This window comes from Methanocaldococcus lauensis, assembly GCF_902827225.1.
Taxonomy (GTDB): Archaea; AGJL01; Methanococci; order Methanococcales; family Methanocaldococcaceae; genus Methanocaldococcus; species Methanocaldococcus lauensis.
The window spans coordinates 114580-172250 of the sequence record NZ_LR792632.1 but is presented as its reverse complement, the minus strand read 5'-3'; the positions used below and the strand labels follow the sequence as shown (position 1 = coordinate 172250).

Below are 57671 nucleotides of genomic sequence, written 5' to 3'. Positions count from 1 at the left end.
TTTAATAGCATTTTTCAACTCTTTGATAATTTCTGAATTTTCGTCTGTGTAATTTGAATTTTCTAATTTTAATATTTCATAATTTATTTTTGGAGTTGTTAAGTTATCATAGTGTTTAATGTATTTTTTAAAGTCAAATTTTTCTATAAACTTATTTATAAAATTTAAAACATCCTCTATTTTGTAATTTGGTAAAATTCTACAATCAAATACAACCTCTACACTTCCAGGAATTGTGTTAGGATTAGTTACATTGTTTTTTAACATAGTTGGTTCAAATGTTGAATATTTTGGAAGAAATATTGGATTTTTTTCAGAAAAAGTTTCATATAGATTATTATACAATTCATTTGCAAAGTTAAATAAAATAATATTTGAGTTTAAACCACTTTCTGGTGTGCTTCCGTGACACTGTTTCCCTTTAATTGTGAATTTTATCCACAATATTCCTTTTTCTCCAATCTCAATAAATTCTCCCGTTGGAGTTCCAAAATCAGGGACAATTATTAAATCATCTTTTTTGAATATCTCATTTTCAAAGTTATTTAAGAGATATTTTAAGCCGTATTCACTACCATCTTCTTCATCAGAAACAAAGATTAAAGATAAGTTATATTTTGGAGTAATTTTATTCTCAAAAATCATTTTTAATAATAGTATAGAGGAAACTATCCCTTTATGGTTATCTTCTGCTCCTCTACCATAAATTTTTCCGTCTTTAATTACAGGTTCATAAGGATCTGTAGTCCATAAACTTATATCCCCTTCTGGGACAGTATCTAAGTGAGATATAATATGTAAAGTTTTTTCTTTTCCAAAATCTACTTTAAATACTATATTTGGCCTCTCAATGCCATATTTGTCAGTAGTATTATATTCTTTTAGAGTATAGTTTTTTATGTTATATTTTTTAACATATTCCATTAACTTTTTTTTAACATATTCTGCCTTTTCTTTCTCTCCTTTTCCACCAAATGATGGATTAACTGAGTTAATTTTTATTAAATCACTCTCCAACTTTATGGCTTCTTCTATTAACTTCATAATCATCATCCTACTATTAATCTGTTAAATTAATCTGTTAATCTGTATTACTTATATTATGTTTTAGATCTTTTTCTATTTAATGATATTTTTATATCCTAATAATCTCTTTATACATTAAATAACAAATCAAAATTCCAGAAATTATTGAAGAGCTTAAAATCATCCACATTATTACAATTTGGATTTCTGCGGCATACAAAGGATTAGCTCCACTTAATAACATACCAACCATTGCTCCCGGAATAAAGATAACTCCAACAGATTTCGTCCTATTCATTTGTGGAATTATTGCTGATTTTACTGCATTTTTTATAAAAGGCTTTAAAGCAGTTAATTCAGTAGCTCCTAATGCTAAATATCCCAATAAAATATCTCTTTCAGATTTTACTAAATCTATGATTTTATCTAATGTTAAATGGATTGTATTCATCGTATTACCAACAACCATTCCCATTAGTGGAATTACATAAATAGGCTCAAATTTAATAACATCAGAAAATACTAATATAATTAATGAAACTATAGTTGTTGCTAAAAATGTAACAAATAAACTAAGAAAAAGTTTTTTCTTATGCTTTAACTTTATTTCTCTCATTATTAAATATGATGCCACAGTAATCATTAATGAAATCATAAAAAATGCTCCTATTATTCCTAAAGAAAAAATATAAAGTAAGGCATATCCCAATATAAACAGTTGAATTAACGCCAATATTGAAACATAAAATATTTTTTTCTCAATGCCTAACTTTTCAATATATGCGATAACAATGGCTACTATAACAAAAGCGAATGCATAGAGTAGTTTTATAAATAACATCAAAATAATCACCCATCTCTATGGTTAATTATTATCTATTAACATTAAATTACATTAACATTAATTGTTAAGTAATACTCATAAGTAAATTTAAATAAACTCTTAATATAAAAAATCTTTTAAGTGACTTATATGAAGTGGGAAATAACTTTTAACGGAATTACCTATAGATGTATTAATTGTGCATACTGCTGTTCTTGTGAGGGATGGAGAATATATTTAAATTACTTCGATGTTTTAAAACTTAAAGATTACAAAGATTGTATAGAGAGATGCAAAGGAGAATTTAAATATAGACTAAAAATTAATGAAAGAGGATGTATTTTATTAAATAATAATTTATGTAGAGTTCATTTAGAAAAAGGTTATGAGTTTAAACCTTTAATGTGTAAAATTTTTCCATTCAGTAGTATGGTAAAGTGGGATGGAACTCCTTTGTTGATAATAAAACATTACTGCAAAGGAATTTGTAAGGGAGAAACTGATAAAAAAGTTATTAAAGAAGTAATTGAATATATAAAAGAACTTTATTTTGATAATTTTGAAGAGATTATTGAAAATGGTATGGAACATAGTAGTAAAACTTTACTATATAAAGATTTTAAAATTACTTGGGAAGAGAGAGAAGAGTTTGGAAGATATATTTTTAGTAGTAAAAATTTTGATGAAATGTTTGAAAGATGCAAAGAAATTTTTGGTAACAATATAAAGTTAATAGATATTGGTATCTTTAAATCTATAAAAAACAACATTGCAAAATACCATAATCAAGAAAATGAGGAAGAAATTATAAGATACCTATTAGAATTAAATAGGAGAGAGCATTTTAGAAAGATTCCATTTTATGAAGAAGTAGAAAAATTATTAAAAATATCTAAGTATCTCTCTAAATTTAAAAATGTATTAAGAGCTGAAGGTAATATTGATAAAAAATTATTTATAGATAAAAAGATTAACATACATTAACTAAAACTAATAATTAAATTTTAAAAATGTGGGGAATATTATGGATACACACACTAAAGAATTACCAAGAGTTAGAGCATTAGAAGCTACAACATACCTTTTAAAATGTTATAGAGAATTATTTGAAGGAGATTTACTAAAAGCATTATATTACATTGATAGAGCCTTAGAATTAGAGCCTGATTTTAGATTAGCTTTATTTTTGAAAGGATTGATACTAAACGCTATGGGTGAAATTAACAAAGCAATTGATACTTTTGAGAAATTAGTAAATTATGGTTCTAAGAACCCAATTGTTTGGGTATTTCTTGGACAATCTTATGGTTTGTTGGGAAGATGTGATAAAGCATTTTCTTGTTACAAAAACGCTTTAGGTACTGAAAATAAATTCCTTTCAGCATTTTTATTAAAACTTATTTGCACAGAATTCTTAGGAGAATATGAAGAAGCATTAAAATCTTGTGATGAGTTATTAACTTATGCGCCAAGATTTGTTCCAATATGGGTTAAAAAAGCAGATATTTTAAGAAAATTAGGAAAATATGATGATGCATTACTATGCTTGAAAAAAGCATTAGAGCTAAAACCAAATGATAAAAATGCTTTATATTTAATGGGTGTGTTATTAAAGAGAATGGGTAAATTTAAAGAATCTCTTGATTGTTTTAAAAAATTAATAGATGAATTAGGAGTTAGATGGTTGGACGCTATTAGGCACGCTGTATCTGTAGCATTGATTGTTGGTGACTTAGAAACTGCTGAAAGATACATAAAAATGGGATTAGATATTAGAGAGGATGATGTATATTTATGGTATTACAAAGGAGAATTGTATGAAAGATTAGGAAAGTCAGATGAAGCATTAAAATACTATAAAAAAGCTCTTAGCCTTTATCCATATCGTGTAGATATATTATTAAGCATTGCAAGGATATATGAAAGATTAGGAGATGTAAAAAAAGCTGTAGAATATTACAACAAAGCAATTGAGTGTAGAGATAGAAGTATTGAAAAATAACACACTATTAAAATATGAAAATAATAAAATTTTACTATCTATTCTTTTGTTATTTCTATCTCTAAACAGATAATTTAATCTTTCTAAGTTTCAAACTTAATTTGTTGAACTATAGGTGAAAATAATGAAATTTTATAATCGAGAGGAAGAAGTAAATTTTTTAAAAAATTATTGTTTATTAGAGCCGAATTCAATATTGTTTGTTTATGGGCCAAAATCTTCTGGCAAAACGACAGTAATGCTTAGGGTTATAGAGGAACTATCTAAAAGGGAGGATATAGTATTTTTCTATTATGATTTAAGGAGATATGCCACTCCTACAAAGGAAGAATTTTTAAAAATATTTTTTGAAAAAGGAGATAAGAAATATCTTTTAAATAAATTTGACTTTAATAATTTATCTTTAAATGATGTTTTTGATAAAATCTATGAAAGTATTGAAACTGTTATAAAAGATGGTAAAAAACCAATTTTAATAATAGATGAATTGCAGAAATTAAAAAACATCTATTTCAATGGAAATGATAATGGAAAATCATTATTAAATGAGTTATTTAATCTATTTGTCCATTTAACAAAGGTTAGACATCTCTGCCACGTTATATGCTTAACCTCTGACACTCTATTCATTGAAGAGATTTATCAAAATTCTACATTTTACCTTATGAAATTGCACAGTTAATAAACAATAAAAAATTAGGTTTATCTGTTAAAGAAATCATAAACCAATGGATTAATATTGAGAGAGATAAAATAAGATACACAATAAGAGAAAATTTAAATAAAAAAGATGAAATCCTAAAAATCTTATTAAAATTCAAAGATAATATTATAATAGAAAATGAGGAAATTGAAGATGAGTTATATGCTACTTTGAAAATATTTATTTTATGATGTTATTAATGATATTATTAAACCAACATCTTTAATTGAATGGCATGCTATAAAAGAGCTATTGGATATAAGTTTTAAAAAATAAATTTATAGAATATCCATTAACTGGAATTTACGCAGTTATAGATAATATTTTAAAAAATTTACAGAATTGGGATTTTTATGGATTTTGAAAAATATATTATGGAGAAATTTCCTTATCCTAAGATTAGAGAGCCACAAAAAAGAATGATGCTAAAAATTTATGAAAGTATTTTAAATAAAAAAAATTTGATAATTGAGGCTCCAACTGGTGTAGGTAAAACTTTGGGTTATTTAATTCCTGCCATTTATTTTGCTGAAAAGGGAAAAAAAGTTGTTATTTTAACTGAAACTATTGACCAACAGGTTAGAATTTACGAGGATTTAAGTTCTATAAAGCATAATTTAAAGGTTGCCTATCTGATGGGAAAAGGTAACTATATATGTAAATCAAAGGGTGGGAAAGCAAATAGGTTATATTGCCAACTAAATAAAAAATGTCCTTATAGACCAAATAAAAGACCTATCTGTTACTGTGGGACTAAAAAAGAAGCAATAAAATTTGAAGATAAAACTATTTATTACTGTCCTTATTGTGTTTGTGAGTATCAAAAGGCAAAAATTGATAGTATTTTGGCTGATATTGTTGTAGTAAATAATAGTATGTTTTACTATGCAAAGGAAGACATTGAGAGTAAGAGAGATATAGATATAATTATCTGTGATGAGGCACACAAATTAGAGAACAGTGTAAGAAATGCTTCCACAATAGTTATTAATCCAGATATGGCTATTAATAGATTAAAATATATGGCTATTTATTACGCTCCAAATATTTTAAAAAAGAGGTTGGATGTTGAGGATGAAAACTTCTGGGAAATTATTGAGAATTATTTAGTTAATAAAAATGTAGATTTAGATATCTGCAAAGAAACGATTATTTTTGATGGAGAGATACACTCTTGGAGATATAAGACAGAATTAGCTATATTGGGATCTATATTAGATGGATACTATCAAATAAACAATATAAAAAATAAAATTTTAAAATTTAATGAAAATGAAGAGATTGATAAAAATGAACTTAAATTTGATATTGATAATAGAGCTTTAATTTCTATAGAACTCGATTTTATTCATAAAAAGAAACTGTCTGATATGCACATTCTTGAATTTATTGAAAATATCAAAAATTTAAAATATATTAATGATAATTATGTAATCTATAGAAGTGGAAATTCCTTACTATGTGAGCCTGTTTTTGTTAGTACTCATTTAAAAGAACTTTACGGTAATGCAGTAGTTATTCATTGTTCTGCCACAATAGGAAACTTAGAAATGCACGCTATAAAAACAGGAGTAGATAATCCAGATTTTTTAGTTTTAGAGAGCCCATTTCCAAAAGATAGAAAGATAATTATAGGCTTAAAAGATGGAGTAGATATGAAGTATGAAAAAAGAGATAGAGAAAAGGCTAATAAAAACTTATTAAAAATATTGGAGGCAATAAATGGAAACTCCTTAGTTTTATTTAAAAGCTATGAAGATTTAGATAACTTCTATAAATATCTAAAAAGAGAAATTGACAAAACTAATATTAAAAATAAAAACATTCATGTATATGAGCAAGGAATGGATGGAAAAGAGGCTAAGGAATTAAAAGAAAGATTTGAGAGAGTTGGAGGGATTTTATTGGCAACTGGTAGATTTGCTGAGGGTGTGGATATTCCCGGCGAGGCGTTAGTTGGAGTTGTTATTGACACACTACCTTTTCCAGTCCCTACTCCTTTAATATTAAGAGAACAAAAAATATTAGAAGAAAAATTCAAAAAGAGAAATATTAAAAATGCTCATTGGAGAGCTTTTTTAATGACATCATTTGATAGAATGGCAAGGACTTTAGTGCAAATGATTGGAAGGTTAATAAGAACAGAGAATGATTATGGAGTTGTAGTTATACAAGATAAGAGATTTTCAGATTGGGTTGGGAGAGTTTTGAAGGAAAAAGGGTATTTAAAAGATGACTATGAAATTATGAGTTTAAATATGGCTATAAAATACATTCCTAAATTTATGAGTCAGTTTAGAAGATAATTTTTTATAACAAAATTAATTTATATATTTAAATTAATAAATATATTATTCAAAAATAAAAAATGGTAGGGCGGCGGGGATTTGAACCCCGGACCACTCGGTTATCAGCCGAGCACTCTAACCAGGCTGAGCCACCGCCCTACAAGAGCAAAAATTAGATAATAATAACCCATATATATAGTTTTCGTTAATTAATTAATTTAAATCTTAATATTGATTTATTGGCACAACTCTGACATTGTCATAATAAGCTTCTCCTCCACCAATACCTATTCCTCCTTTGAGTATTGGTGAATCATTATCAACATACTCTATATATTTCTGTCCCCCTGCAAGAAAGATTATCTTGTTCCCTATTGCTATAACTTCATACCTATAAAAATCAGTTCCTGCCGGAGCTGCATAATAAGATTCATCTAATAATTCAACTTTAGTTCCATTAAACTTGTAAAGTTTATATCCAATATCATAGCCCTCTATTTCTATGTAATATCCAGTGTTTGCATTGTTCATTAATCTAAAGTATATTTTTGGAGTGTCGCTATCTTTAAGTCTTTTTATATCAACATAAAATTTAAAGTCAGTATAATTTTTATCAATATATATTATTCCATTGTCTATTGGAACTGCAACATTATTTATTGTTTTTTTATCTTCGCTTAAAATACTAACAATTTTAAATCCCCCTTCCTTAACTTTCCATTCACCAAATGGAGCTTTTTCTCCATCGTAGTATGAAGAAAAATCATCATAAAATTCTTTAGGGACAATTTCAAAGCATCCACACAATCCTATCAATATTATAGGAATTAAAAAAATAAAAATTATAAATTTATTAATAAATTTATTAAAATGCATAATATCACCTTACTTTACTACATCTATACATTACATCAATAACATCTTTTAATGTAGCATTAGTTTTTATTCCTTTTGGATTGTAGTGAGTTACTGTGGCTTTAAAACCAAGCTCTTTTAATTTATTTATAATATTTTTTATTGGTGGGACTGATATTTTTAAAATCTTCCCTAATTGGTGAGTGTCAAAGCAACCAACTTGATTTATTTCCGCTTCCTCACTAATTGCATTTAATATTTTTAAAATTCTCTCATTTAATTTTCTTTCCTCAGCTATTTTTAAAGCTTCATCAACGAGAGTTTTATCGTATAAATTACCTATATATAAAGGCCCTGAGAATCCTTTTTCATAACCTTCTTCAAATTTTTTAATTATCTTAATTCCATTAACATCTTTAACATATCCTAACATTTCAAAGGTTTTATCAGATCTCTTAGCTCCTCTATCAGTAACTAAATAAACTCTAACATAATGGTCGGTTGCGTGGCAAAATACTGGTTTTAGAGAAATTTCATATTTTGTAGCCATTCTCATAACATAACCTACCAAAACTCTCAAAGCAAACTCATGACAGTCTCTACCAAATAACGGATATGCTAAATATTTCCTTAGGCAAGATTTCTTAGCTCTTCCACATAAAGCGGCTGTATCTGTTGCAGTTATACATAACAAACCATTTTTTGTTACTAATGCCCTAATAGCTTGGTCAATATAAGGAGATGGAGAGCCAAACGGATCTAAATCTATAATATTGAAAAATCTAAAATGTTTTGATAAAAATGTATTTGCATCTTCATTAAAAACTTTTATATTCTCAATTTTATTCATTTTAGCATTATTTATTATTTTTTCATATGCCTTTGGATTTATATCATTTAGGAAAACTTGTAAATCCCCACTAAATTCAATCTCTTTTGCATATCTAAGCCCTCTAATCCCACTACCTGCCAAAGCATCACATATATAGCATTTATCAACTTTATGATATAAATTTAAAAATGCTTGGACTATAACTATACTTAAATCTCTACAAGTTTTCATTCTTGGGTTGTAAAAAACTTCATCTTTTTTTGTAATTGTTAATTTATCTGGAACTTCAAAAATAACCTCTCCCTCTTTTAAAATCATAATCTCACTCAATTTTAATTATTATTAATCCACTTTATTAATCCATTCTCTTTTTGCCTTTCAATTTCTTCTAATCTCTTTTTTGCAAATTCATAATACTCCTTAACTATTTCAAAACCTAAATAATGTCTATTTAGCATTTTTGCAACAACACAAACCTGTCCAGAACCGAGGAAAGGATCAAAAACTATATCTCCTTCATCACTTCCATATAGAATAATTTTTTTAACTAATTCAGTAGGCAATTTTGTTGGAGTTTTAACTTTACCTCTCCAATACTCCCTATTTATTATCCAAACATCTTCTGGATAATGTTCTATTTTATTAAATTTGTATCTTTTTTCATCTTTAACAACAAATAAAATGTGGTAATGAGAGGTAACAAATTTCCTTTTTGTAAAAACTCCAAATTGATATTTCCAAATAATGTGGTTTATTGTTATAAATCCTACATCATCCAATGCATTGAGAACATCCTTTAAATTAGTCCAACCAGAAAATACATACATACTCCCAGTTGGTTTTAATATTCTATATGCCTCTTTCATCCAATTATAAGAAAATTCGTAATATTTTTCTTTGGGAATCTCATTGTAACCTTCTAAAACATTCTCATATTTTCTATTGTAGTTATTCTTTTTACCTTTAAAGTTAATTCCATAAGGAGGATCTGTAACAATTAGATCAATACTATCATCTGGAATGTCTTTCATTAAAACTAAACTATCTCCTAAATAAATATTGTCTATCTCAAATTTACCCAATTTCATAAATTAAGTCACCTAAATTATTAAATTTAATTATAAAAGCGTTCTAAACAAAAATAAATAAAGCAAAAATAAAATAGAAATTAAATAAAAAACTAATAAAAAATTAAATTTATTTCTTATTTATTCTTTCGATAGTTATTTTAACTCTATATATTTCCCCATTTGGAGTTTTTATTTCCCAAGCTTTTGTATAGTCCTCTTTTATATCATCTACAAATATTCCCCTTACTTCTCTTTCTATAATTTCCTTAAACTCATCTATATCTACTCCTTCAACTTTAACCTTAATTTTTTCTTCTATATCTAAGTCTAAATCTTTTCTCATTGCTTGAATTCTTCTTATAACTTCTCTCATTAACCCTTCTCTTATTAAATCATCAGTAATTTCAGTATTTATAAAGACAGTTCCCTTTGAAAATTCAACTCCTGCAATGTGCTCAGGAATCTCTAACCTAATTTCAACATACTCTGGCTTAATCTCATATCCATCCAATATTACAGCTCCTTCTTTCAATTTTTCCATTAACTCCTTAGCATCTGCTTTATTCAATGCTTCAACAACCTTTGGAACTTCACTTCTATATCTTTTACCTAACTCTCTGTAGTTTGGTTTTATTATGTATTTGCTACCTTCAACTTCTCCAAATTTGATATTTTTGACATTACCCTGCTCTTTTATTATGTATTCAAATCTCTCTACTGCTTTTTTAACCTCTTCCCCACCAGCAATAGTTATTTCTTTTAATGGATATCTTAAAGTGTATTTTATTTTATCTCTTCCTCTGTAGATTGCATCAACTATATCTCTAACTATTGCCATATCTCTCTCTAACTCTTCATCAATAAACTCTTCATCAACTTCTATTTTATTCATAAATATACTTTCTTCCATATCTTCTGTTTTTAAGTTTTGATATATTGCCTCAGCTACATGAGGAGATACAGGAGCCATTATTATAGATAACTTTAATAGGACATAGTAGAGTGTTTGATATGCCGCTAATTTGTCAGTATCATCTTTTTCTTTCCATGTTCTTTCCCTAATTAGCCTTATGTACCATCTACTTAAGTCATTTAATATGAAATCTTTTAATGTCCATGTGTATGTGTGGAAATATGGAATATCAAGGTTTTCAATTGCTATTTTGGCAACAGTATTTACCCTACTTAAAATCCATCTATCTTCATCTTTTAAATATTCAAAGTATTTTTCATCTGGTTTAAAGTTATCTAACACCATGTAATTTACAGCAAACATGTAAGCATTCCATAGAGTGTTGAATAAGCTTAAAACATCATCCATTTCACTCCATACAAACCTTAAATCCTCCCAAACCTTGTTTGCACTTAAAAGATAAAATCTCAACAAATCAGCCCCATATTTTTCAACGACATCATCTGGATTAACTATATTTCCTAAACTCTTACTCATCTTGTCTCCATGCTCATCCAACGTAAAGCCGTGCATTAAACATTTTTTGTATGGAATGTCATTGAATACAATAGCTGAAAGTGCATGTTGTGAATAAAACCACTTAGTAACTTGGTCATGTCCTTCTGTTATAAAGTCAGCTTTTTTTAATGTTTTTGAACCAATTGAAGCATAAGGTGCTAAACCAGAGTCAAACCAAACATCTAAGACATCTGGAACCCTCTCCATTACTCCTCCACATTCACATCTCAACTTTATTTTATCAACTGTTGGTTTATGCAAATCTTTAATCTCTCCAACTTCATCTTTATTTATCATTCTCTCCTTTAGTTCTTCAACACTTCCCACAACTATATATTTTCCACATTTCTCACAAATCCATACTGGTAATGGAATTCCCCAATACCTCTGCCTACTTATATTCCAGTCTCCAACAAACTTAACTCCATTTATATATCTTGTCTCAACCCAGTGAGGTATCCAACTAACTGTTTTTGCATGTTCTATAATATTATCTTTAATTTTTGATATTTCTAAGAACCACTGCTCAGTAGCTCTAAACAAGAGAGGTGTTTTACATCTCCAACAGTGTGGATAACTATGTTTTATTTTTCCAGCATAAACTAACAATCCTTTATCTTTTAGAGTCTCTATTATGCTATTATCTGCATCTTTAACAAAAATGCCTTTCCATTTTCCTTCTATGTATTTGCCTTCATCATCTATTGGTGAATATATTGGCAGATTGTATTTTTTACCAACTTCAAAGTCCTCCTCCCCATGTCCAGGGGCAGTATGAACTAAACCAGTTCCTCCCTCTAAGGTTACATGTTCCCCTAATACTATAGTATGAGCATTTTCTAATTTTGCAAATTCTTTTTGCTTCTCATTCTCATCTAATAATGGATGAATATATTTTATTCCTTCTAACTCTTTTCCTTTAACTTTTTTGATTATTTTGTAGTTTTTGATATTGTATAATTTTTTAGCTTTGTTTATAACATCCTCAACTAACTTTTCAGCAATAATCCAAACTTCTTTTTTGTCATCAAATTCAACTTCTACATAAGCGTAATCATAGTTTGGATGTACTGCAACAGCTAAGTTAGCTATTAAAGTCCATGGTGTTGTTGTCCAAATTACAACATAGGTGTTTTCTTCATTTGCTAATTTAAATTTTACATAAACTGAGGGGTCGTAAACTTCTTTATACTCTCCTCTAACTTCATGTTCAGCTAAAGCTGTTTCACATCTTGGACACCAATAAACAACCCTCAAATCTCTTGTTAATAATCCTTTCTCATGAGCAACTTTTAATGTCCACCAACCTATTTCCATATACTCCTTAGTTATTGGCATGTATGCATTTTCCCAATCTAACCAAACTCCTAAGTTTTTAAACTGATTTTCCATAATTTCTTTGTGTTTTAAAGCAAATTCTTTACATTTTTCAATAAATTGTTCTATACCAATTTTTGTTTCTATCTCTTTCTTGTTTTTTATTCCAAACTCATTTTCAACTTTAACCTCTATTGGCAAACCGTGCATATCCCATCCAGCTTTATCTAAAACATTATATCCTTGCATTCTCTTAAATCTTAAATAAGTATCTTTAATTATCTTATTCCAAGCTGTCCCAAGATGTATTGCCCCAGAACAGTAAGGAGGTCCATCAACAAAATAAAATTCTTTATTTTCTTCATTCTTTTTCTTTACTTTTTGATATATATCATTCTCTTCCCAGAACTTTTTTATCTTCTTATCCAACTCTCTAAAATTAACTGGCTCTACACTTTTCATTTACTCACCTCAAATTTCATAATTATTTATTATTTATTCATTAAAGATAACACACTAAATAAAAATTCTTCAAAAAATAAAAATAACTATAATTAATTATAAGCATAAGCAATTATTAAATTAAAAGAATTATTATTAAAAATTATGTGCTATTGTTTGTAAGTTCTTTTAATTTAATAATTCTTGAGATTATTTTATCCAAATATTTGTTAATCTGCATACATGTATTTTCAGAAACTTTTTGGCACTCATCATCTGGTAAATTTTGAATTTTATTTAAAATATCTTTGTCATCTATGTTTGCAATTTTATACAACTCCATACAAACCTTTTTTACATTTAATCCATTTTCTGCAACAATCTCTAATAACTCATCATATGGTATTTTTTCTTCTATTATTTTCCAATAATCTCTAAATATATTGTTCTCTATAATAAATTCTATTACTTCTAATATTTTTATACCCAAGTCCAATTTTAAAATTTCAGTAGCTAAATAATTTTCTTTTTCTTCAAGTTCAGTAATTTTGTCTAAATTCTCTTCTTCATCTTTCCTCAATTTTTCTAACAGTATTCTAATATTAGTTAATTCTTTAAGCATTTCTTCTCCTTTTTCTATCATCTTTTCTTTATTATTTTTTAGCTCAACTAATGTTGGATACCCATTTTGATTCATAAAATCACCTTATTAGATGCAAAAATATATATTATTATATTTATTTATATTTATTTTTTCTTTTTTTTGATTTGTAATAACCTTTTAATATTGGTAATTTGGGAAAGTCATCCAACAACTTATAATAAATATCACCATATCTTTCGCTAATAACTACTATATGAGCAGGAGGATGAATTTTTCTAATTCTATCTATTGCTTTTGGAGCCTTTTCAGCAATCTTTGCAACGCATGCTGTTTTACATGGTTTTTTTACTTCTCCAAGTATATGCCCTAATATTTCATCTGCCGCCTCTGGAACTATAATTTTAGGTTTTCCTATAATTGTTAATTCTGCATGCCTATCTACATCTGCTAAGGCATTCTTTAATTTTTCATAACTATCTCCTCTAATTAATAGTAATGTCATAACTATCCCTAATTATTCGTGTTTTTTATTATTTTTAAATAATAAATATAAATTAATATTAATTAAATTAATTTCCGACTTATTAAAATTTTCTATGTCTATCAGCGTGTCTTAAGTATTCCTCAAGCATAAACGGAAAATTAACTGCATTTACAAATCTTAATCCCAATCTTTGAGCCCATTTTTCAATTCCCCCATCAGTAGCCACAACTGCGGCATCTAACTCTTTAGCCAATAATAAGACATCCAAATCTGGAGCACTGTCTAAGGTCCCAACTCTTAAAGCACTTCGATATTTATTTCTAAATGTATTTATTGTTTTTGATAGAACTTTATTTATAATTTCATCTTTTCTCATTTCTGGATGTCCTTTTGATAGTTCATAAACCATATCAGAAGATTTTATTATATGCTCTTCTCCAATTCTCATTCCTTTATTAATCCTCTCTCTCAAATCCTTAACATATTCATAAAATATCTCTGAAGGTATTTTTATTTCATATCTGTTTGGAGTTTTCTTAACGAGCCAAGTATCTACCTTTATTATAACATCTTTTGGGCAATTTTCACTCTGCAGGAATCCAATTAACTCCTTATATACACTTGGATATGGTATATGACAAGAGATATTTAACTTTATCCTTGCCTCTGCTATCAAATCCATCAATTTATCTGTTAATTCTGTAATTGTCTTAACATTCATTGCTTTTCTAACCGAGGGTTCAGTAAATGCACTTGTATCTAAGCAAAATCTCTGTTTCTGCATGATTCCACATTTTATCTTTATATTAAATATTTATTCTTTTATTTCATCATTATCTTTAATTGCTAATATTCTTATCTTAGAAGGATAATTATTTATATATTTTGAAATAGTTTCATTTGGAATTCTCGCCTCTAACTTGGATAAAATTCTTTCTTTAAAATGTTTTGAAAATCCATTGGGTAAAGTATTTTTTATCTTATCTATATTATTGTATGGTTTATTTTTTTCTAATATTTCAGCAACATTGTTAGGAACATACTTATAAATATCATATTCATTTACAGTTTTTAGTATTCTATCTTCAAATCTTTTTAATATTAAGCTATTTAGTTTTCCACTATTTGATAGTTCTTTTAATATCTCAAGGGTTGTAGAAGGTAGCATATCCTTAACATCATCAAATTTATTTTTAAATATAGCCTCCCTTATCTTAGTTCCACTTATTCCTTCCAATCTTTTAATAAACACAAATTTTGGATGAAAATTTAAATCTTCCTCCTTATTTAATTTATAAATCATCTGCGACATTGAAGCAATTACATAGTTGTCTATATTCAATTTTTCTCCTAAAACTTCTCCAGTCTCCACACAGATAATTTTATAGGGCTTAACTTTTATATGATACCCTTTATTTATGCAACTAATAACTCTCTTTATGGTTTCCTCTGGAATGTAACCTCTTGGTATAATTTCAGCCCCCAAGTGGTAGAACATTTTTATTAAGCATCTCATATACTGCCCTGAACCCATAATTCCCATTGGTGGTCCTTCAACAACAATATCAGCCCCTGCCTTTGTAGCCATCTCTGCCCTTATATATCTGTTTAATAAATATGGAACTCCCCTACCACTCCTTTCTAATGGTCCAGGCAAAACACTAATAAAAATCCCATACTTTTTTCCCACACTTAGTGCATATTTATGCCCCCTATGTAATGGATTGTATTCTGTAAAATCACATACAATTTTATCTTTATTTTCTTTTTCTTTGATTTTTTCTACAATTTTTTTAAATTTTTTAAAAGATAGTTCATCCTTTCTCTTAGAGTCTTTAATTATCTCTTCTCTATCCTCCAAAAAATTTTTTAAATTCAAATCCATAATTTCACCAATAACCATAAAGTTTATATATGAGTAATTAGATTTTTATAGATGCTGAGGGCCCATGGTCTAGCTGGCTATGACGTCGCCCTTACAAGGCGAAGGTCGCCGGTTCGAATCCGGCTGGGCCCACTATTTCTATTTTTATTTTAGAAAGATAAATTTGTTAATATGAATATATAAATAAATAGTTAGACTATTAATTTAATTCAATCAAAATAAAAAATTAAATTAAAAAGAGTATTCTTAAGTTTTATTGTTTTCTGTACTCTTTTCCTGAGATTTTTGAATAGATTCTTGTAATTCTTTTCTTAGTTCTGAAATTACTTTAGCCAATTCCTCAACTTTTTTCATACCCTCTTTTTCAGCTTTATTTAAGTCTTCAATAGACTTTTTTAAATCTTCAACAACTTCATTAAATGATTTCTCCATATAAATATCGGACTTTACTCCAACCAACGCTTTATCATCAACGATTTTTGCTTTTAAAAAAACACCTGGGCCTACAGGAATTAATGTTTCAGAATCAACATTTATATTTTCAAGAGTTTTGATAGACTTTTCTATTTCTAATTTTAAAGTTCTTATTGATGCCAATTCACTCTGAATCATTTGCAACTGCTGATTGTACATTTCTAAAGCTATAGCTTTTTGTCTTAAATCTTCGTTCATATTACTCATAATCTTCACCTCTGTAATCATCAATAAACAATAATGAACATAAAGAAATATATAATTATTCCTAATAAATTTTATGTATGTTTATTAAATTTGTTTATTAAATTAAAAATTTTAGGGGTTTATTATGAGAGTGTTTGGAGTTATTGGATACGTGGCTGTTTTAATTAAGGCAATTACTGAATCTTGGATTGATGTAGTTAAAAGAAGCATAACAGGAGATATAAAACCCGAAGTTGTGGAAATAGAGTCTATTATAAACAATCCAACTGGTTTAATTTTGTTATCATGGTCTATAACAGCCACTCCGGGAACATTAGTTATTGATTTAATTCCAGAAGAGAGAAGGTTAAAAGTAGCTACAATAAGTCCAAGGAGTAGAGAAGATATTGTTCCATTTGAACCATACATTAAAAAAATTTTTGATTAAATTAAACTATATGTAAATAATGAATTAAAATATATAAATCAAAGGTAGTTGCTAACACAAATATCCAATACTGGTCTGAATTTAAGATAACCGTCTCAGATATTTTCTTATATTTTTTAATAAGTATAAATTCCCAATATAGGAATGTTAGAATCATAATAACTAAAAATGAGATAATAAAGGAAGTATAAAATAAATTCTTACCAACAAAAATGGATAATAATAAACTAATTAATAAACTTAAAATAACTGATAAAGAAAATACAACAACTTTTTTCTTAAACTGAACTCTCAGTGTCCATTTACTCCACCAACTGAGATTTTTTATCTATAATATGTTTTTTGAGTATATAATCAGATATAAATATAACAATACCACCAACAATCAAAATAACTATAAATTTATTTAAAATATATTCATAAATAATGATTCCCACTAAAATTCCTTCAACAATTATTAGTATCAATTTTTCTTTATTACATAAAATATTATCCAAGTATGTAAGTGATTGGATAAAATTTATTTTTCTATTTTTTAATATAATGTAATTAACTATCCAAGGAAGTAATAGAGCATATATCAATATAAGAATAATCATCTGTAAGGTGTTCATTTTATCACCAAATAAATAAAAGAAACTAAAATTCCTCCAAACAATCCAGCGAAAAATGATTGAGGTAGATAGTTAGTAATGTTAAAATAATTCATTATTAGTCGGATTATCCAATCAAAGATATTTGCAGTAACAATTATAAATACTAAATATATTATCAATAAATTTTTGTCATTTAACACTCTTTCTTTTAACCTAAATAATCTCATAATTAAAGTATTAAAAATTATTCCAAAGATTATTAAAAATGTATTAAAAATTAAACTCAATGTGTTTGTTAATCCGTAGTATATTTGCAAAATTATTACAAAGTATGATAATAAAATAAATAAAATACCAAAAATTAAAAAATAAGATATATTTTTGTTACTTGTATGCATAAATATCACAACAATACTAAACTTAAATTTAATTATTATACATTAGATTTTCTAATCTCCAAAAAAATAATATTATCTAATAACCTCTATATGTCCATTATTCCATTTAACTTTCATTATACTTTTATCATTATATTTTGTTAAAAATGCTAATATTGCCGCTTTTGTACCGTATCTATTTGAACCTGCTAAAATATAGATATTATAATTTTTGTTATAAGGATTTTTTATTTTTTGAATTATTCCAATATTATTTTCAGGATAATTATTAGTTATATTTACTAATAACAAAGATTTACTTTCAAGATATTTAACAAATTTATTTACCTTTGGACCTCCAACAAGTATTATATCTTTGTTTATATTCAAAATATTATTTGTATCAAGCATACTTAATGTATTAATATAAACTTTTTCATTATTTTTAATTTTATGCCCTTTATAGTATAATTGAGTAGAACCATTTACTTTAATTGTATAAAATCCTTCTCCAATATATACTATATCTTTATCTTTAATATTTAGAGTTTTGCAGTATCTTTTAATTACTTTAAATAGAACATAATTTTTATAAATCTTTCCTGGAATTATTCTATAATCAAATATACATATATTTTTAGATAAATTATTTGGATATTTATATTTAAGAACTAATTTGTTAGAATCTATATCTTCTACGACAAAACTATTATTTAAAGGAAAATCCTTATCTTTTTCAATTTTTATTATATCCACTACATCAAACACATATTTTTTATTTGAATAGTTCTTATATAAGATTTCTAAATTTCCATTTTTTAAGTAATACCATTCTCCTTTAACTAACTTAGGAGATTCTAATAAAGTTCCATTTTTATATATATTGATGTATAATGTATTGTAGTTAAGAGATACCATTTTTAAAATGATTTTATATCCATTATACTCAAAACTTCCATTTGTAGTTATTTCTTTTTCACTATTTTTTTCTTTTAGTATTATATATTTTGATGAAACATCCTCAACTTCGTAAGTTCTATTAAAGAAATTTATTTCCTCATCTCTTTCAAAATTTGTGTAGTATTTATATAATATATCCTCATACTCAATTTCATCATTATTTTTTGTAAATTTTATAATAAGCTCTCTATCGTTCTCTTTAATTATAAGAGTGTTCTCTGCTGGAATATACACTATATCTTTAATATTAAGTGTTATGTTATTATCATTAACATTTATAGTTCTTGAAGAGTAAAAATTATCTAACAATACTTTAGCATTTTGATAATCTACTGTACTTTTATTTACAAATATTAAAGGCTCCGTTGGTAGGGAATAGTTTAAACTTAAAATCAAAAAAATTAGCAAAGTATTTATAAATATATTTAAAGACCTCAATATATTCACCTCTTTAACTTTTATAAAATAAATTAATAAATGGATATTCCATATCTAATTAAAAATATTTTTGGTTATAAATTTTAGGTGATATATTATGATAGAAAACAAAGTAAGAGAGGTTGTTAAAAACTTAAAACCCTATGTTCCTGGGAAATCTAAGGAGGAAATAGCAAGAGATTATGGAATAAAACCAGAAGATATTATAAAACTTGGCTCTAATGAAAATCCTTGGGGAGCATCACCAAAAATAAAAGAAGAAATATTAAAAGAGATTCCTAAGATTCATCAATATCCAGAGCCAGTTAATCCTATTTTAATGGAAGAGTTAAGCAAATTTTTGAATGTTGGTAAAGATAATATTATTGTTGGTGGTGATGGAGCTGATGAGATTATTGACACAATATTTAGAACTTTTGTTGATGATGGAGATGAAGTAATAATTCCAATTCCAACATTTACCCAATATAGAGTTTCAGCAACAATTCACAACGCTAAAATAAAATATGCAAAGTATGATAAAGAGAAGGACTTTAAATTGGATGTAGATAGCGTTCTCAATAATATAACAGATAAAACAAAAGTTATTTTTTTATGCACTCCAAACAATCCAACAGGAAATATAATAGACAACAAAGATATAGAGAAGATTATTAATGAAACTGATTCTTTAGTTGTTATAGACCACGCATATATTGAGTATGCCAAAAAAGAATATGACTGGACTCAAAAAGCCCCTGAATATGATAATGTTATTGTTTTAAGAACATTTTCAAAGGTTTTTGGTTTAGCCGGGATGAGAATTGGTTATGGTGTAGCAAATAAAAAAATTATTGATTACATGATGAGAGTTAAGCCAATATTCAGCTTAACAAGATTAAGCCAAGTTTGTGCTATAACCGCCTTAAGAGATAGAGAATTCTTTGAAAGATGTGTAAAAGATGGAATTAAAAGTAGGGAAATGTTATACAATGGTTTAAAGAAATTTAAAGACATTAAAGTTTATCCTTCAGAAGCTAATTATGTATTAGTTGAATTAAAAACAATGAAAGCTAAGGAGTTTTGTGAAGAGCTATTAAAAAGAGGAGTTATTGTTAGAGATTGTTCCTCATTTGATGGATTGGGAGATAATTATGTTAGAGTATCAATAGGAACATTTGAAGAAATTGAAAAATTTTTAAAAATTTTAGAGGAAATTATTGAATAAATAAAAATTAAAAGATAAAAAATAAATTTTTTAGTTTTCTTTTATTAAATTAAATTATAATTTTTTGTTATAATTCATTGTTTTTTTAATTGTTATAGATTGTAGTTTATTCTAATAATATATCTTTTGCTACTTCTACACCACTATCTTTAATCTCATATCCTAACTCTTTTAAAGCCAATTCAACACATGCTAAAGTTCCTAAAATTTCTTTCTCACCACAGATTCCCATGTGTCCTATTCTAAATATCTTTCCAGCCAAGTGTTTCTGTCCTCCTGCAACAACTATATTGTACTTATTGCTTAATATTTCTCTAAATTTCTTATCATCAATACCTTCTGGATATTTTGCCGCTGTAACTGTTACTGACCTTGCTCTTTCTTTAGCAAACAATTCTATTCCCATAGCCTCTAAACCAGCTCTTGTTGCCTTAGCCAATCTTTCATGCCTTTTAACTCTATTCTCAATCCCTTCCTCTAAAACTAAATCTAAGGCAACATTCATTGCATAGGTTAAATTAACTGATGGTGTATATGGAGTTTGTTTTTTTTCTTCATAGTATTTTTTATAAGCCAATAAATCTAAGTAAAAGCCAACTTTATCCTCATTCTTTTTGATAACTTCCCATGCTTTTTCGCTGACTGTTATAGCCGCCAATCCAGGAGGAGCTGCTAAACATTTTTGTGAGCCAGTGACACAAATATCTATGTGGAATTTATCAACATTTACATAATCTCCTCCTAATGATGAGACAGTATCAACGATGTATAAAGCATCATGGTCCTTAACAACATCTCCAATCTCTTTTATTGGGTTTTTCGCTCCAGTAGATGTTTCATTATGCACAACTGTAACTGCTTTAATATCATCGTATTTATCTAAAATCTCTTTAACTGCTTCTGGCTCAGCCATATCTCCCCATTCTACATCTAACCTAATTGCCTCTCCTTTGTATGCTTTAACTATATTTGCAAATCTCTCTCCAAAGTTTCCAGTAACAATATTTAGAATTTTATCTCCTTTTTTAATTATATTTGATATAGCCATATCCATTGCCGCAGTTCCTGAACCTGTTATTAAAAATGTGTCATTTTCAGTAATAAACACTTTTTTTAATTTTTCTATAGTGTCTTCTAATAACATACCATAATCTTTTGTTCTATGTCCAATTACGGGCATTGCCATTGCATTTAAAACCTCTGGAGGTACCATTGTAGGTCCAGGAATCATTAACAATCTTTTAGTTGCTTCCAATTTCATAATTTCCCACCTATAATTTATTATTTTAATACAATATACAATCAATAAATAAAGGAAAATTAAATAAGATATGTTGTTATTTTTTGTGATTATTTAATTTTTTATTCTTTTCTAGTTTTTAAATAATTATCCCAGTCTTTTAAGAATCTTTCTAATCCTATATCAGTTAATGGGTGGTTAAATAGTTTATCCATAACTGATGGAGGAATTGTTGCTATATCAGCCCCTATTTTTGCCGCCTCTAATACATGCCATGGATGTCTAACTGATGCTACTATAACTTCTGTTTTAATATCATAGTTTTTGTATATCTTTACAACATCTTCAACTAATTTCATCCCTACATGTCCTATATCATCTAATCTTCCAACAAATGGGGAAACATAAGTAGCTCCTGCCTTAGCAGCTAATAAAGCTTGCAATGGTGAGAAAACTAAGGTTACATTTGTTTTTATTCCTTCAGCTGATAATATTTTTACTGCTTTCATTCCATCTTTTGTCATTGGGATTTTTATAACTATATTATCAGATATTTTTGCTAATTCTCTTGCTTCTTTAACCATTCCCTCAGCATCTGTTGAGATAACCTCAGCACTTACAGGGCCATCAACAATTTCACAGATTTCTTTAACAACTTCGTAAAAATCTCTTCTCTCCTTAGCTACTAACGTTGGGTTTGTTGTAACTCCATCAACTAAGCCAAGCTCAGCATACTTTTTAATTTCATCAACATTTGCAGTGTCTAAGAAGAATTTCATTTTTATCCCTCTTACTTTTGTAATTAATCCTAAAATTTTACTCAAATCATATAATAGTGTTAGTTATTAAAAAGTTATCTATTAGACAAATTTAAATATTTATATTTACATAAATTAAAATTTATATATGGAAATTAGAAAATCTTTAAAAAATTAAAATTTTATTGAGGAGAAATTATGTTTGTTGAAGGTTTAAAGTTTCCTATGAAGGATGAAAAATGGGTAATAAAAATTATAATTGGAAGTGTTTTAATATATATTCCAATTGTTGATTTTATAGTACTTGGTTATATTGTAGAAACTTTTGAAAATGTTATAAATGGAGAGGAAAAACTCCCTGAGTGGGATAATCTAAAAGATAAATTTATTAAAGGCTTTGCCTATTCATTTTATTGGATTATATTACTAATTGTCCTTTTTGTAATTGCTTTATTATCCCGCTATTTCAATTTTAGTAAAAATCTTATAGACACTCTTTTATTATTATGGATTTGTATATATCTTGTGCTTTTGTTTATCTATCCAATGGCTATTGCCAATTATGCTATAAAGAAAAGATTTTCTGCATTATTTAAATTTAAGGAAATACTAATGAGAATAAAGTCAGTGTTTGGAAGATATGTATTAGCATATATTATACTAATTCTTGTTGGTGTTATATTTGGTATAATATTGGCAATAATATCAATGATTCCTATAATTGGATATATTTTATATATATTTGGAGTAATTTTTGGGACTTTTTATTTATCTTTGGTATCTGCATATTACTTTGGGGTTTTGTATAGAGAAAGTTCTAATGGATAATATATATTTAAATATTCAAAGATTTTATTTTAATTTTAAATAATACAATATCCAATACTAACATATATCCAAACACCACTAAAATTTAAAGAATGCTATGTTTAAATATTTAAATAACGATTTAAAGAAAAAATAATTTACGTGATACTATGACAACTTTTGATGAAGAAGTTTTTAGATCATATTATGAATACAAAATAAAGAGTTTTATTAAGGAAGAGTTAGCAAATAATTTAATTAAAAATAATATTTTTGAATTTGACATAGAAAAGTTTTTAATGCACTTTCCTGATGCCTGTGAAGTTAATGATTTAATTATAGAAAGACCTAAGGAGATTGAAGAAATAATTTTGGATATATTTAAAGAAGCTTATGTTGAGTTATTTGGAGAAGATAAAGAATTGGAAAAAATACAGATTGCATTCAAAAACCCAAAAGGTTGTGAAAAATTAATTGAAGATATATCATCATCTGATATAAATAAGTTAGTCAAATTTGAGGGTGTAATAGTTAAGGCAGGAAAAGTTTGTGCTTTATTAAAAAGAGCCTGTTATGTCTGTCCAAGATGTGGAAATATAAAATATAAGACAATACATAACTACTTTGAACTTCCTAAGGTTATTTGTAACAATGGAGATTGCAAAGAAGAAATGGTTATTGATTACGAAGAATCTACATATATAAATATACAGGAGTTAGAGATTCAGCAACCAATTGACTTAATGAAAAACCCTGACGACCCTCCAAGAAGTATAAAAGTATTCTTAGAAAACAGCTCAGGAATCTATTCTGGAAGAGTGGATGTTGTAGGAACAGTTTTAAAGAAGAAAACAAAGCCAAAAATACCAGTATTTGAAATTTTCGTTAAAAGTAACTATGTTAAAATTGCAGAGAGCTATCAAAAAATTGAAGTTAGAGATATTTTAGGAAATGAGGAATTGATAGAAACTTTAAATGAATTAGGAAAAAAGAAAAATATTATAGACATTTTATCAAACTTTATGATTTCACAGATAAAAGGTTATGACTTGGTTAAAAAAGCAATATTTTTACAACAGATAAAGGGAGCATTTAAATTTTTGCCTGACGGATCTCCTTTAAGAAGAGATAGTCATATTTTATTAATAACTGATCCAGGTATTGGAAAAACTACTATGCTTAGAAGAATTGCAAGGCTGTTTCCTCAAAATGCTTATGCCTCTGTAACAACAGCCACTGGTGGAGGTTTAACTGCTAACGTTATTAGGGAGGCTACAGAAATTGGAGATGGTTGGGTTGTTAAACCAGGAGTGTTTGTTAGGGCTAATGAAGGAACTGCTTGTATAGATGAATTAACAGTAGATAAGAATGTAATGAAATACATCTTAGAGGCTATGGAAAGCCAAACAATACACGTAAATAAGGGAGGAATTAATGTTAAACTTCCTGCAAGGTGTGCAGTTTTAGCTGCGTGCAATCCAAAGAGGGGAAGATTTGATAGAAATTTAACTGTAATAGAGCAGATCGATATTCCCGCTCCATTATTAAGTAGATTCGACTTAATATTTCCACTGATGGATATTCCTAACAGGAAAGAAGATGAGGAGATAGCAGAGCATATATTAAACACTCATATAGAGACTGCAACAAAAGATTACAAAATCTTGGGATCAATTGACATTGATGGAATTGTTGTAGATGAGAAACTACTAAAATATTATATTATATATGCAAGAAGTTGCGCATACATAGAAGAGAATCAAGATTTATACTTGGGAGAGTTTGACGAAACTAAATTAATTATGCCATATTTAACTGAAAAGGCAAAGAAAATGATTAAAAAGTATTACTTAGAGATGAGAAAGTTGGGAGAGGGAGATAACCCAATACCAATAACTGCAAGACAGTTAGAAGCTATTATAAGAATTGCTGAGATGCACGCAAAGGCAAGATTATCAGATAAAGTTGAAGATGTTGATGCTGAAGTTGCTATAAATATTATTGATGATTGCTTAAAGCAAGTAGCCTATGACCCAGAAACAGGAACTTTAGATTTAGATAAAATAGCAGGAACTCCAAAATCAAGAAGAGATAAGATGGATGCTGTCCTAAATATTATTAGAGAGATTGTTAGCTTAAGGGATGATGGCTTAGCCCCTGAGGAAGATATTTATGAGAAAGCTGAAAGTATTGGTTTATCTGAAAAAGATGTCGAAAGTGCTTTAGAATATCTAAAAAAAGCAGGGGATATATACAACCCAAGAATTGGATTATGGGGGTTGTTATAATGAGCATAAAGCTAACGCTTTATTACTATGAACCTTTACCTAAGCATAGAGGGATATCCTCTATTGCTATACTCCTCGTCCATTAAGTTGCCCCTAAAAGGGGCAATTAATGTCCATTATGAGGCATTGCCTCGCTAACGCTCGGCAATGCATCTTGGGTATACCAATAGGGCGAAGCCCTATGGTTCTAAAAGTTTCAAGGTGAAAATAATGAAATTTTTTAATAGAGAGAAAGAAATCTATAAGATTTTGTCAATTATAGAAGGAGAGCCAAATTTAATATACTTTATTTTTGGACCAATAAATTCTGGAAAAACTGCCTTAATTAATGAAATAATTAACAATAGGTTGGATAAAAATAAGTATTTAGTTTTTTATATAAATCTTAGAGGAATTTTTATCTCCAAATATGAGGATTTCATTGAAGTGTTGTTTGAAGAGTATGAAGAGCCATTTATTGATAAGATAAAGAGGTTATTTTTATCTTTAATTAGAGATTCCCCAGATGTCATCAAAAGTTATGCATTGTTAAACATTACTGGCGTTGTAGATAGCATTCCAATCCCAAAAAATACTTTAAATGAATTTTTAAAAAATAAAAATGCTAAAAATGTCTTTAGATATATAACCAATATTTTAATAAAGATTAAAAAAGAAGGAAAGCAACCTATTTTAATTATTGATGAACTTCAAAAAATTGGAGATATGAAAATTAACGGCTTCTTAATTTATGAGTTGTTTAATTATTTTGTCGATTTAACTAAAGAATTACACTTATGTCATGTTTTTTGTTTAAGTTCAGATAGTTTATTTATTGAGAAGATTTATAATGAAGCAATGCTTAATAATAGAGCTAATTATATTTTAGTAGATGATTTTGAGAAAGATAAAGCTTTAAAGTTTATGGACTTTTTAGCTCAGGAGATTTTAAATAAAAAACTATCTAATGATGAAAAAGAGTTAATATATAGCCATGTTGGAGGAAAACCAATACTAATAAAAACAGTTATTAACAGCCTAAGATATGAAAATTTAGAGGATATCTTAGAGTCAATGCTAAATGATGAAATAGCAAAATTGGATATGTTTTTAGAGGTTTTAGATTATTCTAAGCCAAAGGTAGAGATTGGAGATGAAACTATAGAAATTAAAAAAGAAGAAATAATAAATGCTTTAAAATTGTTTAAAGATAAGTATGTAATTCCTAAAAAAGAGATTGCTACACCAGTTTATGTTTATTTAGTTAAGAAGAATATCTTATTTTTAAATCCACAGAGAGGAATTTTAAAACCTCAATCCTTTTTAGTTTGGAATGCTATAAAGAGATTATTTTAATGTGAAATCATGAAAAAATTCTTAGAAAAAAAACTAAAGAAGATTGCTTATGAAAGAATTGACATATTAATGAGTTTAGCTGAAGAAGAGGCAAAAAAAGGAAATTGGGATAGGGTTAAGAGATATGTTTATTTAGCAAGAAGAATAGCTATGAAGATGAGAATAAGATTTCCTAAAAAATGGAAAAGAAGGATATGTAAAAAATGTGGAACTTTTTTATTGTATGGAAAAAATGCAAGAGTTAGAGTTAAAAGTAAAAGGTATCCTCATGTTGTTATAACATGCTTAGATTGTGGGGCAATATATAGAATTCCAATGATTAGAGAAAAGAAAGAGAGAAGAAGAAAGAAATTGGAAGAAAAATTGAAGGAAAAAAATAGTATGGTGGAAGAATGACAGGCAAAGTTATCTTAGTAGGAGCTGGACCAGGAGACCCAGAGCTGATAACAATAAAAGGTTTAAAAGCAATAAAAGAGGCGGATGTTATTGTTTATGATGATTTAATATCAAAAGATTTATTAAATTATGCTAAAAAAGATGCTGAATTGATTTATGTTGGTAAAAGGAAGGGGAAACATTCATTTAAGCAGGAGGAAATTAATAAAATATTAGTTGAAAAAGCTAAAGAAGGGAAATTGGTTGTTAGATTAAAAGGAGGAGACCCATTTGTTTTTGGTAGAGGAGGAGAAGAGATTTTGGAATTAAAGAAGCACAATATACCTTATGATATCATCCCAGGAATTACATCAGCTATAGCAGTTCCAGAAGTTGCTGAAATTCCAGTTACTCATAGAAAGGTCGCTACTTCATTTACAGTGGTTACTGGGCATGAGGCAGAGGATAAAAAAGAGAAACAGGTTGATTTAAGCAAGTTGAATGCAGATACTATAGTTATTTTAATGGGTATAACTAATTTAGAAAATTTAGTTAAAGAGTTGTTGCAAAATCCTAAAAGAAGCAAAGATACTCCTGTAGCAATTATAATGGAAGGAACTACTAAAAATCAAAAAGTTATTAAAGGGACTTTGGGAGATATTGTTGAAAAAGCAAAAAAAGAAAATGCAAGACCTCCAGGAGTTATAGTTGTTGGTGAGGTTGTTAATGTCTTAGATAAATAAAAAATATTCAATTTTTGTGATATAAATGATAAAGAATGTTGCTATAATCTATCCAAACAAATTTAAAGCTGGAATTTCTTGCTTAGCTGTTCATATTTTAGCCAAGCACTTATCTAAATTTAAAGATATAAATGTAAGTGTGTATTTCTTAGAAAACTATCACAAAATAAAAAATTTTGATGCAATTTTTATAACTTTGCAGTATGAAAATGATTACTTTAATGCAATAAAAATAGTTAAAGATTTAAGAAAAACTAATTCTAATGCAGTTTTTGTTGCTGGAGGGCCTTGTATAATGGAAAACTTTTATCCTATAGCTGAGTTTTTTGATGCTGTTATAGTTGGAGAGATTGAAGATAGCGATGTTATGCTAAAAGTGATAAATAGAGAGTTTGATACAGAGGGAGTTTATTCAAAACATATAGATAAAGATGTTGTTAAGAGGATATATCCAAAAAAATTAACCATAGATGATTATCCAATATATCAACCAACTTCTGAAGAAGGATCTTATGGAAAATCATTTTTGTTAGAGCTTGGAAGAGGCTGCCCAAGAAGATGTAGATTTTGCTTAGCAAGAGCTATATATTATCCACCAAGGTTTAGAAAACTTAATGATTTAATGTATTTGGCAGAAGAAGGAGTTAAAGTTAATAAAGTTAATAAGGTGGCATTAATAGCTCCATCAGTTGGAGATTATAAGTATATAGTTGAACTCTGTAACTTTTTGGACGATTTAGGAGTTCAAATATCTCCATCTTCTTTAAGGGCAGATACTTTAAATGAAGAACTAATGAAAATTTTAAGGCAAAAAACTTTAACTATAGCTCCAGAAGCTGGAAGTGAGAGACTGAGAGAATTTATAAAAAAAGATATTAAAGAGGGAGATATATTTAACGCGGTTGATTTAGCTAAGAAATTTGAAGTTAATAAGATAAAACTCTATTTTATGGTTGGTATTCCAACAGAAACAGAGGAAGATATTGAAAAGCTTATAAATTTAACAAAGAAGATAAAAAAAGAGATTAAAAAAGTTGAAGTATCAATTAATCCAATGATTCCAAAGCCACATACAGATTTTGAGATAGAGGAGTTTGATTTAACATCAAAGAAAAAAATTAAGTATATTGAAAAAAATCTAAGAAAAGAAGGAGTTAAAGTGGAGTATGAGAACTTTAATTCTATGATTTGTCAGTGTGTTTTAGCCAGAGGAGATGAAAATCTTAGTAATTATTTGGATGTTTCAAAAAATCCAACAAACTTAATTAGTGCATTAAAAAAAGATAAGTTATTGGATAAATACTTAGGGAAGATAGATAAAATGCCTTGGAAAAATATAGTTATCTAAAGTTTTTTGTTATATTTATTGTATTATAGTATTAGTGTATTATCTTCAACAATCTTAAACCCCGTTTCTCTATCATAATATTTTTCATCAATTTTATCCAAATGGTTAAATAAAATATTCTTTCCTTTTATACTATACTCTGGAACACTTATAACATACTCATAAAACTTCTTTTTTATTTCTAAAAATTTTTTTCTTCTTTCATAAATATTTTTTATTTCCATTATTGTCTTATATTCCCCCCAAACCTTTTCTGCTTCATCTTCAACACAAACAAACAAGTCAATAGATGGAGGATTTTCAATTAGCTTAAATTTATTATTAATTTCATCATATTTAAAGTTCTCAATTATTTTTAAGATTTCTTTTGATTTGTCCTTATAATTCCTCAATTTTTGGAAATATTTGATGTTTAATTTTAAAAATTCTCTTTCATCAATAACATCATACTTATTTAACAATTCCTCTGTCTTAGTTATAAGATGCTTTTCATAAATGTAAGAGGCATATTTCCTTCCTTTATCATCCACTAACTTAACAATATTTACTATTCCCCTTCTACCTTCATTATGTCTCCTTCCAGCAGTTTGATTTATAGCATCAAAAGGAGCAATATCTCTATAAATCACATCAACGCTTATATCAACTCCAGCCTCAATTAATTGAGTTGAAACAATAATCTTCCTATTCTTATTTCTGTTTATTTCTTTAATCCTATTTAATCTCTCTTTTGGATAGATGTTTGTTGATAAATAGTAAAAATCTCCCTCTAAATCCATTTCTTTTAATGCATTATAAATCTCTTTTTTGTTCTATTCATTTTGTTGAAGTATTCTTCTTTATTATCTAAGAGCTCTATATTATCTTCAAAAATCATTGGAAGTGTTGCTGTGCATAATATAAAGTAAATATTATATTCCTCTGCCAAAAATTTGAAGATTTTATTTATCGCATGCCAATATTTATAAGGAATTGCCTGTATCTCATCTAAGATAATTATTGAATTACTTAATGCATAAAATTTTTTTAAATTTTTGTTTTTGTTAGAAAATATACTATAAAAAAGTTGCATAAAAGTTGTAGTTATTATTTTTGAGTTCCATGTTTCTATTAAATGGAGAGATTCATCAACATCTACTTCTTCCTCCTCTATTTTATAAGAAATATCTGATAAGTGGTGATGTTTTAAAAGAATATCAGATGTTATTTGATTTTTTAAAGTTTTTTCTAATACTTTTTCTAAAACAGCATAATTTTGGTCTATGATACTTAAAAATGGTAGGCAATAAATTATTCTCATGTTAATGCCTTTTTCTCTTTTGATTCTATTAGCCAATTTTAATGCAAAATTGAAGATAGTTAAAGTTTTTCCCATTCCAGTTGGAGCATTCAAAGAGTAAATTCTATGATTCAAATCAATTTCATCAACCTTTTTATCTATTTCAAAAAACATTTTTGTTCTTAGATAGTCAATGTCATTTTTCTTTGGGAGATTTTTGATATAATTTTCAATGCTATATGGTAGTGTTGGATAGCTTTTTACAATTCTACCTTTAAATATTGCATCTTCTTTGTCAGAACATATTAACAACGAAAATAAATATAGGTAGAGTAAATAGAACTCATATTTTAGCTCATTATTTTCATCATACAAATCTTCATAAATATCCTCTAAATTATAAAATTTTTCTAAGATATTAGAAAAGTCATCTTCAATTACTGGTAAATTATTTTCTTTCAAAATATTGTTTATAAAATCAATGTCCAATGAGTTAAACTGCTCTTTTAGTAAGTCTTTATTTTCCTCTACACTACCTAAGTCGTGTATTGGATTGCTTATAAAGGAGTGGTGATTTTTAACACACAAAGAAAATAGTTGATAATAGTTATTTTTTATGTTGTAATTCTTTAGAAACTCTTCAATTACATAGTTTGTTAATAAAAATGAAATTGTAGAATATTTTTTTAAAGAATTTTTGACTTTTTCTCCTCTAATGTATTTTTGAAAGTAAATTGTTGCTTTTCCAAAATCGTGTGATAATGTTATGATTTTTAAAATTTCTCTTATTATTTCTCCTTCAAAATATTTTAATTTTGGAGGTTTGTATTTTTCCAATGCTCTATTTTTTGTATTAATCAGATGACTTTTTAAAGGATAATTTGGATGAGATAGTAGCATAATATCACCTTTAGCATAAGTTTTTATGTATTATTGTATTTAGTTTTTGTTATTGGATTTTTTAATATATATATTAGATTTTTTAATTTTACTTTCTTGCTTTTATAAAGGGGTTGTTTGGATTTGGTACTAGAAAAATGGTAAAAAGTAATACTAATTTTTTCCTATTAAAATTTAGATTTTTTATAGATTTTAGTTATTTGTTTTTATTTTATGTGTTTTAAGTTTGATTTTATTTTTAAAGATATAAAGATATAAAATAACTTTTAATTATTGAGATTTTTGTTCGTGGTTGTGCATTTTATTTATAAATAGTTAGCACAAACTTTCTTACTCTTATAAATACTTTGATAATCAGGCAGTCAGAAAAATCGAGTGTTAAAAGAAAGATTTATATAGGAGTTTGAATATAGAATAAGCAATAGTTGGTAGTGTTTAAATCGGTAGTCCATTAAAACAAGGATGGAAACTTGTTGGGATCAGGATGCATTTGTACTGCTCTCATTGGATGTTTGAATCGATAGTCTATTAAAATAAGGATAATAACTAAAATTAAATGGGGTATACCAATAGGGGCGAAGCCCCTATGGGTTTATTAAAACAAGGAATAACAAATAAAAAATAGAATACTCTGGGGGTATACCAATAGGGGGCTCCGCCCTATACCCTAAATTAAAAAAAGCAAGCTTAATATGGGAGGTATACCAATAGGAGGGTGAAACCCTCCTATGGGTTTATTAAAACAAGGATAAAAAATAGTTTTTCTAAAAAGGGGGAATTTCCAATAGAGGAGGTTTTGCCTTTCTATGGATTAATAAAAAACTTTTTTTGTTTTTAAAAACACTCTACCAATATTTTTAAATATTTTTAAAACCTATATTATAATTTTGGTGATACTGTGAAATCTAAAGTTAAGGTAACTTTAGAACTTCCTGCTTTAATATCAAAAAAAGAGGCAATAGAGATTTTAAAAAAAGAAGCATTAAAAAAGAAATTTAAAAAAACCAAATTATTTGAAAAATATTCAAAAAATAAAAATATTGCCTTTGAAATTGCTGAGTATGTTGAAAAGTATTTAAAGAAATATCATAAAAATTTAAATTTTAGTATATTATTAGATTACGATTTAGATGATGAAATGAACATAATTTGTGTTTTGGTTAAAGATATTGATTCAAATGAAAAAATTATAATTGAAAATAAGTTGTATTCTCTCATAGATTCTAAATTTGAGGATGCCCCTCTTTATAATGCAGTAATTATTATGAGGGAATACAATGAATAAAAAATTTAATGTAGATGAATTTAAAGAAATTGCTGAAAAACTTCCTAACTTTGAAACACTTCCAAAAGAAGGAAAATATAGAACTGCAATTGGAAGATACTATTATTCAATCTTTTTAACTCTTAGAGAGATTATATGGGATATAGATAAAAGAGAAGAACTTGAAAAATATTACACATCTGGATTAGTTCATAAAATAATTAGAATTTACTTATACAAGCTCTCAAAGATAATAAAAAGTCAAGAATTAATGGAAATATCCAATATGTTATACAATCTCCACAATTTAAGAAAACTTTCAGATTATAACATTATTCATAAAATAACAATAAAAGAAGTAAATGATGCTAAAGAATACGCTAATAAAATTCAATATTTATTAAATATTGTTGAATTTCAAAATGTTAAAGGCTTTGAAAATATTTTAAGGCATTTAAAAAAGATTGGGGAACGAGAGGGGGATAAATATAAGTATTTCCCAAAGATTTAGAAAAGAGGTTTTTAAGTTTGAATCCTTAGTCCAAAGATTCACTCCATAAAATAAGGAATAAAACAGATTCTCTACTAAATTATATAAAAACAATATTTTCATTTTATTGAAATTTTTTTCTTTACAATTTGTGCATTTTATTTATAAAATTATTGCATAATCTTTCTTACTTCTTATGAGCGTAGCGAATAAGTTTTAAAATTCCGTAAGGAATTTTAAGATTATAAATGGTTTGATAAATAGGCAGTCAGAAAATTCACCTAAAAAAAGAAAATTATATATAGGAGTTTGAGTATAAAATAAGCAATAGTTGTAAGGGTTTGAATAGGTAGTCCATTAAAACAAGGATACAAATTAAAAAAATAGAAATATATGCCAATAAAGGAAGCAAAGTCCTATCTATGGTATTCTAACAACACTTCCAAAGCCCTTAGAAACTTTTCTACCAATTCCTAAATAATTTGGAATATTAAAGTTAATTAAAAATTCTCCAAAAAAGCCAATAAACTTATTGCCTTTGTATTTAACAACTAAATCATTAAATTTTAAAAACTCTGCTTTTAGTTTTTCTTCAACAGTGTAATTTAAATACTTACTCATTGACAAAACATTTCCAACTAAAATCCTTTCTAACAGTTCTTTTTTTCCTTCATCATCCAACTCTTTATATTTTAAATAATTTTTCTCATTCAAAGCAATCCATGGAGAGATAAACTTATATTTTATCATCTCATCAGCAACTCCAAATTCTTCAAATTTAACCTTTGCATAACCATTTACAACCTTATAAACTTCCCCTTTCAAATTCAACTCTCTAATGTCTAAAATAATCTCTCCCAAAATGTTTATTCCTTCTTTTATACCAATTAAAACAGCATCTCCACTAATGATTTTATACTGTATTTTTGGATAGGTATAGACAAAACCATTCCCGCTATGATTATGCAACTCCACATAATTTTCTTTACCAAATATATTTAAAATATAACCTCTCAAAAATGGTGTTTGTGATTTTTTAAGTGGTTTATCTGTTTTTAAACGAACTATTAAAAGTGGAATTTGCACAATATCACCATAAAATAATTTAAGATATTTTATAAACTCCCTTTTATTATTTGGTATATATGCTCCACAAGCAAATTTATGCCTTCCCCCACTTCCATTTACTTTTTCAGAAGCGTATTTTATTGCTTTAGCTAAATTTACATTATCTGCAAAACATAAAAGTCTTGGACATATTGGTTTCATCCAATCTACTTCTTCAATAATCCTTCGATTGAGAATACTTCCTCATTTTTCTATCTTATTACACTGTTTTCATCCTTATTTTAATAAACCCATAGGAGGGTTCCACCCTCCTATTGGTATACCTCCCATATTAAGCTTGCTTTTTTTAATTATTTTTATTTTTATACAGGTTTCCATCCTTATTTTAATAAACCATAATCATTCAAGTAATAAAATATTCTCCCTTGGGTCTGCTTCAAAAACAATTTTGCCATCTTTAAATATTCTAACTATTCCACCACTTTGAGATACTGTAACGGCAATGGCATTTGTATTTTTTGTTATACTTGCTGCAGCTACGTGTCTCGCTCCTAATCCTTTTTTAATGTTAATATCTCCTTTACATTCTATAAGTCTTCCAGCAGAAACTACTTTTCCTTCGTCAGTAATTATAAATGCTCCATCTATTGATGAGAGTTCTTTTATAGTCCCTTTTACATTTTCATCAAAGATACTTGCATCGTGTCCTGCAAATGGATTTAATATTAAAGGTTTTGACATACTCATAACATTTAAAGTATCTCCAATAACAAATATTGTTCCTACATATTTTCCTTCTCTTCCCTCTCTCCCAATCTCCATAGCTAATTTTAAAATTTCTTTTAATGTTTTTTTCTGTTTTTCATCTAACTCTTCAAAGAGTTTATATAATTCTAACTCTTTTACGTGATCTTTCACATTAACAACCATTATAGTATCTAACTTACCAGGAACTTTTGGCTCTCCAACTACAGCTACAATTCTATAATTATCTTTTAAAATATTTAATTGAAGGGCATGAACTATCCCGCTACTTATTATCATGCATCTGTTGTCTTCTCTATGCTTAATATATAAAGGATAAACACTGTCAATATTTTCTTTGGTAATTTTTTTGTAAGTTGCTTTATTTGGAGTAGCTACAATTATTTTTAATTTTTTGTGTATATTCAAAATATCAAATATTTTTGTGTTATTGCTTTTTTTTAGTAGTTTTTTTAGTATTTCATAAGAGTTCCCAGTTTCTGTAAATATCATAAATGCATCTGCTTTAATGTCATGTGCTAACTCTAATCCATGCTTTATTATATACTTAGCAATCATAACTCCACCTTATTGTTTAGCATATCTCACTAATGCCTCAGCTATTTTTTTATCTGCATTTATTCCTAAATATTTAAAACCTTTAGTTCCAGGAGCAGAGTTTAATTCAATAACATAATAATCTTCTTTAGTTGGTAGAATATCTACTCCTAATATTATAGCCCCTGACAATTCAGCACATTTCAATGCTAATTCTTCGAGTTCTTCATCTATTTTTAATTCTTCAACATAGTTTCCTAAGTAAATATTAGTTCTAAAATCTCTGCTAACCCTCCTATATCCCCCTACAACTTCTCCATCAACAACTAATATTCTCATGTCTTTATATAAATCTCCTTCTTTAAAGTTAATAAATTCTTGTATTAATTTACCTTCCCATATAGCATTTTTTGTAAGATTTTTTAACTCATCAAAATTTCTTGCTATAAATACTCTTAAACCGCACTTTGAAAATGAATCTTTTATAACTACTGGAAAACTTAAATTGTATTTTTTTATAAATCTTACAGCATCTTCGTAATCTCTAATTAATGCTGTTTTTGGAGTAGGTATTTTATTTTTTGCAAGTAATTTAATACTTTTAAATTTATCTGAAGTTAAATAAATAGTTTTGAGAGAATTAACAAATTTATAACCTTCAATTTCTAAGGCATTTATAAATTGCCATGAGTAAAGAGTTAATCTGTCAAAATAACATCCAATTCCACATCTTGAATGAATTAAATCACAATCCAATTTAAAATCATAACTCATTAATGCTTCAGGATGAGAAAGTAAAAATATTTCCGCCTTATAACCCAATTTTTCAATTTCATTTTTTAAGTTCCAAACGCTACAACTCTTTCCTTCTGGAGATATGATTGTTATCTTTACCATAAACATCTCCTTAAAAATAAAATAGGCTTAATAAAGAATGTAGATTGTAGTATAATAATATCTATAAAAATTTTATGGTTGTTTATACTTTATGTGACGTCCAAATATAAGGAATAATAAGATAATTTTAGATAATTTTTTAACAATAACCTCATTTATGGTTCATTGCATTGTTTTGATTATTTAATTTTTACTTTAGAAAAATTAATAACATAGTGAGATAATGAAATCGTTAATTATTGACTGTTTAGCCTCTACAGACGGAAAAAGAGTTTTAGCGAGAGATGTCATAGGGGCGGGACCAAGAACTGTTAAAGGAATTTTACAAAATGAAGGTATTAACGCCAAAATTATACCAATAGAAGATTTAAACATTAATGAAACTAAAAAATACGATGTAATTTTTATCAGTGCAATGACATCAGATTTTAAATGTGTTAAAAGGTTAGTTGAAAAACTTAAGTTAAAAACTGACAGTAAAATAATTATTGGAGGTCCAATAGCTAATGATTTATATCTTTTAGAAAAAATAGAGGGAGATATTAGCATAGTAGGAGAGGGAGAGATTACTATAAGAGAACTGATAAAAAAAGATTTCAATGCTGAAGGAGTTAAAGGAACTACATACTGGGATTATGATAGTGATGAACTAAAAATAAATCCACTAAGAGAAATTTTAACTGATTTAAAGCTAATAACGCCATCAACTGAGATTAAAGATTACAAAAACTATTTTTCTGCAAGAGTATATGTGGAAGTTGTTAGAGGTTGTAGTAATTTTAAAAGACCTCTATTACTATGCACCAATAAAAAGTGTAATTTATGTAAAAATGGAACATTAAAATGTCCTTTAAATATAAATCCAGGTTGTGGCTTCTGCTCTGTCCCATCAGTTTTTGGTTATGCAAGGAGTAGAGATGAAGATGCTATCTTAATAGAGATAGAAGAGTTATTAAAAGAAGGTGTAAAAAAGATAGTTTTATCTGCTCCAGATTTTTTAGATTATCAGAGAGAAGAAAAGTTAATAAATCCATACTATCCAGAACCAAATTATGAGGCAATTGAGTCATTGTTATCTAAATGCAAAGAATTGGCTAATAAGTATAAGGCAAATATATTAGTTGAGAATGTAAAGGCAAATTTGTTTAATGAAAGAGTGGCAAAAATATTCAGTAAGTATCTAAAAACTTCAATATATATTGGCTGTGAGAGTGGAGATGAAGAACATTGTAAATTATTAGGAAGGCCATCTACTCCAAACGATGTTTTAAAAGCTGTAAAATTGGCAAAAAAATATAATTTAAAGGCACAAGTTTATTTTATTTACGGACTACCGGGAGAGAATGAAAGAACTGTAAAGAATACAATTAATTTTATGCACAAAATTAAAAATTACATTGATAAAATAACTGTCTATAAGTTTAGACCACTCCCAATGTCTGCATTTCAGAATTTTAAGCCGAACATTTCAAAGTATTCATTATTAATTAAAGAAACTGCCAACAAAATAAACTTAGAGATAAAGAAAAAATATATTGGAAAAATTTTGGAGGTTATAATATCAGAAAGGCACTTTAAAAACAAAAATGACGCTATTGGCTATCTCCCAGATAGTGGATTAATGGTTGTTGTTAAAAATGGATCTCAATATATTGGAAAAATAAAAAAAGTTAAAATAATTAAAGCTTATAAAAAATATTTAGAAGGGATATTGTGGGGGGATTAAGTTGCTTCCTGTTTTGTTATCTTTCGAAGGTAAAAAAATTGCTATATTTGGTTGTGGAGAAGTTGGAAAACGGAGAGCAAAAAAAATATTAAAAAATGGGGGCATTGTTGATATTTATTCTAAGGAATTTGATGAAGAAATTTTAAAGTTAAAAGAAAATAATAAAAACTTGAAGTTAATTAAAATAGATATTAATAAATTAAGTGATGATGATCTAAAAAACATTATAAGTAATTATGACTTTATTGTCTCTGCTATAAACGATGAAATTAATAAAAGAATAGTTAAAATTTCTAAGGAGTTAAATAAGTTCGTAAATTCTTCAACAAATGTTGAAGGAGTTAATTTTATAATTCCTGCATACACAGAAGTGGATGAAGTAATATTTAGCATATACACAAAAGGAAAAAGCCCTCTAATTGCAAAAAATATAAGAATTTTCGTTGAAAATTATTTAAAATCAAAAGATATTGATTTAATAGCAAATATTAGAGAATTTTTAAAAGAAAATTATCCAAATCAAAAGGATAGAAAAAAAATATTAAAAATGATTTTTGAAGATGAAAGATTTAGAGAAGAACTAAAAAATTTAATAAAAAAGTGGGAACGGGAGAAAAATGATAATATTAAAGGCAGATTATAAAAAATACAATGTCTCTGAGTTAGAAAAACTTAGATTTGATGAAGAGGAATTTTATAAGATGTTTGACAACGCTATACTTTTACAAACCTGTAATAGGGTAGAATTAATTTTTGACGCTGACAGTTTAGATGAAATTAAAGGAATTGAAAATATTGATTTAAAAAAATTTGACATTCTATATGGAGATGAAGCAATAGAGCATATTTTTAGAGTAGCCTGTGGCTTAGAGTCAATGATTGTGGGAGAAGACCAAATATTAGGACAGTTGAAAAATGCATATTTAAAGGCAAAAGAGAAAGGAAAAATATCAAAAAAATTAGAGAAGATAATTTTAAAGGCGATTCATACTGGGCAAAGGGCAAGAGTAGAAACAAACATAAATAAGGGAGGAGTTTCAATAGGTTCTGCGGCTGTTGAGTTGGCTGAAAAAATCTTTGGTTTAGAGGGAAAAAATGTTCTATTAATAGGAGCTGGAGAAATGGCTACTTTAGTTATTAAGGCGTTAAAAGAGAAAAATATTAAAGCTATAATTGTAGCAAATAGAACTTATGAAAAGGCTGAAAAATTAGCTAAAGAACTTGGAGGAATTGCCATAAATTTTGATAAATTGGAGGAGGCTTTGAGATATGCTGATATTGTCATCTCTGCCACTGGGGCTCCTCATCCAATTTTGAATAAAGAAAGATTAAAAAACGCTGGAAAGACAGTTATTATTGATATAGCGAATCCAAGAGATACAACAGATGACATCAGAGAACTACCAGATATATTTTTATTTACAATAGATGATTTAAGATTGGTGGCAGAGGAAAATCTAAAAAAGAGAAAGGATGAGATTCCAAAGGTAGAGTTAATTATTGAGGAAGAACTAAGAAATTTAAAGGAAATTCTCGACAAAATGAAATTTGAAAAAGTAATACAAGAATTTGGGCAGTATATTGAAAATATGAGAAAAAGAGAGGTAGAGAAGGCTTTAAAAATACTAAAAAATAAAAATAAGCCTGTTGAGGAAGTCTTAGATAACTTTTCAAAGGCTATGTGCAAAAAGATAATTTACGACGTAATAAAAATATTTGAAAACATTGAAGATGAAGAAATTTTTGAAAAGTTAGCAAAGCATTTAAAAAATGTTAATAACTGAAATTAATTTTATTTAACTCTTTTATCCATTCAATATTTCCCTTTAATACACATCTTGCAACAGATACAAAGTCAGAATATTTTAGCATCTCCAAGGCTTTATTTAGTGAATCAACAGAATTGTTTCCAATAATTATTTTATCTTTAAAATTCTCTGATAAGATTTTTAATGAGTTTAAATCTGCATAAGGATTTCCTGGATAAAAACAGTCAATGTGTAATCCATCAAAATAGTCTCTAACATAGTCTAAATTTTCTATTAATTTGCTTAAAGAAATATAATTTAATCTGATTTTTAAAAATATTGGTTTATTTAAATTATTCATTCTATATAAAAATTCTTTTAAAAGAGATTTGTTTTTCATTAACTCCTGCCCAATTCCTAATGAAGTTATCTCCTTCTGCCTACAATGGCAATTTAATTCTATAATATCAGCATATTTTGAGATAGTTAATAATCTATCATATGCTTCGTCTATATTGACAAATCTAACATTAACTGACACTAATGAATTACTATTTCTTGCCTTTTTTATTTCATTTATAATATAATCATTAAATTCATCCAAATCTATTACAAATTCTTTTCTTCCTCTTTTTTCCATTTTTATACTTGCCTCATAAGTTAAGGAATCTAAATTATATCCTCCAATTGTCACAATACCAAACAAACCCTTAAATTGCATACAAAAATCTCCATCAGTAATTCCAGCCATTGGAGCTAAAACAACTTTTTTATTTAATTTAAGTAGTTTATCAATTTTTTTCATTGTAATATTCACCTTTGTAATTCGCATAACTTTTTAGTTGATAAATTTTGTTCTATAATATCTTCTTGTCTTAAAACGCATATATTTTTATTTACTAACTTCATTCTTATCTTTTCTAATCCAATATCAGCCAAGTTTGAAGCATCCTCAGCAGTTTTTCCAATTCCAATTCCTGCCTTTAATTCAATATTGTATTTATTTTTAATTTTATCAAAAATTTTTAGGAAATCCTCTTCATCCATACCATTTGATGGAGCCATAAAGTTGTCTCCACCTATAAAAAACAGTAAAGCCTTATGTTTTAATAGTTCCTCCATAAGATATAATTTAACCTTATTTACATTTATATAAGTGTCATAAGCACTAACGATGTCTGTAAAGGTCCCAGTAATGTTGTTTATGTCAATATGGGCTATTTGAACGTATCCATCAACAACTAACTCATTGGCTACATCTAAAACCTCTTTTCTATTCTCGTCCTGAGCACTTCCATACTCTTGTAATGTTTCTGTTGCCAATTTTTGTGCCTCATAGGGTGTTTCTGCCGAAGCTATAGCCATACTAACAGTAAAAGGATACCTATTCCTTATACTCTCTTGAATTCTTTTATGAGTAATTAAATCAATTCCATTTGTTATAGCAATTAAGTTGTCAAATCTTGTATAAAATACAAGTCCTTTATGTGCTCCAAACATAAGATTTAAATCAGCATACAATCTACTCTGTAATGCCTGTAAGTCACTTTCTCTCCTTGGATTTGGAGTAACTGTCCAAGGTCCGTAATTGTCTATCTGAATAACAGTTATTTGAATCATCATCTCATCTCACATAATATATTTGGTGATAATAGAAATTTAAGTCTGTAACTTAATTATAACCTTTTCTAATTGTTAAATTGTAATTGATAAATTTATAAATAAAAATCTATAAGAATATTTTTGTTATTTTTGCACATCAATAGATATTGCCTGATCTGGACACTGTAATATACATAAGTTACATAATGTGCATTTATCAGCATTTACAGGGATTGGTGGATAGACACCTCTTTTATTTAATTTTTTTGACTTCTCATAAACTTTTTTTGGACATACTACAATACAAATCTCACAACCTTTACAAAAATCTTCGTTTATCTTTATATCCACCTTCATTTTTACCCTCCATCAAGTTTTCTTTAAATTTTAAATTAAATTTTAATATTATCCTGTTTTATTAAAGCTTCAATAACACTCTTTTTAACGGCTTTTGCTATCATCTCTCCCATCTTTGTATGTCCTCCAGTATAATCTACTCCTCTTCCAAAACCTTTAACAACAATTATATTGTCAGTTCCTGTTCCTGTGGCTAATAATTCAGGATGTTTGGTACTCCTAACATTCAATTCTTGGAATGCATTAGTTTTTGCCTCTGTAATGGTTATTATTGCCCTTGCCATAGCTCCATCTGTTAGATTAGCATTGGTTATTAAAATAATATTAACTGTCCCTATATTTTCTTTTGGAACTATCTTACCATCTACTATTTTGTATGTTTTAAAATCTTTTTCTATATAATCTGCCTCTTCATCTCCCAATCTAATTGCGTTATATTTTGCCCCAGCAGTGGTAAAGGCAATTACATAAAACTCATCAAACTCTTCTTTTGCAACTGCTAAATTATCCATATTAGCTCCAGTTGATAATAACGCTATCTCATCCTTTTTTATTCCAATAGTTTTTAAAATTTTACTTTCATAATCTTTATAGTGATGAACTTTATCCCAAAAAACCTCTGGAATTGAATGATTTCCAACATATTTTACTATCTTAAATCCTTCTCTTGTAGATAAAACTCTTCTTTTATTTTCAAATTCAATTATTAAGGTTTTTGTTTTTTCTACTAAACCATCAACTTCCACATTATGGGGAACTTTATATGCTCTCCAATCATCCATTGACAATACATTTTCTATCTCCATATACATCACTTTAAAAGTTCTTTTAAATTTTGTATGCATATATCTAAATCATTTAAACTTTTCTTTTGTAATTCAATCATTTTTATGGCGTTAATTCTTTTTAAATCTTTCTTAAAATCATTAAAGTTGATTTTTCCTTTTCCAATACATAGATGTTCGTCAAACTCTCCATTATTGTCGTGGATATGAATATGAGCAATTAAATCAGACAGCTCTAAAAAATTTTGGATATTATTATTTAAAAAAGAGTGACCTATATCAAAAGTTATTTTTAACTCATCTAAATTTTCTATAATTGATTTTTCTGGATGTCTAAACATAAACATATCATAAGAGGGCATATTTTCAATAGTTATCTGTATCCCATACTCTTCTTGAATTTTATTTAATTCCTTTAAACTTTTTATTAAAGATGATAAAGATTTATTGTAGTCACTTTTAAAAACAGAATATCCAGGATGTAAAACGATTAATTTAGCGTTAATATCTATTGCACACTTTAAAATATCTATAACAAACTCTAAACTAACTTTTCTTATTTTTTCTCTATATGATGATATATTTAGATCTGTTATAGGACAGTGTAAAGTATATCTTAAATTATAAGATTTTGTTATTTCGATATTTTTATCTGACATTATATTTAAATTTCCATCGCAACCTAATTCAACATACTTAACCTTTTTCTCTAAGATATTTAAGGATTTCTCTAAATTTTTATCAGTATCTAAAAATATACAAGTCGAAACTCCAATCTTCACATTCTCCCTCTCTATACTTTTACAAAAATTAAATTTAAGTTAATCTTAAATTAAACATTACTTTAATTAATACTTCAAATATTCAATAAATAACTATATAAATAATCTTCTGAAATACATCATCTTAATTATACGAGGTGAGTAATAATGATACAAAGATGCATTAAGTGTGGAAAAACTTACGATGTGGATGAAATAGTTTATACTTGTGAGTGTGGTGGATTGTTAGAAATTGTTTATGATTATGAAGAGATAAAGGATAAAGTTTCAAAAGAAAAATTTAGAGAAAGGGAAATTGGTGTTTGGAGGTATTTAGAATACTTACCAGTAAAAGATGAAAGTAAAATTGTAAGTTTATGTGAAGGAGGGACTCCCCTATATAGATGTAAAAACTTAGAGAAAGAGCTTGGAGTTAAAGAACTCTATGTAAAGAATGAGGGGGCTAATCCTACAGGAAGTTTTAAAGATAGAGGGATGACTGTTGGGGTAACAAGAGCTAATGAGTTAGGAGTTGAAGTTGTTGGTTGTGCATCAACAGGAAACACATCAGCATCTTTAGCTGCATATTCAGCAAGATGTGGAAAAAAATGCATAGTTTTATTACCAGAGGGGAAAGTGGCATTAGGTAAATTAGCTCAGGCTATGTTTTATGGAGCTAAAGTTATACAAATTAAAGGAAACTTTGACGATGCCTTAGATATGGTTAAACAGTTAGCAAAAGAAAAATTAATTTATTTATTAAATTCAATAAATCCATTTAGATTGGAGGGACAAAAAACAATTGCATTTGAGATTTGCGACCAACTAAATTGGCAAGTTCCAGATAGAGTTATTGTTCCAGTGGGAAATGCTGGAAATATTTCAGCAATATGGAAAGGATTTAAAGAGTTTGAGATGACTGGAATTATTGACAAACTTCCAAAAATGACAGGTATTCAAGCTGAAGGAGCTAAGCCAATTGTTGAAGCATTTAGAAAAGGGGCAAAGGATATAGTTCCATACAAAAATCCAGAGACAATTGCTACTGCTATAAGAATTGGAAATCCAGTAAATGCTCCAAAAGCATTAGATGCTATATATTCATCAAATGGCTATGCTGAGGCAGTTACTGATGAAGAGATTGTAGAGGCACAAAAATTATTAGCAAGGAGAGAAGGAATTTTTGTTGAACCAGCTTCAGCCTCTTCAATAGCTGGACTTAAGAAGTTGTTAGAAGAAGGGATTATTGATAGAGATGAAAGAATTGTTTGTATAACAACAGGACATGGATTGAAAGACCCAGATGCTGCTATAAGAGCGAGTGAAGAGCCAATAAAAATTGAATGTGACGTGGAAATTTTAAAGAAATTATTGAAGGAATTATAATATATATCATAAAAGTATTTATTATACTTCGAATCTTTTTTATTTTTAAAAATATATAGGTGAGAATAATGGAAAAGATAATAAAAGGAAGAGTTTGGAAGTTTGGAGATAACATAGATACAGATGCTATATTGCCAGCAAGATACTTAGTTTATACTAAGCCAGAGGAGTTAGCACAGTTTGTTATGACAGGGGCTGATCCTGACTTTCCAAAAAAAGTTAAACCTGGAGATATAATTGTTGGAGGAAAGAACTTTGGTTGTGGTTCAAGTAGAGAGCATGCACCATTAGGATTAAAAGGGGCTGGAATTAGCTGTGTTATTGCTGAAAGTTTTGCAAGAATATTTTATAGAAATGCTATTAATGTAGGTTTGTCTGTAATTGAATGTAAAGGAATTTCAGAGAAAGTTAATGAAGGAGATATTTTAGAGGTTAATTTAAAAACTGGGGAGATCAAAAACTTAACTACTGGAGAAGTTCTACAAGGAAACAAACTTCCAGAATTTATGATGGAAATCTTAGAGGCAGGTGGATTAATGCCATATTTAAAGAAGAAGATGAAAGTAGAAGGTTAAATAATAATGGATAAAAGTTCAACAAAATTATTTTTTCTTTTTAAATTAGTTTTTAAATTTCATTAATAGCATTAAGCTTAGCATTTAAGTTTTTTTAAAGGTGGATAAAATGATAAGTGATAGAGTAAAAAAAGGGCTAAAAAGAGCTCCAAATAGAAGTTTGTTAAAGGCTTGTGGATACACGGATGAAGAATTAGAAAAACCTTTTATTGGAGTTGTTAATAGCTTTACTGAAGTAGTTCCAGGACATGTACATTTAAGAGACATTGCTGAAGCTGTAAAAAAAGGAATATATGCAAATGGAGGAACTGCCTTTGAATTCAACACAATGGCAATATGTGATGGAATAGCTATGGGTCATGAGGGGATGAAGTATTCTTTACCTTCAAGAGAGATTATTGCTGACACTGTAGAGAGTATGGCAAAAGCCCATGGATTTGACGGCTTAGTTTTAATACCAAGTTGTGATAAAATAGTTCCTGGAATGATAATGGGAGCTATAAGAACTGGATTACCATTTATAGTTGTTACTGGAGGTCCAATGTTTCCTGGAGAGTTGAGAGGGAAAAAATATGATTTAATTAGTGTATTTGAAGGGGTTGGAGCTTGTGCTGCTGGGAAAATTACAGAGGAAGAACTTAAAGAAATTGAAGATATTGCCTGTCCAGGGGCTGGAAGTTGTGCGGGTTTATTTACAGCAAATACAATGGCTTGTTTAACTGAAGCTATGGGTTTGTCTCTTCCTTATTGCGCAACAGCTCATGCAACAACAGCAGAAAAGATAAGAATAGCTAAGAGAAGCGGGATGAGAATAGTTGATTTAGTTAGAAATAATATAACTCCAGATAAGATATTAACTAAAGAGGCATTTGAAAATGCAATATTAGTTGATTTAGCTTTAGGAGGTTCAACAAACACAACCTTACATATCCCAGCAATAGCAAATGAAATAAAGCCAAAATTTATAACGTTGGATGACTTTGATATGTTGTCTGACGAAGTGCCACATATTGCATCTTTAAGACCTGGTGGAGAACACTTTATGATTGATTTACATAGAGCAGGAGGCATTCCTGCAGTATTAAAGGTTTTAGAAGAGAAAATAAGGAAAAACTGTCTAACAGTTAGTGGAAAGACCCTTGGAGAGATAATTAATGAAGTTAAATATATTGATTATAATGTTATAAGACCAATTGACAATCCAGTCCATGAAACAGCTGGTTTAAGGATATTAAAAGGTAGTTTGGCACCAAATGGAGCAGTGGTTAAAATAGGTGCTGTAAATCCAAAGATGTATAAACATGAAGGGCCTGCAAGAGTATTTGATAGTGAGGAAGAGGCTGTTGATGCAATATTAAATGGAGAGATAGAAAGAGGAGATGTTGTAGTTATTAGATATGAAGGTCCTGCAGGAGGGCCTGGGATGAGAGAAATGTTAGCTCCAACTTCAGCAATATGTGGAATGGGTTTAGATGATTCAGTAGCATTAATTACAGATGGTAGATTCAGTGGAGGTAGTAGAGGGCCCTGTATTGGGCATGTTTCACCAGAAGCTATGGCTGGAGGACCAATAGCGATAGTTAAAGATGGAGATATAATTAAAATAGATATGATAAACAAAAAATTAGATTTAGATTTGGATAAAGATGAGATAAAAGAAAGATTAGCTAAATGGAAAAAACCTGAACCAAAAGTTAAAAAAGGTTACTTGGCAAGATATGCTAAACTTGTAACATCAGCTGATGAAGGAGCTGTATTGAGATACTAAACATATACAGAACGAATAGTAACGGAGACTGTTTTCCATTTCCATAGCATATTATAGCATTTAACAACTTAATTTATATAAACCGATATCTATGGAAATTTCATCGAGAATGCCAATCTCTCTGCCATAAGTTCATTGGACTTCCAGGCTGAACGGAGACAGACCGTTCTGGTTCTCCGCTACTGGAAGAAATTGTAGCGAAGAACCTTCCAGCCTCCTAAGTTCATCGGCTGGCAATCGGGGTTTAAAGAAACCACATCTTCGATTTAATAGCAGTTCCATTTAGATATTTTCCCTCGCTAAAAATTTTTATTTTTTGATTTGGAGGGATTTAATTTGAAATTTTTAAATTTTAAAAGATTTTATCAAATTTCGAAGGGTCTTCTATTTTGATTAATTTGAGTATTTGGTTTTATTAAATTATTGAGATTTTTAGGAGATTTTAGTAATTTATTTTTATCTTCAATTTTCCCCGATAAATAAGTTAATAATAAAAATTTAAAGAATTTTTAAACTAATAAATAAAAATAGAAAAGTTTATATATAAGTTCGGAGGTATATAAATAACAAGGGTTACTGACCCTCCAAACTATAACCCCCCAACAAAGAAGCATAATAAAGTAATTTTAGTCCTTAATCTCAAAAAATTATGCCCTGTCTAAAATCAGACCCCTAAGGGGATGGAAACTAAAAAGATATGGATATGTAGAAACTAAAAAGAAAAATGTCTAAAATCAGACCCCTAAGGGGATGGAAACAAAAATTCCCAAATTCCTTTTGGAATTCTCTTTATGCTTTCGTCTAAAATCAGACCCCTAAGGGGATGGAAACCTTCTAATGCTTCTTTTATACTTTCTCTTATGATTTTTCTTATTTCTGTCTAAAATCAGACCCCTAAGGGGATGGAAACTAAGTTTACACGAACTCGTTGAAGTGTCGCCTGCTTGGTCTAAAATCAGACCCCTAAGGGGATGGAAACAAAAACATAATGCCCCCCTAAAAAAATTGTAAAATAAAAGTCTAAAATCAGACCTCTAAGGGGATGGAAACACCTCTTTTTTAATCTCTCTAACTTCTTTTATAACTTGTCTAAAATCAGACCCCTAAGGGGATGGAAACTTTTTTTATTATCCGAATATATTAATGAATTTATATATGTCTAAAATCAGACCCCTAAGGGGATGGAAACATCGACAATTTCTAACGTCTCCATATCATATCCAGCGTCTAAAATCAGACCCCTAAGGGGATGGAAACATTCTTCTAAGTTATTTTTAATTTCTTCGATTTTTACATTATGCTCAGTCTAAAATCAGACCCCTAGGGGGATGGAAACTAAGTATTGTTCAGATATGTTATCCCGTTTTCATAAGTCTAAAATCAGACCCCTAAGGGGATGGAAACAATAAATCTTTAAGTTTTGGTTTGATAAGTTAGTTACGGTCTAAAATCAGACCCCTAAGGGGATGGAAACAACAAGGGCAAAGGTGAGGGAAAATGAAGTTTAAATGCCTAAAATCAGACCCCTAAGGGGATGGAAAGGTTAGTTTTATTTTGTCAATATGTCCTGAAACTGTGTAGTCTAAAATCAGACCCCTAAGGGAAAATGATTTTAATTTAAGATGCATTGCTGAGCGTTAGCGAAGCAATGCATCCCGGGTATCCCAATAGGGCGGAGCCCTATGGTTCGGGATATCTAAAATTAAACAAAAAGGCAAATATTCGGGGGTATACTAATAGGGGGCAGAGCCCCCTATGGGTTTAAAACTCAGACCCCTAAGGGGATGGAAATAAAGTGGTATAATTGATATGAATAAAATTACTTATGGGTTTAAAAGATAGAAATTTTATTTTTAATTAAATTCATATATTTATTAATTTATATATTTTTCAAAAGTAATAACAAGTCTCGGGAAAATTCCACTCTAAGTAATAAAAAATAACAAAAAATATTAAAAAATTATTATTAAAATACTAAAAACTTATAAAATTTTATTATAAAATAATAAAAAATAAATTTTCTTTGTTAATAATTATTACTAAAGTCGAAAAAATTCCTAGATTGAGTATTAATTTTTATGAATAAAATTTAAAATTTTATGAGTTTAATTTTTATTTCTTATTTTACTGGCTTATATTCTTCTTTCATTTTAACAACCACAACTGGAGTATGCTCTAATTTTTTTAGTATATCCTCTGTTATAATATAAGTGTTATATTTTTCAAAAACTTCATTAATGTTTTTTATAGTTTTATGAACTCTATCGCAAATATACGCTATCCTTACAAGCTCTCCAATTGTATATTTTTTATAATCTCCATATACAGCCAATGGTGTGCATCCAGCAAATCCTCCAATCTTTAAAACATCTGCTAATCTTCCAAGAATAAAACCAAAAACACCTACTCCACTTATTATTCCATCAATAGCATAAGGCAATGCAGTAATGTAAAAATTTAAAACTTTATATGTTGCATCAGTGTCAGATATCATAACTACTACATCAACTCCTAACTCTTTTTTTATCTCCTTATACAATTTTTCAGCCCATTTTTTTGGATTTTTTGGTAAAGGGCAGGCATAAGTTCCAGGAACATTAGTTAAATCTACTCCACCCTCAGCATAAGGTTTTAAAGCATATAGTAATCCCACAGTTTCTATAATTGCCTGCTTATGTTTTAAAGTTTCTTCTTTTGGCAATTTCCTTAAATTTTTTATTTTATCCTCTTTAACTTTCAAAAGTTTCCCAAGAACATAGCCCCAAACATATTTTGACCAATAATAACAAAAATAAGCTAATATTCCTGGAGTAAATTTACTTTCATCAATAAAATTTCCTTCTGATGTAGAAACCATCTTCTCACTTAATACAACAAAGTCTCCATCCTCTAATTTAATTCTACTATTTTTTATTGCTTCAATAACAATTGGGATAAAATTTTCTCCTTTTCTTATGTATCTTGTTTTAATAGGATATGCTCTCATGCTATCACAACAAAACAATAAAAAATTATTTATTTACAAGTCATAAATTAAACACTAAAACATAAAATAAATTTTATTGTGTTGTGATATAATGCAGAAAGGTAAAACTAAATTAAAATATGATGAAGTTAGAGATTTACTTTCCCTCCCTAATCCAGAATTTCCAAAATATGCTTCCCAATTAATAAATCTTGCCAATATATATTCCCAAGCTACAAGACCAAAAAATGTTGGACAAATGTCTGAACTAATGAAAGAATTTAAAGCAAATGGAGGCAAAACATTTGAAGATTGGAAAAAATGGTACTTATCAAAATATCCAAACGCTATTGATGAAGCCACTAAAAAGATTATGGAAAAAATAAATGATTTCAAAAAAGTTCTAAATGAACTTGATGAAAAAACCATAAGAAAATGGGTCGAGGACTTAATTTTAGTTAAGACATTTATGGGACTCAACCTTCAAGAAGCTATTTTGAAAAAGGTCGCTGAAGAAATGGGAAAATCTTATAGATTATCAACACCAGATGAAGAAAGTAAAGGTATTGATGGTTATATTGGAGATATTCCGGTCTCGATAAAACCATCTTCTTATCTTCAGGAAAAACATCTCAAGGAAGAACTTAAAGGAAAAATCATAATCTATCAAAAGAAAAAGAATGAAATAGAAATTGATTACTCTGATTTACTACGATAAAGAAATTCCACATTAAAATCTATCCCAATTCTTTTTTGTTTTATACCTATTTTTTCTTCAATTATTGGCTTTAAGTTTTCATCAATTTCATAACCAATCGAATTTCTTTTTAATTCAATTGCTACTTTTGTTGTAGTTCCTGTTCCTAAGAATGGGTCTAAAACTGTGTCTCCTATTATAGAAAACATTCTAATTAATCTCCTTGGAATTTCTTCTGGATATGATGCTGTTCGTCTTTCTATTTTTGGATGTATTTGTTTATCTCCCCTTATATCTTCCCATATTTGGCTAAACCATTTGTCTCTCTCTTCTTTTGTGTATGCACTTGCATATCTTAATGGGTCTTTGGGTTTAAATTTTCTTGGCTTTCCTTTTCTGAATATTAATATAAATTCAACATCAAGTGTTACATAGGCATTAGGAGGCAAAAATCCTGAACCTAAAAAAGCATTTGGCTTATTTGTAGGTTTTTTCCATAGTATATAAGGAAGAGTTACGAATCCAATTTTCTCAAAGTGTTCTATTATCTTAGAATGATTTGGAAACAACCTAAAAATACCATTAACTTTTCTTGTTGCATCACCTATATTTATACAAACTATTCCTCCAGGAACTAATACTCTATAAATCTCTTCCCAAGTAGGTAACAAAGTTTCATGCATTAAATTATATATTTTTATAATATTTTTTTCTTTTTTTTCTTCATCTTCTTCATTTTCTATATTTTCCCATATTTTCTCTATTTTTGGGTTCAAAGATTTAAATAAATCATCCCACATTTCAATCATAGGGTATGGAGGAGAGGTCACAACTAAATGGACACTTTCATCATCAATTTCATCCATTTTCCTTGAATCTCCAAAGATTATTTTATGATTAGTTTCTATTTCCATTTTCATCATCCATCTCTTTTTTTATTTTTGTAGTTATTATAGATTTTTCAGATAACCAAATTAACACAATATTACGAATTAATTCAGCGTCACTTTCTCCCAATATTCCACGAAATTTTTCTATCATACTCCACTGTTCTTTTGTAAATGTGACCTGAATTCTCTTACTCATGATACACACCAATAACACATATAAAACACAAAATATTTAAAACTTTCTAAGCAAGATTTAAGGAAATTTAAAATATTTTTACCATAATTGTTGCAATAACACCTTACATTTATAAAAACTTTAAAACTTTAATAAAAAAAGATTAAATTAATAAAATTAAATTAATAAAAAAAGATTATTATTCTTTTTCTTCAATTCTTTCTTCTAATTCTTCTTCTTTTATTCTTTCCCCAGTAATCATATAAACTACTCTATCCCCAATTGAAGCAACAATATTCCCACTTCTTTCCAAGTATTTTGCCGCAAATATTATTTCTGTTGCTAAGGTTAGATTTTTAGGATCCTCTAAGATTTTGCTAATCATACTCCTATATAACTGTTCATATAAATCATCCAATCTTTTATCCATTTCATAAACTTCTCTCGCTAAATCTTCATCTCTATTTTTAAACGAAATCATTGCATTCTTTAACATAGTAATTAAATAGTCTTTCATTACTATCAATAATTCATTCTTTCTACTACCTTCTATTTTAGATTTTAACAATAATTTACAAATTTTTGAGGCATTGTCTCCAATTTTCTCCAATTTTGAAGATATTTTAATAGCAGTTATCAACTCCCTCAAATCTCCAGATACTGGTTGATATAAAGCAATTGCCTTAATACATTTATCTTCTATTTCAATCTCCATTAAATCTATTTCATCATCTTTCTTTCTAACTATTTTAGCTAATTCTCTATCTCCTTCTGTAAATGCCTTTATAGAGTTTTCAATTTGTTCAATACACATATTTGCCATTTTCATTAAATCATTTTCTATTTCCTTTAATATCATTTCGAATTTTTTTACCATTTTTAACCCTCCTTTAAAAATTTAAAAGCTTTAACCAAATCTACCACTAATATAATCTTCTGTCTCTTTCCTCTTAGGATTTAAGAATATATCCTCTGTCTTTCCAAATTCAATTAGTTTTCCCATTAAGAAAAATGCGGTATAGTCAGAAATCCTACTTGCCTGTTGCATATTGTGAGTAACAACAACAATAGTATAATCTTTAGATAATTCAACCATTAACTCCTCTATTTTTAATGTTGATATTGGATCTAATGCAGAGGTTGGCTCATCTAATAATATAACTTCTGGCTTTACCGCTATAGCTCTCGCAATGCACAACCTCTGTTGCTGACCTCCTGACAATTTTAAGGCAGATTTATTTAAGTTATCTTTAACCTCATCCCAAAGAGCGGCTTTCTTTAAAGCCCATTCTACGATTTCATCTAATTTTTTCTTATCTTTAATTCCATGAATTCTTGGACCAAAGGCGACATTGTCATAAATACTCATTGGAAATGGGTTTGGCTTTTGAAAAACCATTCCTACCCTCTTCCTTAGTTCAACAACATCAACATCTTCATCGTAAATATTTTTTCCATCTAATAAAACCTCTCCCTCTATTTTTACTCCATCAATTAAATCATTTAACCTATTTAGACATCTTAAAAATGTAGATTTACCACATCCACTCGGTCCAATTAAAGCAGTAATTCTCTTTTCATAAATTGGAAGATTTATATCAAACAATGCCTGTTTTTCACCATACCACAAACTTAGATTTTTAGTTTCTATCTTTACTTTTTCCATAATCTCACTATCTATATTTTTATTTATTGAGTTAGAGTTTTATGTCATCCTTTAAAGCATATCTTATTGGAATGAATATTGCTAAGAAGATAATGAGCATAACTAACGCCGCTCCCCAAGCCATTTTATGATCTTCGGGAGAAGGACTTTGCACCAATGTATATATTAAGAGAGGAATAGCTCCAATTGGTTGAAGTGGATTTGTAGGATAAACTTCATACAATCCACCAGCTGTAAATAACAGAGGAGCAGTTTCCCCAGAAACCTTTGCCATACCTATTAATATTCCTGTTAAAATTCCTTTTTTAGCCATTTTTGTAATAATTTTAAATATAACTTGTGCCCTTGTGCAACCTAAAGCATAACCTCCCTCTTTATATATTTTTGGAATTTCTGACATAGCCTCTTCTGTATATACAGCAACATAAGGAGTTAATATTATTGCAAGAGCTAATGCTCCTGCAAGGGCGGAAAATGTTCCCATAGGAACAACCAACAATCCCATAACAAATGTACCCACTAATATAGTTGGGAATTCTAACATTATCTGTAATAACATTTTAGTAGTTCTACCTATAAAACTATTTGAAAATTCATAAATATACACTCCAGCCAAAAATGCTAAAGGTAATCCTATAAGAGTTGCTAAAAATGTTAGCATCAATGTTCCCACTATTGCCGGTCCTATTCCTCCTTCACTTAAAGTTCCAAATATAAATGTTGCTCCTTTTTCCATTATAACAGGTAATCCCTTTATTACAATTGATACAATTATATGAAATAGAGGCAGTATAGCTATAAAAGTTAAAGCACCAACAACTATTAAAAAGATATAATCTTTAATAGTCCTAATTTTTTTATGAAAATTGTTATTTTTAGTGGGAAACATTTTCTCTCCACCTCTTCAAATAATAAAGCCCTATAATATTCACAATCAAACCAATTACAAATAAAACGAGCCCAGCAGAATATAGGACTGAAGTCATATATTCATATAACACAGCATTTCCAAACTGGTTTGCTATAAGGGATGATATTGTATATCCAGGAGCAAATAACTTATAAGTTAAGTTAAATGAATTTCCAATAACCAATGAGACAGCAACGGTTTCTCCAAGAGCTCTACCAAATGCTAATATAAAGCCAGATATTATTGCAGGCTTTATAAATCTAATTAAAACTTTTGTAGTTTCATATCTTGTAGCTCCCAAAGCAACCAATCCTTCCCTATATACAGAAGGAATCATTGCATAAGCCTCTCTTATTATTGCAGATGCAAAAGGAACAACCATAATCCCAAGGAGTATTCCAGCAGATAAATAACAGTATCCAGAGAGCGGAGGATAGTCAAATAAAGGAATAAATGAAAAATGCTCATACAAAAACTTCATTACATGATCTCTTAAAAGAGGAACCAATATAAATGCTCCCCAAATACCATAAATTATTGTGGGTAATCCAGCCATTATGTCTGAGATAATAATTAGAGGAAACTTTAAAGGCTTTGGAGCATAGTCATTTACGAATATTGCATAACCAATAGATAAAGGAAGTGCTATTAAAATAGCAATTGTGGCAGTGTAAATACTTCCCCAAATTGGTGCGGCTAATCCATAAACTTCCTTTGCTGGTTCTTCAGCAGCCTGCCATATATTTTGGATAAATAAATTTATTCCATACTTTTCAATGGCAGGCAATGCATTATAGAAATAGAATCCTACCATTAGCGCAAAGAGTATGAAAACTATTATTATTGCTGGTGAGGTTATTATTTTAAATCCATCTATTTTTTTTAATAGTTTGGATATATCCATAGTTTTCATCCTCATTATGGTAATTTTTTTATTTTTTAATAATCTTAAATTTTATTATCTTTCAATACTTAATTATTTTTTATTGATTGCTTAATTATTAAATTTTATTTTTAAATTTTCGTTATGTTAAAATAGATTGTGACTAAGTTTTTAAATTTTTCTAAAAAATAAACAAAAAATAGAAAAATTATAGAATTTAAAAAATCTTACTCCTTTATTCTATTTACAGCGTCTAAACCAATTTTTGCTACACTTTCAGGTAATCCTACATAACCAGGAGCTAAATGTTCTGGCTTCTGCCCTTCTGTTAATACCCATGTTAAGAAATCCTTAATTGCCTTTGCCTTCTCTTTACTGTAGTGCTTACCATTTTTATTTTCCCAAACTAACAAGTGGGTAAATGCTACTATTGGATAAGCATTATCTCCCGGAGCGTTTAACAGTTGTTTTAAATCTTCTTTATAACCCTCTGTTGGATTTGGAATGTATGCTTTAACACCTTCAACAGCTGCCTTTATTGTAGTTTCATTTGCTTTAACATATTTTCCATTTTTATTTTGTAATTCAGCAGTTTGAAGTTTTTCTTCGATTGCATATGACAATTCAGTGTATGTTATTGAGTATGGCGTGTTCTTTAGTATAGCCACTACTCCTGGATTTCCTTTCCCTGCAGCTCCTCTTCCCATCTGATCAACAGGCCAATTAACTGTTTTTCCAGCCCCAACTTTATCTGCCCACTCTTTGCTTATTAAACTTAAGTATGTTGTAAATATTGCAGTTGTTCCACTGGCGTCACTTCTGTGAATGACAATTATTTCTTTGTGAGGTAATTTATCAGCAATTTTTGGATTACATTCTTTAATTTCAGGATCATCCCAGTATTTTATTTTACCTAAGTATATATCTGCTAACGCATTATTACTTAACTTTAATGTTGTATTTTTAAGTTCTGGAATATTATAGGCAACAACAACAGCCCCTACGATTTCAGGGAATTGCAACGGTTGATCTCCCGTTCCTAAGAACTTTTTCCACATTGCCTCTTTAACTGGAGGATCAGTCCTTCCAATATCAGTTAATCCCTTTAAAAATGTTTCTTGTCCGTAACCTGATCCTCCACCCTCATATTCTATTTTTACATTAGGGTGGGTTTTTTGATAATCTTCAATCCATTTTTGTATCTGATACTTTGGAAATGTTGCTCCTGTAGTTCTTATTATAATAGTTTTTGAATTTGAAGGAGTTTGACTATTCTGAGAGTTATCTCCTACACAACCTGCCAATGAAACTATTGGGAGTATTAAACAGATTCCTAATATTAAAGCCAATATTTTTTTCACAATCTCACCATTTATTTATAACCCATACTTTATACATTTACAGTATCTAATATTGCATAATATACCTATATAAAGTTTTCTATTTGGAATTAAAATTCATATTTTATGAACTAACTATATAAAAATAAAAAATAATAATAAAAAATAAATCTTACTTAAAATTTAATCTCATTCAAACCTAAGACATCGAATGTATTATAGATTCCTTCCTTTTTATCTTTAATAAATCTTATAGATAATACAACTCCATTAACAAACGCCTGCCTACTACTTGCCCTATGAGTAATTTCAATTCTCTCTCCATCTCCAGCAAATATAACTGTATGATCTCCAACAACATCTCCTCCTCTCACTGCGTGAATTCCAATCTCCTCCTTCTTTCTTTCACCAGTTAATCCTTTTCTACCAAAAACAAAAATACTGTCTCTTCCCCTATTTTCTTTTATAATTTCAGCCGCTCTCAAGGCAGTTCCTGAAGGAGCGTCTTTTTTGTATCTATGATGCATTTCAATTATTTCTATATCATAATCTCCAAGTTTTTTTGCCAAAAATTCTAAGGTTTTGAAGAATATATTTACACCAATTGCAAAGTTTTGTGAAATTACTGCCGCTACTTTATTCTCTTTTATTGCTTTTTCTATTTCCATTTTTTGCTCTTCAGTAAATCCTGTAGTTCCTATAACTAAATTAACTCCATTTTTAGCCGCTATTTTAACATTTTCTACACATGCATCTGCTATGGTAAAATCAACTAAAACATCTGGCTTTGTAGATTTTAAAACTTCATTTAGTTCATCAGATGTTGATAATGGAACATTTATTTTTCCTATGCCAA

General features: G+C 28.2%; 54 protein-coding genes, 2 tRNA genes, 1 pseudogene and 1 CRISPR repeat array (2 of these 58 only partly in view). Of the genes and pseudogenes, 22 read left to right on the top strand and 35 right to left on the bottom strand.

All coding sequences use genetic code 11. From position 1 onward, the window contains the following. Positions 1 to 1044, bottom strand: partial view of a M20 family metallo-hydrolase gene (locus KMP69_RS00955; RefSeq protein WP_214400109.1) — the 5' portion only. The gene continues 192 nt to the left of window position 1, outside the view; only the first 1044 of its 1236 coding nucleotides appear in the window; it begins with the start codon at positions 1042 to 1044; its stop codon lies off the left edge, out of view. Between the two features lie 91 nt (positions 1045 to 1135). Further along, entirely contained in the window at positions 1136 to 1867 is a 732-nt protein-coding gene (locus tag KMP69_RS00950) for an ABC transporter permease (RefSeq protein WP_214400711.1), read from the bottom strand. 132 nt (positions 1868 to 1999) lie between these two features. Between KMP69_RS00950 and KMP69_RS00945 the strand changes: the two genes are divergently transcribed. The 4 genes and pseudogenes from KMP69_RS00945 (at position 2000) to KMP69_RS00930 (ending at position 6860) form a co-directional block, all read left to right on the top strand. Next, positions 2000 to 2833 (top strand): YkgJ family cysteine cluster protein, encoded by an 834-nt coding sequence (locus KMP69_RS00945; protein ID WP_214400108.1) that lies wholly within the window; start codon positions 2000 to 2002, stop codon positions 2831 to 2833. Between the two features lie 40 nt (positions 2834 to 2873). Continuing rightward, positions 2874 to 3851, top strand: coding sequence for a tetratricopeptide repeat protein (locus tag KMP69_RS00940; RefSeq protein WP_214400107.1), 978 nt, complete (start codon positions 2874 to 2876; stop codon positions 3849 to 3851). A 124-nt stretch (positions 3852 to 3975) separates the two neighbouring features. Then, positions 3976 to 4830: pseudogene (locus KMP69_RS00935) on the top strand (ATP-binding protein). 77 nt (positions 4831 to 4907) lie between these two features. Then, the gene (locus tag KMP69_RS00930; RefSeq protein WP_214400106.1) at positions 4908 to 6860 is read left to right on the top strand and encodes an ATP-dependent DNA helicase; all 1953 of its coding nucleotides are present in this window, start codon (positions 4908 to 4910) and stop codon (positions 6858 to 6860) included. 63 nt (positions 6861 to 6923) lie between these two features. On the opposite strand, the gene KMP69_RS00925 is transcribed toward KMP69_RS00930, so the two are convergent. From KMP69_RS00925 to KMP69_RS00885, 9 genes are all read right to left on the bottom strand, one after another. Further along, positions 6924 to 7001: transfer RNA gene (locus tag KMP69_RS00925), tRNA-Ile, on the bottom strand. A 66-nt stretch (positions 7002 to 7067) separates the two neighbouring features. Beyond that, positions 7068 to 7718, bottom strand: a complete 651-nt coding sequence (locus KMP69_RS00920; RefSeq protein WP_214400105.1) for a family 16 glycoside hydrolase — start codon at positions 7716 to 7718, stop codon at positions 7068 to 7070. A 4-nt stretch (positions 7719 to 7722) separates the two neighbouring features. Then, entirely contained in the window at positions 7723 to 8847 is a 1125-nt protein-coding gene (locus tag KMP69_RS00915) for a tRNA (guanine(10)-N(2))-dimethyltransferase (RefSeq protein ID WP_214400104.1), read from the bottom strand. Positions 8848 to 8861: 14 nt separating this feature from the next. Continuing rightward, positions 8862 to 9617, bottom strand: coding sequence for a DNA-methyltransferase (locus tag KMP69_RS00910; protein WP_214400103.1), 756 nt, complete (start codon positions 9615 to 9617; stop codon positions 8862 to 8864). 109 nt (positions 9618 to 9726) lie between these two features. Continuing rightward, positions 9727 to 12849, bottom strand: a complete 3123-nt coding sequence (gene ileS, locus KMP69_RS00905; protein ID WP_214400102.1) for an isoleucine--tRNA ligase — start codon at positions 12847 to 12849, stop codon at positions 9727 to 9729. A gap of 142 nt (positions 12850 to 12991) precedes the next feature. Next, positions 12992 to 13525, bottom strand: a complete 534-nt coding sequence (locus tag KMP69_RS00900) for a hypothetical protein (RefSeq protein WP_214400101.1) — start codon at positions 13523 to 13525, stop codon at positions 12992 to 12994. 40 nt (positions 13526 to 13565) lie between these two features. Then, entirely contained in the window at positions 13566 to 13934 is a 369-nt protein-coding gene (locus KMP69_RS00895) for a DUF356 domain-containing protein (protein ID WP_214400100.1), read from the bottom strand. Between the two features lie 82 nt (positions 13935 to 14016). Next, positions 14017 to 14700: an RNA ligase partner protein gene (locus tag KMP69_RS00890; protein WP_214400099.1), complete on the bottom strand. Its 684-nt coding sequence runs from the start codon at positions 14698 to 14700 to the stop codon at positions 14017 to 14019. Positions 14701 to 14730: 30 nt separating this feature from the next. Further along, on the bottom strand, positions 14731 to 15819 hold the full coding sequence (locus KMP69_RS00885; protein ID WP_214400098.1) for a nucleotidyltransferase family protein: 1089 nt from the start codon (positions 15817 to 15819) through the stop codon (positions 14731 to 14733). Positions 15820 to 15859: 40 nt separating this feature from the next. On the opposite strand from KMP69_RS00885, the gene KMP69_RS00880 reads away from it, so the two are divergent. After that, positions 15860 to 15933 (top strand) — tRNA-Val (locus KMP69_RS00880). Positions 15934 to 16047: 114 nt separating this feature from the next. Here the strand turns inward: KMP69_RS00880 and pfdA are convergent. Then, entirely contained in the window at positions 16048 to 16473 is a 426-nt protein-coding gene (gene pfdA / locus KMP69_RS00875; RefSeq protein WP_214400710.1) for a prefoldin subunit alpha, read from the bottom strand. Positions 16474 to 16606: 133 nt separating this feature from the next. Here pfdA and KMP69_RS00870 point away from each other — a divergent pair, with 133 nt between their 5' ends. Then, entirely contained in the window at positions 16607 to 16909 is a 303-nt protein-coding gene (locus KMP69_RS00870) for a monovalent cation/H+ antiporter subunit E (protein ID WP_214400097.1), read from the top strand. A 302-nt stretch (positions 16910 to 17211) separates the two neighbouring features. Here the strand turns inward: KMP69_RS00870 and KMP69_RS00865 are convergent, their stop codons facing one another. Both KMP69_RS00865 and KMP69_RS00860 read right to left on the bottom strand, forming a co-directional pair. Further along, the gene (locus KMP69_RS00865) at positions 17212 to 17523 is read right to left on the bottom strand and encodes a hypothetical protein (protein WP_214400096.1); all 312 of its coding nucleotides are present in this window, start codon (positions 17521 to 17523) and stop codon (positions 17212 to 17214) included. Positions 17524 to 17975: 452 nt separating this feature from the next. After that, positions 17976 to 19280 (bottom strand): hypothetical protein, encoded by a 1305-nt coding sequence (locus KMP69_RS00860; RefSeq protein WP_250543608.1) that lies wholly within the window; start codon positions 19278 to 19280, stop codon positions 17976 to 17978. Positions 19281 to 19374: 94 nt separating this feature from the next. Here KMP69_RS00860 and hisC point away from each other — a divergent pair, with 94 nt between their 5' ends. After that, positions 19375 to 20487 carry a histidinol-phosphate transaminase gene (gene hisC / locus KMP69_RS00855; RefSeq protein WP_214400708.1) on the top strand — a complete coding sequence of 371 codons (1113 nt, stop codon included), beginning with the start codon at positions 19375 to 19377 and terminating at the stop codon, positions 20485 to 20487. 106 nt (positions 20488 to 20593) lie between these two features. On the opposite strand, the gene KMP69_RS00850 is transcribed toward hisC, so the two are convergent. Then, positions 20594 to 21748, bottom strand: a complete 1155-nt coding sequence (locus KMP69_RS00850; protein WP_214400095.1) for a pyridoxal-phosphate-dependent aminotransferase family protein — start codon at positions 21746 to 21748, stop codon at positions 20594 to 20596. Positions 21749 to 21849: 101 nt separating this feature from the next. Then, on the bottom strand, positions 21850 to 22506 hold the full coding sequence (fsa, locus tag KMP69_RS00845) for a fructose-6-phosphate aldolase (RefSeq protein WP_214400094.1): 657 nt from the start codon (positions 22504 to 22506) through the stop codon (positions 21850 to 21852). 177 nt (positions 22507 to 22683) lie between these two features. Here fsa and KMP69_RS00840 point away from each other — a divergent pair, with 177 nt between their 5' ends. The 6 genes from KMP69_RS00840 (at position 22684) to KMP69_RS00815 (ending at position 29381) form a co-directional block, all read left to right on the top strand. Next, positions 22684 to 23313, top strand: coding sequence for a DUF4013 domain-containing protein (locus tag KMP69_RS00840; RefSeq protein WP_250543607.1), 630 nt, complete (start codon positions 22684 to 22686; stop codon positions 23311 to 23313). A gap of 149 nt (positions 23314 to 23462) precedes the next feature. Next, entirely contained in the window at positions 23463 to 25580 is a 2118-nt protein-coding gene (locus tag KMP69_RS00835) for an ATP-binding protein (RefSeq protein WP_214400093.1), read from the top strand. Positions 25581 to 25790: 210 nt separating this feature from the next. Continuing rightward, entirely contained in the window at positions 25791 to 26915 is a 1125-nt protein-coding gene (locus KMP69_RS00830; protein WP_214400092.1) for an ATP-binding protein, read from the top strand. Positions 26916 to 26924: 9 nt separating this feature from the next. Beyond that, entirely contained in the window at positions 26925 to 27311 is a 387-nt protein-coding gene (locus tag KMP69_RS00825; protein ID WP_214400091.1) for a ribonuclease P protein component 4, read from the top strand. After that, positions 27308 to 28033 (top strand): uroporphyrinogen-III C-methyltransferase, encoded by a 726-nt coding sequence (cobA, locus tag KMP69_RS00820; protein WP_214400090.1) that lies wholly within the window; start codon positions 27308 to 27310, stop codon positions 28031 to 28033. The genes KMP69_RS00825 and cobA overlap by 4 nt, the downstream gene beginning before the upstream one ends. Positions 28034 to 28058: 25 nt before the next feature. Further along, positions 28059 to 29381, top strand: coding sequence for a B12-binding domain-containing radical SAM protein (locus KMP69_RS00815; protein ID WP_214400089.1), 1323 nt, complete (start codon positions 28059 to 28061; stop codon positions 29379 to 29381). 23 nt (positions 29382 to 29404) lie between these two features. Here the strand turns inward: KMP69_RS00815 and KMP69_RS08065 are convergent, their stop codons facing one another. Continuing rightward, positions 29405 to 30160 carry a helicase gene (locus KMP69_RS08065; protein ID WP_250543606.1) on the bottom strand — a complete coding sequence of 252 codons (756 nt, stop codon included), beginning with the start codon at positions 30158 to 30160 and terminating at the stop codon, positions 29405 to 29407. A gap of 5 nt (positions 30161 to 30165) precedes the next feature. Beyond that, complete coding sequence (locus tag KMP69_RS08060; RefSeq protein WP_250543605.1) at positions 30166 to 31560, bottom strand: CRISPR-associated endonuclease Cas3''; 1395 nt, start codon at positions 31558 to 31560, stop codon at positions 30166 to 30168. Between the two features lie 898 nt (positions 31561 to 32458). Here KMP69_RS08060 and KMP69_RS00805 point away from each other — a divergent pair. Continuing rightward, positions 32459 to 32845: a hypothetical protein gene (locus KMP69_RS00805; protein WP_214400088.1), complete on the top strand. Its 387-nt coding sequence runs from the start codon at positions 32459 to 32461 to the stop codon at positions 32843 to 32845. Then, entirely contained in the window at positions 32838 to 33335 is a 498-nt protein-coding gene (locus KMP69_RS00800) for a hypothetical protein (protein WP_214400087.1), read from the top strand. Before KMP69_RS00805 ends, KMP69_RS00800 begins: the two co-directional genes overlap by 8 nt. Before the next feature lie 399 nt (positions 33336 to 33734). Here the strand turns inward: KMP69_RS00800 and KMP69_RS00795 are convergent, their stop codons facing one another. From KMP69_RS00795 to cofF, 3 genes are all read right to left on the bottom strand, one after another. Continuing rightward, on the bottom strand, positions 33735 to 34400 hold the full coding sequence (locus tag KMP69_RS00795; protein WP_214400706.1) for a CRISPR-associated endonuclease Cas6: 666 nt from the start codon (positions 34398 to 34400) through the stop codon (positions 33735 to 33737). Positions 34401 to 34781: 381 nt separating this feature from the next. Beyond that, a complete protein-coding gene (dacZ, locus tag KMP69_RS00785; RefSeq protein ID WP_214400086.1) occupies positions 34782 to 35705 on the bottom strand; it encodes a diadenylate cyclase in 924 nt (307 codons plus the stop codon). A 9-nt stretch (positions 35706 to 35714) separates the two neighbouring features. Further along, entirely contained in the window at positions 35715 to 36581 is an 867-nt protein-coding gene (gene cofF / locus KMP69_RS00780; protein WP_214400085.1) for a coenzyme gamma-F420-2:alpha-L-glutamate ligase, read from the bottom strand. Positions 36582 to 36804: 223 nt separating this feature from the next. Between cofF and KMP69_RS00775 the strand changes: the two genes are divergently transcribed. From KMP69_RS00775 to hemA, 3 genes are read left to right on the top strand one after another with little or no spacing between them, the layout of a single operon-like run. Further along, positions 36805 to 38307 carry a B12-binding domain-containing radical SAM protein gene (locus KMP69_RS00775; RefSeq protein ID WP_214400084.1) on the top strand — a complete coding sequence of 501 codons (1503 nt, stop codon included), beginning with the start codon at positions 36805 to 36807 and terminating at the stop codon, positions 38305 to 38307. A gap of 1 nt (position 38308) precedes the next feature. After that, the gene (locus KMP69_RS00770) at positions 38309 to 38950 is read left to right on the top strand and encodes a precorrin-2 dehydrogenase/sirohydrochlorin ferrochelatase family protein (RefSeq protein ID WP_214400083.1); all 642 of its coding nucleotides are present in this window, start codon (positions 38309 to 38311) and stop codon (positions 38948 to 38950) included. Continuing rightward, a complete protein-coding gene (hemA, locus tag KMP69_RS00765; RefSeq protein ID WP_214400082.1) occupies positions 38925 to 40091 on the top strand; it encodes a glutamyl-tRNA reductase in 1167 nt (388 codons plus the stop codon). Before KMP69_RS00770 ends, hemA begins: the two co-directional genes overlap by 26 nt. On the opposite strand, the gene KMP69_RS00760 is transcribed toward hemA, so the two are convergent. The 5 genes from KMP69_RS00760 to KMP69_RS00740 form a co-directional block, all read right to left on the bottom strand. Continuing rightward, on the bottom strand, positions 40081 to 40860 hold the full coding sequence (locus KMP69_RS00760) for an MJ0144 family RNA dihydrouridine synthase-like protein (RefSeq protein WP_214400081.1): 780 nt from the start codon (positions 40858 to 40860) through the stop codon (positions 40081 to 40083). The genes hemA and KMP69_RS00760 overlap by 11 nt on opposite strands. Before the next feature lie 8 nt (positions 40861 to 40868). Continuing rightward, positions 40869 to 41675, bottom strand: coding sequence for a GTP cyclohydrolase III (locus KMP69_RS00755; protein WP_214400705.1), 807 nt, complete (start codon positions 41673 to 41675; stop codon positions 40869 to 40871). 126 nt (positions 41676 to 41801) lie between these two features. Beyond that, positions 41802 to 42008 carry a 4Fe-4S dicluster domain-containing protein gene (locus KMP69_RS00750; RefSeq protein ID WP_214400704.1) on the bottom strand — a complete coding sequence of 69 codons (207 nt, stop codon included), beginning with the start codon at positions 42006 to 42008 and terminating at the stop codon, positions 41802 to 41804. A 41-nt stretch (positions 42009 to 42049) separates the two neighbouring features. After that, entirely contained in the window at positions 42050 to 42820 is a 771-nt protein-coding gene (locus tag KMP69_RS00745) for an adenosylcobinamide amidohydrolase (protein WP_214400080.1), read from the bottom strand. Between the two features lie 5 nt (positions 42821 to 42825). Continuing rightward, complete coding sequence (locus tag KMP69_RS00740) at positions 42826 to 43581, bottom strand: sugar phosphate isomerase/epimerase family protein (protein WP_214400079.1); 756 nt, start codon at positions 43579 to 43581, stop codon at positions 42826 to 42828. A 147-nt stretch (positions 43582 to 43728) separates the two neighbouring features. On the opposite strand from KMP69_RS00740, the gene thrC reads away from it, so the two are divergent. From thrC to ilvD, 3 genes are all read left to right on the top strand, one after another. Continuing rightward, a complete protein-coding gene (gene thrC, locus KMP69_RS00735; RefSeq protein ID WP_214400078.1) occupies positions 43729 to 44946 on the top strand; it encodes a threonine synthase in 1218 nt (405 codons plus the stop codon). A gap of 68 nt (positions 44947 to 45014) precedes the next feature. Further along, positions 45015 to 45521, top strand: coding sequence for an Isopropylmalate/citramalate isomerase small subunit (leuD, locus tag KMP69_RS00730; protein WP_214400077.1), 507 nt, complete (start codon positions 45015 to 45017; stop codon positions 45519 to 45521). Between the two features lie 109 nt (positions 45522 to 45630). After that, positions 45631 to 47289: a dihydroxy-acid dehydratase gene (gene ilvD, locus KMP69_RS00725; protein WP_214400076.1), complete on the top strand. Its 1659-nt coding sequence runs from the start codon at positions 45631 to 45633 to the stop codon at positions 47287 to 47289. A 656-nt stretch (positions 47290 to 47945) separates the two neighbouring features. Next, positions 47946 to 48831: a CRISPR direct-repeat array (repeat unit 32 nt; unit sequence GTCTAAAATCAGACCCCTAAGGGGATGGAAAC). A 577-nt stretch (positions 48832 to 49408) separates the two neighbouring features. On the opposite strand, the gene KMP69_RS00720 is transcribed toward ilvD, so the two are convergent. Beyond that, complete coding sequence (locus tag KMP69_RS00720; RefSeq protein WP_214400075.1) at positions 49409 to 50275, bottom strand: coenzyme F420-0:L-glutamate ligase; 867 nt, start codon at positions 50273 to 50275, stop codon at positions 49409 to 49411. 91 nt (positions 50276 to 50366) lie between these two features. On the opposite strand from KMP69_RS00720, the gene KMP69_RS00715 reads away from it, so the two are divergent. Further along, positions 50367 to 50972, top strand: coding sequence for an MjaI family restriction endonuclease (locus tag KMP69_RS00715; RefSeq protein WP_214400074.1), 606 nt, complete (start codon positions 50367 to 50369; stop codon positions 50970 to 50972). Here KMP69_RS00715 and KMP69_RS00710 read toward each other — a convergent pair. From KMP69_RS00710 to dapB, 8 genes are all read right to left on the bottom strand, one after another. Continuing rightward, on the bottom strand, positions 50951 to 51871 hold the full coding sequence (locus tag KMP69_RS00710; protein WP_250543604.1) for a DNA-methyltransferase: 921 nt from the start codon (positions 51869 to 51871) through the stop codon (positions 50951 to 50953). The two genes, KMP69_RS00715 and KMP69_RS00710, sit on opposite strands and share 22 nt — an antisense overlap. Then, entirely contained in the window at positions 51849 to 52037 is a 189-nt protein-coding gene (locus KMP69_RS00705) for a CopG family transcriptional regulator (RefSeq protein ID WP_214400072.1), read from the bottom strand. Before KMP69_RS00705 ends, KMP69_RS00710 begins: the two co-directional genes overlap by 23 nt. Positions 52038 to 52215: 178 nt before the next feature. Next, positions 52216 to 52893, bottom strand: a complete 678-nt coding sequence (gene phoU / locus KMP69_RS00700; RefSeq protein ID WP_214400071.1) for a phosphate signaling complex protein PhoU — start codon at positions 52891 to 52893, stop codon at positions 52216 to 52218. A 30-nt stretch (positions 52894 to 52923) separates the two neighbouring features. Next, positions 52924 to 53682 (bottom strand): phosphate ABC transporter ATP-binding protein PstB, encoded by a 759-nt coding sequence (gene pstB, locus KMP69_RS00695; RefSeq protein ID WP_214400070.1) that lies wholly within the window; start codon positions 53680 to 53682, stop codon positions 52924 to 52926. Between the two features lie 31 nt (positions 53683 to 53713). Further along, positions 53714 to 54571, bottom strand: coding sequence for a phosphate ABC transporter permease PstA (gene pstA / locus KMP69_RS00690; protein ID WP_214400069.1), 858 nt, complete (start codon positions 54569 to 54571; stop codon positions 53714 to 53716). Then, on the bottom strand, positions 54558 to 55496 hold the full coding sequence (gene pstC / locus KMP69_RS00685) for a phosphate ABC transporter permease subunit PstC (protein WP_214400068.1): 939 nt from the start codon (positions 55494 to 55496) through the stop codon (positions 54558 to 54560). The genes pstA and pstC overlap by 14 nt, the downstream gene beginning before the upstream one ends. Positions 55497 to 55702: 206 nt before the next feature. Further along, complete coding sequence (gene pstS, locus KMP69_RS00680; protein ID WP_214400067.1) at positions 55703 to 56836, bottom strand: phosphate ABC transporter substrate-binding protein PstS; 1134 nt, start codon at positions 56834 to 56836, stop codon at positions 55703 to 55705. Between the two features lie 155 nt (positions 56837 to 56991). Continuing rightward, positions 56992 to 57671, bottom strand: the 3' portion of a protein-coding gene (dapB, locus tag KMP69_RS00675; RefSeq protein WP_214400066.1) for a 4-hydroxy-tetrahydrodipicolinate reductase. 145 nt of this gene lie beyond the right edge of the window; the window shows 680 of its 825 coding nt (coding positions 146–825); its start codon lies beyond the right edge, outside the window; the stop codon is at positions 56992 to 56994.

Excerpts from the sequence above, each read along its gene's own strand:
- KMP69_RS00950 (WP_214400711.1), bottom strand. The coding sequence starts at position 1,867 with ATGTTATTTATAAAACTACTCTATGCATTCGCTTTTGTTATAGTAGCC.
- KMP69_RS00945 (WP_214400108.1), top strand. The coding sequence starts at position 2,000 with ATGAAGTGGGAAATAACTTTTAACGGAATTACCTATAGATGTATTAAT.
- KMP69_RS00940 (WP_214400107.1), top strand. The coding sequence starts at position 2,874 with ATGGATACACACACTAAAGAATTACCAAGAGTTAGAGCATTAGAAGCT.
- KMP69_RS00930 (WP_214400106.1), top strand. The coding sequence starts at position 4,908 with ATGGATTTTGAAAAATATATTATGGAGAAATTTCCTTATCCTAAGATT.
- KMP69_RS00920 (WP_214400105.1), bottom strand. The coding sequence starts at position 7,718 with ATGCATTTTAATAAATTTATTAATAAATTTATAATTTTTATTTTTTTA.
- KMP69_RS00915 (WP_214400104.1), bottom strand. The coding sequence starts at position 8,847 with ATGATTTTAAAAGAGGGAGAGGTTATTTTTGAAGTTCCAGATAAATTA.
- KMP69_RS00910 (WP_214400103.1), bottom strand. The coding sequence starts at position 9,617 with ATGAAATTGGGTAAATTTGAGATAGACAATATTTATTTAGGAGATAGT.
- ileS (WP_214400102.1), bottom strand. The coding sequence starts at position 12,849 with ATGAAAAGTGTAGAGCCAGTTAATTTTAGAGAGTTGGATAAGAAGATA.
- KMP69_RS00900 (WP_214400101.1), bottom strand. The coding sequence starts at position 13,525 with ATGAATCAAAATGGGTATCCAACATTAGTTGAGCTAAAAAATAATAAA.
- KMP69_RS00895 (WP_214400100.1), bottom strand. The coding sequence starts at position 13,934 with ATGACATTACTATTAATTAGAGGAGATAGTTATGAAAAATTAAAGAAT.
- KMP69_RS00890 (WP_214400099.1), bottom strand. The coding sequence starts at position 14,700 with ATGCAGAAACAGAGATTTTGCTTAGATACAAGTGCATTTACTGAACCC.
- KMP69_RS00885 (WP_214400098.1), bottom strand. The coding sequence starts at position 15,819 with ATGGTTATTGGTGAAATTATGGATTTGAATTTAAAAAATTTTTTGGAG.
- pfdA (WP_214400710.1), bottom strand. The coding sequence starts at position 16,473 with ATGAACGAAGATTTAAGACAAAAAGCTATAGCTTTAGAAATGTACAAT.
- KMP69_RS00870 (WP_214400097.1), top strand. The coding sequence starts at position 16,607 with ATGAGAGTGTTTGGAGTTATTGGATACGTGGCTGTTTTAATTAAGGCA.
- KMP69_RS00865 (WP_214400096.1), bottom strand. The coding sequence starts at position 17,523 with ATGAACACCTTACAGATGATTATTCTTATATTGATATATGCTCTATTA.
- KMP69_RS00850 (WP_214400095.1), bottom strand. The coding sequence starts at position 21,748 with ATGAAATTGGAAGCAACTAAAAGATTGTTAATGATTCCTGGACCTACA.
- fsa (WP_214400094.1), bottom strand. The coding sequence starts at position 22,506 with ATGAAATTCTTCTTAGACACTGCAAATGTTGATGAAATTAAAAAGTAT.
- KMP69_RS00840 (WP_250543607.1), top strand. The coding sequence starts at position 22,684 with ATGTTTGTTGAAGGTTTAAAGTTTCCTATGAAGGATGAAAAATGGGTA.
- KMP69_RS00835 (WP_214400093.1), top strand. The coding sequence starts at position 23,463 with ATGACAACTTTTGATGAAGAAGTTTTTAGATCATATTATGAATACAAA.
- KMP69_RS00830 (WP_214400092.1), top strand. The coding sequence starts at position 25,791 with ATGAAATTTTTTAATAGAGAGAAAGAAATCTATAAGATTTTGTCAATT.
- KMP69_RS00825 (WP_214400091.1), top strand. The coding sequence starts at position 26,925 with ATGAAAAAATTCTTAGAAAAAAAACTAAAGAAGATTGCTTATGAAAGA.
- cobA (WP_214400090.1), top strand. The coding sequence starts at position 27,308 with ATGACAGGCAAAGTTATCTTAGTAGGAGCTGGACCAGGAGACCCAGAG.
- KMP69_RS00815 (WP_214400089.1), top strand. The coding sequence starts at position 28,059 with ATGATAAAGAATGTTGCTATAATCTATCCAAACAAATTTAAAGCTGGA.
- KMP69_RS08065 (WP_250543606.1), bottom strand. The coding sequence starts at position 30,160 with ATGGATTTAGAGGGAGATTTTTACTATTTATCAACAAACATCTATCCA.
- KMP69_RS08060 (WP_250543605.1), bottom strand. The coding sequence starts at position 31,560 with ATGCTACTATCTCATCCAAATTATCCTTTAAAAAGTCATCTGATTAAT.
- KMP69_RS00800 (WP_214400087.1), top strand. The coding sequence starts at position 32,838 with ATGAATAAAAAATTTAATGTAGATGAATTTAAAGAAATTGCTGAAAAA.
- dacZ (WP_214400086.1), bottom strand. The coding sequence starts at position 35,705 with ATGATTGCTAAGTATATAATAAAGCATGGATTAGAGTTAGCACATGAC.
- cofF (WP_214400085.1), bottom strand. The coding sequence starts at position 36,581 with ATGGTAAAGATAACAATCATATCTCCAGAAGGAAAGAGTTGTAGCGTT.
- KMP69_RS00775 (WP_214400084.1), top strand. The coding sequence starts at position 36,805 with ATGAAATCGTTAATTATTGACTGTTTAGCCTCTACAGACGGAAAAAGA.
- hemA (WP_214400082.1), top strand. The coding sequence starts at position 38,925 with ATGATAATATTAAAGGCAGATTATAAAAAATACAATGTCTCTGAGTTA.
- KMP69_RS00760 (WP_214400081.1), bottom strand. The coding sequence starts at position 40,860 with ATGAAAAAAATTGATAAACTACTTAAATTAAATAAAAAAGTTGTTTTA.
- KMP69_RS00755 (WP_214400705.1), bottom strand. The coding sequence starts at position 41,675 with ATGATTCAAATAACTGTTATTCAGATAGACAATTACGGACCTTGGACA.
- KMP69_RS00745 (WP_214400080.1), bottom strand. The coding sequence starts at position 42,820 with ATGGAGATAGAAAATGTATTGTCAATGGATGATTGGAGAGCATATAAA.
- thrC (WP_214400078.1), top strand. The coding sequence starts at position 43,729 with ATGATACAAAGATGCATTAAGTGTGGAAAAACTTACGATGTGGATGAA.
- leuD (WP_214400077.1), top strand. The coding sequence starts at position 45,015 with ATGGAAAAGATAATAAAAGGAAGAGTTTGGAAGTTTGGAGATAACATA.
- ilvD (WP_214400076.1), top strand. The coding sequence starts at position 45,631 with ATGATAAGTGATAGAGTAAAAAAAGGGCTAAAAAGAGCTCCAAATAGA.
- KMP69_RS00720 (WP_214400075.1), bottom strand. The coding sequence starts at position 50,275 with ATGAGAGCATATCCTATTAAAACAAGATACATAAGAAAAGGAGAAAAT.
- KMP69_RS00715 (WP_214400074.1), top strand. The coding sequence starts at position 50,367 with ATGCAGAAAGGTAAAACTAAATTAAAATATGATGAAGTTAGAGATTTA.
- KMP69_RS00710 (WP_250543604.1), bottom strand. The coding sequence starts at position 51,871 with ATGAAAATGGAAATAGAAACTAATCATAAAATAATCTTTGGAGATTCA.
- KMP69_RS00705 (WP_214400072.1), bottom strand. The coding sequence starts at position 52,037 with ATGAGTAAGAGAATTCAGGTCACATTTACAAAAGAACAGTGGAGTATG.
- phoU (WP_214400071.1), bottom strand. The coding sequence starts at position 52,893 with ATGGTAAAAAAATTCGAAATGATATTAAAGGAAATAGAAAATGATTTA.
- pstB (WP_214400070.1), bottom strand. The coding sequence starts at position 53,682 with ATGGAAAAAGTAAAGATAGAAACTAAAAATCTAAGTTTGTGGTATGGT.
- pstA (WP_214400069.1), bottom strand. The coding sequence starts at position 54,571 with ATGTTTCCCACTAAAAATAACAATTTTCATAAAAAAATTAGGACTATT.
- pstC (WP_214400068.1), bottom strand. The coding sequence starts at position 55,496 with ATGGATATATCCAAACTATTAAAAAAAATAGATGGATTTAAAATAATA.